We start from the raw sequence: 57,291 nt of genomic DNA on the forward strand, positions 1-57,291 counted from the left end.
TGATTTTGAAGGATGTTTTCATGATGTTGTAATGGTTTGGTTTGTAAGTCAGGTTAGGTGTCGATGTTTGGAGATGAGATAGAGTTTGGGGGGGTTCTCATCCGGTGGTTTTGGTCGCTTGGCTCCCGTCACCACCGGCTAAGTTCCTCGCCCCTGCGTGGCGGGATGCTACGGGGTTAGAACGAGAGGCGGACGCCGGTCAGGAAGGTCCAGCCGTCGAAGTCGCCACCATTGCCGCCGCCATCAAGGGTGGCGTATTCGGCTCCAGCGAGGAGCTTCAGATTTTGGCCGTAGATGAAGTATTGAAGGCCGCCGGAGACGGACTGGTATTGGTCGCCACGTCCGCTGCCGGTGAGGTCGGGGGCGCGTCGCTCATAACGGCTTTGGACCTGGATGCTGTTGTTGCCGTCGCCGGTGGAGAAGGAGTAGCGACCCACAAGTTGCAGCTTGTCTTTGACGATGTCGAAGGAGGGCTGGATGAAGAACCCGGAGGCATCTCCCCAACCTGGATCTCCGCCGGTGGCGTAGAAGAATTCGGTTACAATGTGGAAGCGCCCTTCCTTGACCCAGAAGGTCGCGGTGAAGAGGTCTTCGTAGCGGTCCAGGATGGTGGCCTCAGCGTCGTTGTCGCTGTGCAACCAATCGAACCGAAGGTCCGCCTTGCTGGTGCCGAGGGCATCCTTGAGGTCAAATCCAAAGCCTGCACCGTAGGCGATGCCGGCGTTGAATTGACCGAACTCAAGGTCAACATCGTTGGAAAAGACACCTGCCTGATAGGTGAAGATGCCATGTTTGCCTTGGGCGACGACACCGGTGAGACGATCCACGCGAAGCTGGTTGAAGATCTGCGAGCGCTCGAAGGTATCCTGCTGGCTGGTGGTGGACTGAAGGAAATCGTAGTAAGCGATCTGCGGCTTCTGTTTACCCACGGTGAGGTTGAAGGATTTTGATGGCTCCCACTTGATGTAGGCGTCGACCAAGCCGCTGTAGAACGGGTCCCAGGTGTCGTTGCTTTGTGCATCAAGGCGGATGGCAAACTGATTGAACAGTTTGGCATCGAACCCGAAACGGGAGCGACGGTTTTCCCAGTCATCGGAATCGCCCTGATCGGAATCAAGCCAATGGTATTGACCTTGATAACGACCACGGAGTTTCAATTCCTGGATGACAGGGTTATCCTTGTTTTTATAAAGTGTGGCGAGTCCCCAGATCTGGTCGAAGAGGGACTCTTCTGCCTCGGTGGTGACGGCGATTTCTTTGGATGACTTGCTGTAGGCTGGCGAGCCGGCCTGGGTGCTTGTCGGGAGGGTGATCGCAGCAACGGCGGCGAGCAGACTGGATTTGATGATGATGATGGATTGGCGTTTCATGGACGTAGTCGATGAAGCGCTGGCGCGTCCAGGGTGAGGATGACGTGCGCGGTGGTTGTTGTTTAGGTAGATGTGTGTTTGTTTTGAAGTGCCTCCGTTGGTGTCGGTAGGCAAAGTGTCTATCTGGCGGCTAGCTGCGGATCGTGACGCGATTGGGGGCGTTGTCAGGGCCGCTGCTGAGCCGGGTTTTTTCGGTGCTTTCCACCTGGGTCACGCGACCTTCGTGGACAATGATTTGCACGGAACCGAAGCGCATGGCTTCGACTTTGGCTTTGACGATGTTGAGCCAGGATTCTTGAATGTTGGACTGATTGGAAAGAGAGGACATGGGATGGTCAGGCGGATTTTTTGGTGTCGTTAAGGAATGCGAGGAACCCGTCGGCGGGATCGGCGTGGCGGGGTCGGGAGGCGTAGCCGGTGCTACATCGATCGGAAGTTGCGGAGGTGATGTTTGCCGGAATGACGGCGAGGCCATCACGTTCGAGTTTGCGGAGCGTGACTTCGACCACGTCGTGAAGGGTGTAGCGGTCGAGGATGTTGGCGATGGCGTTGCGGACGTCGATCATCAGCATGCGCAGGCCGCAATGATCTTCGTCGGGGCAGGTGCAGGCTTCGTATTCGGTTTCGCTGGCGCAGCCGATGGGAGCGAGTTTGCCGTCGATGAGGCGGACGATCTCACCCATACGAATTTCGTTTTGGGGTTTGGCGAGACGGGCACCGCCGACCTTGCCGCGTTTGCTTTCGATGTAGCCGGCACCGCGCAGGGTGAAGAGGATTTGCTCGAGGAACTTGAAGGGAAGTTTTTCGCTGGCAGCGAGTGAAGACACCGAAACGACATCCTTGCCGGTGCGGTGGGCCACGCCGAGTTGGATGAGGGTGCGGAGTGCGTATTCGCCTTTTTTGGTCAGCTTCACGCCGCTTTAGTAGCGGCTTAATGTATACTGCGCAAGTAAGAATTATAAAAAGTTTGGAATGGGGGTTTGAGATTTGTGGGGTTTCGGTTCACTCGTCCCGTTGGGACGATTTATGATAGCCCAGCAAAGGGTGCCTCTGCTGAATTTCACTTGTCCCGTCGGGGCGACTCATAATAGCCCGGCACAGGGTGCCTCTGCGGAAGCTCACTCGTCCCGTCGGGACGATTAATAATAGCCCGGCACAGGGGGCCTCTTCGGAAGTTCACTCGTCCCATCGGGACGATTCATAGTAGCCCGGCACAGGGTGCCGGGTTTCGCATGGGGAAGCATTTGCGTCCTGAGGGGACGCCTCATGCGCATGGCGGTTTAATCCCACACAAACCTCTCATCATACTCCACGTCGTATTTGCGGAGGAACTCTCGGTATTCCTCCTGGAACCCTTTGACCCGATGATGTTCTTCCTGTTGGTCGATGTAGGCGAGCAACTCAGGGAGTTGGGACATCCCTAATGAAAAGGCACCGTATCCGGTTTGCCAATGGAATCCAGCGTGGTTTACCCCTTCGCGCTTGATCCAAACGGACGAGGTGAATTTCACCTTCTTGACGAATCGGCAACGGACAGCTTGCGCGTTAACTGGACAGCGATATGAACATGATCCGCCATGCCGCCAACGCGGTAGACAACACAGCCCAAATCCCGGCCGACCTCGGCAAGATAGGCGAATGCGGGTGATCGGATCTTGCCATCAAGCCACGGTTCGCGGTTTTTGGTAGCGAAAACCAGATGGGGGAGGCGTCCGTTCAGGACGCGATCCATATCGCCAGGAAACCCGGCACCTTGTGCCGGGCTGGTATGAGTCGTCCCGTTGGGACGGAAATGTCTGCGCGACATTCGGAGCATCAGCTTGTGCCGGGCTGGTATGAGTCGTCCCGTTAGGACGGAAATACGGTGCCTTCTAAAAGAATATGGGACACCGACACCCAGACACAAAAAAGAGCGCGGGATTTCTCCCGCGCTCTGAATGTCGAACAAGACAAGTTCAACCAACCAAAGGAAAATTAGAAGGACAAGCGGAATGCTGCCAGGAAGGTGACGCCATCAAAGTCGCCGCCGTCGCCGCCGCCATCCATGTTGTGGTATTCAACGCCACCCATGAACTTGAGCTTGTGCCCGTAGAGGTAGTAGTTGAGGCCGGCATAGACCGCGTTGTATTGTTCGCCACGACCACCATCGGTGAGGTCAGGAGCAAGACGCTCATAACGGCTCTGAAGGCGGAGGCTGTCGGAGTCTCCGGTGGCAAACTGATAGCGCAACACCGCTTGAAGTTTTTCTTCAACGATGTAGTAGGCTGGCATGAGGATGACACCGAAGACATCACCTTGGCCGCCCTGACCGAAACCGGCGAGCACGTCGGAATAGAAGCCGAAGCGTCCGTTTTCGTAGGTGCTGTTGAGGGAGATGGCATTGTCGAACAAGCCAGCGCCGCCAGCGTTACCTTCGTCGGTGCTGTGCTGGAATTCGAGTTTAGTGAATGCCTTCTTGGCGCCAACGGCTTCGCTGTAGTCATAACCAAGGGAGACCTGGATCATTTCACCAGCGCTGAAGGTGTCGAGTTCGTCATCTTCCGCAGCAGCGTAAACGCCAATACCATAGAGGAAGTTGCCAGCTTTGCCATCAGCCCAGGCACCGACGAGTTCGCCAGCGAAAAGGGTGTTGGAAAGAAGGGAACGCTCAACGGTGAGGATGTTGTTCGACGAGATGCCTTGCTCAAGACCGAAGTAGTTGGCTTTGCGTTTGCCGACGCCGAGGTTAAAGTTCTTGTTTGGGCTCCAGATCAAACGCAGGTCATAGATGCTGTCGTAGAAAGGATCAATGTCAGGACTGACGTTGATCATACCGTCCAAGGTGAATTGATTGAACAACTTGGACTTCAAACCGAGACGCCAGCGGCGCACTTCGACCTCATCACCCCAGGTGACTTCTTCTGGACGGTCAGAGGTGCCATAGTTGCCTTCATCGGAATCGCCATAGGCATATTGAAGATGGATACGGCCTTGAAGGGCAAGCTCTTGGATGATTGGGTTCTCTTTATTTTTGTAAAGAGTGGTCAATCCCCAGATCTTGTCATAGATGGATTCTTCTTTTTCGGTGGTCACCGCGGCTTCCGTATTCTTGCCAACGCTGGTGGCGATTTCGCCGCCGAAGGCTTGGGTGGACAGCCCCGCGATGAGCAGGAGGAGTGCTGTAGTTGGTTTCATGTGTCGTTGTTGATTTGAGTGTTGTTGTCTGAGGCAGGTGCCTTTTGACGAGTCGCATCGTAGGGCGGCAAAAGAAGGCGTCGAGGCGGGGAGGGTGACCTTTTTGTCACTTTTGAACGTTCTGAAAAGAGGTGTCCAAAACCTCGAAAACGGGACTCTACCTACTGCCGCCATCCCCCTGTTCCTTCGCACAACTGAGGATCCTCACGGTTTTCCTTGTGCTCGCATCGGCGGTTTCAGATACTTCCATTCCATGCACCACACTCTTCCATTGATATGCGCGCTTTGATTTCCACCCTTGCCATTGCCCTCACACTTGTCTCCGCAGGATCGATGCACGCGGAAACTCAAAAGCCTTACGATCTCGTCGTTTATGGCGGCAGCTCCGCCGGCATTGCGGCTGCGGTGCAGATCAAACGCATGGGTGGCACGGTGGTGATCATCGAGCCCAGTCAGCGCATTGGAGGGTTGACCACCGGTGGCCTCGGGCAGACCGACATCGGCAACAAGCATGTCATCGGCGGCATCGCGCGCGAGTTCTACCAGCAGGTTCGCCAATGGTATAACCTGCCCGAAGCCTGGAAATGGGAACCCCAACCGAAAGACGGAAAATTTGTCGGCACCGGCCAGAGCAAAACCGACGCCAATGAAGACACACTCTGGACCTTCGAACCCAGCGTCGCCCTCACCATCTATCAACGCTGGATCAAGGAAAACGACATTCCCGTGGTCTTCGGTGAACGACTGGACCGCAGCGGCGAAGGCAAGTCAGCCGATCGCGGCGACGGCTTCCACATCGCCAAGCCCGGTTCAGTCGCGAAAGGGGTCATCAAGGACGGCAACCGCATCACCGCAATTGTCATGGAATCCGGCAAACGATTTGAAGGCCGCCACTTCATGGACGCCACTTATGAAGGCGACCTGATGGCCGCCGCCGGGGTGGCCTTCACCAAAGGTCGCGAAGGCCGCTCCGTTTACGGTGAAGGTCTCAATGGAGTGCAACTCAGCCAGGCCCGACATCATCAACTGGTTGACGGCGTCGACCCTTATGTGATCAAAGGCGATCCAAGCAGCGGGCTGTTGCCCGGCATCGACACCAACGGGCCGTTGGTCGAAGGCGCGAGCGATCATCGCATCCAGGCCTACTGCTTCCGCATGTGCCTCACCGATGTTGATGAAAACCGCATCCCCTTTCACAAGCCTGAAGGTTATGACGAACAGCGCTATGAACTGCTTTTCCGCAATTACGAAGCCGGAGCCAAAGGTTTTCCGTGGATCAATTCGATGATGCCCAATCGCAAAACCGACACCAACAACCGCGACGGATTTTCCACTGACTTTATTGGTCAAAACTACGATTGGCCGGAAGCCAGTTATGACGCTCGTTTAGAAATTCGCGCCAAACATCTCACCTATCAACAGGGCCTCATGTGGACCCTTGCCCATCATCCTCGCACCCCTGAATACCTTCGCGAAGTCTATTCCAAATGGGGCATGACCAAGGATGAATTCACCGAAGGCGACGGCTGGCAGGCGCAGATCTATGTGCGGGAAGGACGCCGCATGATCTCCGATCTCGTCATGACGCAGCACCATTGTGAGCGTATCGAAGCCATCGAACACTCCGTGGGCATGGGCGCTTACACGATGGACTCCCATCATGTTCAACGCCACATCAACGCCGCCGGTCATGTCAAAAACGAAGGCGATGTGCAGGTCGGTGGATTCCCGCCGTATCCCATCGACTACCGCAGCATCGTGCCGCGCGAATCCGAGTGCAGCAACCTCACCGTGCCCATCGCCCTCAGTGCCTCGCACATCGCCTTTGGCAGCATCCGCATGGAACCGGTTTTCATGATCCTTGGTCAAAGCGGTGCCACCGCCGCCATGCATGCCATCGAACAGAAGACCAGTTTGCAAAAGGTCGACCCCGAAAAACTGAAAGCCAGGCTGCTTGAAGACAAACAGATCCTCGACTACGAAGCTCCCAACCATTACATCAAGCTCAACACTCTCAGCGGGGTGATCGTCGACGACACTGAGGCCAGGCTGGAAGGCCCATGGAACAAGGGCTCGTTGCCCTACGGCGTTCACAAGGGTTACCATCACGCCGATCCCGGAGCGGGCATTTGCAAGGCGTTCTTCACCCTCCACGTCCCTGCGGACGGCGTCTATTCGGTGCAGCTCGCGTCATTGCCCAATGCCAATCGTTCGACCAAAACTCGTGTGCGCGTTCGCAGCTCCGCTGGAGCTGAGGAGATGCGCATCGATCAACGATCCAAGCCACCCGTCGATGGGCTTTGGATTCCATTGCAGGAGATCACACTGAAGGCTGATGAAGAAGTCACGGTATTCATCAGCAACGAAGACAGCGACGGACATGTGATTCTTGATGCGGCGCGGTTGCTGCCCAAGAAGCAAGGTCACGGCCGCGGATGGAACTTGTGATGCACCGCCTTCAAGCGGGTCTGATCGACGTGCGTGTAAATTTGCGTCGTTGAGATATCCGCATGTCCGAGCATCTCCTGGATCACCCGCAAGTCCGCCCCGCCCTGCAACAAATGGGTGGCAAAACTGTGTCTCAACAAATGCGGATAAATCTTGTCGGCGTCCAGCCCGGCGAGTTTTGACCGTTCCTTGACGATCTGCCAGATTCTCGCCGTGGTGAGCTTGCCGCCATTGCGATTAAGGAAAATCCAGCTCTGCGTTTTTGCATTTACCAACGCAGGTCGCGACCCATCAAGATACCGCTGCAAAGCATCCCGCGCCGCGCCGCCAACCGGGATCAAGCGTGTCTTGTTACCCTTCCCCGTCACCCTGATCCAGCCTTCTTCCAGACTCAACGATTCAAGCCGGGTCGAAGTAACTTCACCGACCCGCAGCCCGCTCGCATACATCAGCTCCAGCATGGCACGGTCGCGAATATCCAGCGTGGCATCGCCGCTCACGCTCTCCACCAGTTGCTTCATCTGCGGCTCGTTGAGCGTGTCGGGCAGCCACTGCTCGAGCTTTGGGGGAAGGATCGCATCGGCAGGATCACCCACTCGCTTTCCACGCACATTCAACCAGCGGAAGAAAATCTTCAACGCCACCAGCTCCAACCTGACCGATGATGCGGCCAGCCCGTCGGTCCCTTTGCGGTGCATCAGGTAATCGGACAGATCCACCGTCTCCACCGCTGCCACCGATGTTTTTCCACGCTCGTTCCGGCTCCATAGCGCGAAACGTTCCAACACCCGACGAACCAGAATTTGATAATTGTCCGACAACCCCCGCTCGGTCGCGAGGTGCAGCAGAAAGGCATCAACATCATCCAGCACCTTTTACCGATGCGTTACAACCGCACCGCTTTCAACCTGGATTCACCCTTCCTTCTTTTCCCGCGCCAGCCACCAGCAATAACTGCCACTCGGCACCGGCAAAACCCCCTCCGCGCCGCGCAACTGCATCTCGCCCATTTCAAATTCATCCGCGCCGCGATTGAACTCCTGCTTCATCAAATGATGCAGGCTGATCGGCGTGAGTTCGGGCGTGTGGCAGGACATCAATACGCCCAGCGGCTGATCCGACATCAAACGCCCGATGGTATTGAGCAACACCGGCAGATCGTTCTCGATCTTGAACACCTCTCCCTTCGCCCCGCGACCGTAACTTGGCGGATCGAGGATCACCAAATCATAAGCCCGTTCACGACGGATCTCCCGCTCCAAAAACTTGTTCACGTCATCCACGATCCAGCGCACCGGGCGGTCATCCAGACCATTCAGCGCCGCATTTTTGCGAGCCCATTCGACCATGCCCTTCGACGCATCCACATGGCAGACCTCCGCCCCCGCCAATGCCGGTGCCAGCGTGCTGCCACCGGAATACGCAAACAGATTGATCACCCGCGCCGCGCGTCCATGTTTTTTTCGATAAGCTTCGCACAACGTGCGGATGCGTTTCCACTGATCGCGTTGCTCCGCAAAGATACCGAGGTGACCAAAGTCGGTGGAACTCAATTGAAACTTGATGCCATCGACCTCAATCACCCAGGTGGCGGGGAGTTTTTCGCGTCCCTTCCATTGATTGCCACCTTCGCGATGAAACATCGCCGTCGCCTCACGCCAGCGGGATTCGGGAAGCTGCTTGCGCCACACGGCCTGCGCACAGGGTCTGGCCAGCACACAGGTTCCAAAGCGCTCCAGCTTCTGGAACCCACCGCTGTCGAGCAATTCGTAATCGTTATTGGAAGTCACGTGGATTCCTCTCTAAAAACAGCGCTCCAGCTGACGTGCAAGGGATTATTTGTTTGCGCCCTCAAGACTCGTCAGAAAACCCGTCCACAGCGCATCGAGATCCATGCCGGTCTTTTTTTTGAACAACGCATCCGAATAGGTGCCGCGCCGCAACGCCAGATTGGCCTCTTGAACAATCAACGGTGCATGAGTTGTCTCAATCCAGGCCAAAAACGCTCCCGTTACCCGGTAACCTTTGCGATAATGATCGGTGCCGCGATTGATCTTTGGTTGTCCGCCAGGTTCGGCTTTCCAAAAGCGGATGTAATCGGCAATCCCCTCCACCAGCCACCAGTGTTCCTTTTGCGGTGGATAACCCTGAATCACATGCACCATTTCGTGCAGCACCATGCCGATATCCTGTGGCTGTTTTTTGATCCAATCGCGCGAGATGTGGATCGTATGGCCACTGGCATGAGCGACGCCTTTCATCTCAAGGAATATCAGCAAAATTTCCGGCGGCGGTCTCCAGCCCGGTGTGTCCAGATAGGTCGCGATGATGGGAAACCAAAGCTCCACCATGGCCTTCGCTTGTTGACCCCAGGCTTCGCATTCAGGTGCTTGGGAACAATCGACATGAACCACCAATTCCTTGCTGGAAAGCGGCTCCAGCAAGGCTGGAACCACGATCACTGGCTTGGCTTTAGCCGCTGCAAAGCTGCCAACCAAGACCAACAAGATCAGCACCACAGGGCATCGTTGTTTCATCCGTATAGAATGACAGAAAACGGCAAATTACTTCAAGGAAAGAAACTTGATGCAGACCGGAGCTCCAACCTCATGACGCTCGCCGGTCGGAGTCAGTTTGCCAGTGGTCTGATCAATCGCAAACACCACAATGTCATTCGATTGCTGACCGGCCGCGATAAGCCACTTGCCCGACGGGTCAACGTTGAAGTTGCGCGGGATCGCCACCACACTCGGAGCGGCTTCGACAAAGGTCAGCTTGCCCGTCACCTCATCCACCGTGAACGTGGCCAGACTGTTGTGGCCGCGATTGGAGACATACACAAACTTGCCACTTGGATGCGCCACCGTTTCCGCAGTTGAGAATCCTTCGATAGCCGTTCCTTCCGGCAGGGTGGAGATCGTCTCCAGAGCCTTCAATGCACCTGCATCGGCATCGTAGGAAAAGGAGGTCACAGCCATGGTCAATTCATTGCAGGCGTAGCCAAATTTTCCGTTTGGATGAAAGGCAAAATGACGTGGGCCGCCACCAGGAGGCACGTTGGCCGATCCGGCTTCATTGGCCGTCAACGCACCTGTTGCAGGATCGAGTTGATAGACAAACACCCGGTCACAGCCGAGATCGCAGGACAAGGCATAACGGTTATCTGGCGAAGGATAAAACGAATGCGCGTGTGGTCCCTTTTGACGACCTTTGGCGTTCACATTCGAGGGAGGACCTTGTTGAATGGCGGTGATGGCATCGCCAATCGACCCGTCTTCCTTGATAGCCAGCGAGGCCACATGGCCGCTGCCGTAATTGGCCACAAAAAGCACCTTGCCTGTCGCGTCCACACTCACATGACACGGACCCGAACCCTGTGACGATTGCTGATTGAGCAGCGTCAGCTTCCCTGAACTTGGGTCGATGGAATAGCTCGACAATCCTCCCTGTTTGCCATCCCCTTCGGCCACTGCATAAAGAAACTTTTTGGAAGGGTGCAACGCGAGGAAACTCGGTTTGTTGGCCTCCGCCGCCACGCCCATCGGCGTCAGTTTGCCGGAGGTGGAATCCAGTCCGTAAACATAAATGCCCTTGCTGGGGCTCTTTCCGCCCGTGTAGGTGCCTACATAGACCAGTTGATCATGTGCTTCGGAAGTCTGAGTCCATGAGACGGACAACGTGGCTACCAGCGCGACAACAGTGAAGAAGATTCGGCGTTTCATCACTTCACCAACAACCGCAACAAGTGGTCTGGCAAGCACGAAATTGGCATTCTCGGAGGACGGCCTCTTTTGGAATGCGGTGCTTTGCGCCGCTTTGGATGTGGTCGAGCGCAGTGGGAGGAAAGCACCGCCATCAGCCAGTCAACGCGCCCTGCCGAACCAAAGCGCTGCGGAGCAGCGCACTCCAAATACTGACTAGGGCAGATACGGAGCACAGCGCATTTTCAACAAGTCGATCAGCGCGGGATCCATGTATTCGTAATTGTCGGGAATGTTCAATACGACGATGCGCTTGCCGCCCAAGGCATGTTGGAACTTTCGATTGAGACGTTCGCGATGGGTTTTTTCCATCACCACGATCAGATCTGCCCACTCAATTTGTTCATGGGAAAGAGGGACTTCGGCGTCGTTGTTGAGTCCTGCCGAATCGACTTCGATGCCCTGATGACCTCTGAAAATCGTCTCGGCGGTCGGGCTGCGCAGTTTGTTTTGGGAACAAAGGAAAAGGATGCGCTTGTTCATCCCATCGCTACCCAGCTTTTCATTCACGCAATCGCCCATTCCAAAACTAGATGCTGTCGGCGGTAGCGGTATTGCTGCTGGTGCTTTCAGGAGCCGGAACGGGTTCGGCGGGAGCAATCTCTGCTGCTGGGGGATCCGGAGCCGGGGGCTCTTCCTGCACAGGGGGAGGTGGCATGGCCTTGGCCGGGGCCGGCACCTTGGGGGTGAAGGCCGGGTATTTGGATTTCACCAGGCTGCGCATCGCAGTGGCCTGTTTCACATCGTCCGTTTTTTCGAACATCTCGGCAGCTTTCCAGGCGGCTTCCGGGGTGATTTCAGGATCGACAAAAAACTGGCTCACCACCACGTATTGGGCGAGCGCTTTGGCCCATTGTTGTTTGGCGGCATCCATGGAGCCCTTGCCTGCAAAGGTGTCGCCGCGGGCGCTGAAAACGTCGCCATCAAGAATCTGCAACTGCCCTTTCAGCTTGCCGGTTTTGATCAGGGTGAGGGCGTCATTGATGCTTTTCTGGGCTTCGTCAAAAAGCGCGGCACCGAGCTGGCCCTTGGCTTTGCCGTAAAGTCCGAGCACGTGTCCCTGGCCAGTGGGAGTCTTGCTGAGGTAGTGGTCGAAGGCGATAATGGCTCCGGTATAATGGCCGGTTTCAATGCGCGCCATGCCGAGGTAATTCCACACGGGGGCTTCGGTGGCCTCGGGCTGGTCGGGCGTGCTGGCGAGGCTAAGATAGCGGTTGCTGGCCTCGTAGTTGCCGCGATTAAAATAGTTCACGCCCAGGAAGGTGAGGCCTTGGGGATTGATGCGGGCACCTTTGCGGGCGTCGAGATAGGTGTCGACTTCTTTGGCCATGCCATCGACGTCCTCACGAAGCCACTGGCAGTTGATGAGAAGCTGGCTGGATTTGTCGAGATACCCCTCGCGATTCAGCTCGATGGATTTGCGCAATGGATCGAGGGCCTTGCCAAATGATTCCTTGTCATTGAGGCTGAAATAACCTTTGCCGATGTTGAAGGAGGCTTCGGCGGCGGCGGCGGTTTTGGGGAATTTCTGCAACAGCAATTCGTAATCGGCAATCATTCCGGCGACGTCGCGGGTTTCGCTTTTGATGAAGCCGCTTTGATAGAGCGCCATTTCCAGGGCGGGGTGGCCTCCATGATTTTTGATGATAAGGGTGAAGTCGGTCAGGGCCTTGTCAAAAGCGCGGACATTCTTCTGCGCAATGCCGCGCTGGGCGAGGGCGGCCGGGACGTTGGCGTCCTGGGGGTATTTTTCCAGGAAGTTGGTGAGGGTGGTGATGGCTTCGTTATTTTTGCCAGCTTCGACTTCGGTGAAACCCTTTTTGTAGAGGATACTGGGAAGCACTTTTTCGGGCACCTGGGTAATATTGATACCGGTGAAAGCTTCGGAGGCTTTGAGGTAGTCGCCTTTGCCAAACCACCAGTCAGCGCGGATGATGCGCGACATGGTGAGGTATTCGTGGTCGGGATGGCTGGTTCTGTAAAGCTCTTCAAAGGCGAGTGCAAACTCGGGGATGTTCTCGTTGCCGAGCTGGTAGAAGGAGAGCAGTTTTTGATAACCGGCATCAATCGCTTCTGGCGAATCGGGGTGGTTTTTCTCGAGGAGCAGATAGGTCTCGATGGCCTGCCGGTAACTCTGAAGCTGCTTTTGGGCGTTGCCAACCAGCAGGAGCATCTTGGCATGGATGTCGCCGGGAGGTAAGGTGGTGGCGTTGGAAGTGTAGGTGCTGATGACGGTCTGGTAGTCCTTCTTTAAATAGGCAGACTGGATGATGCCGAAGAGCGCCATGCCGCGTTGTTCACGCGGAACGGTGGTGTTGCTGAGCACACGTTTAAAGTTTTTGACCGCTTCATCGGTTTTGCCGAGTTCGTTGAGAATCAATCCCGAGCGGAGCAGGGCATCGCCGAGGATTTCTTCGTCTTTGGTGATGTCGATGAGGTCGTTGAACGCGGTGAGGGCCTCTTGATTTCGGCCTTGATCGAGATAAGCCGTGGCCATTTTACCGAGGGCGGTCTCGCGGTATTTGTTGGGGGGTTTGACCGCCGCAACCTGCTCATAAGCAGCGGTGGCGCGTTTGGCGTCTCCCCCCTGTTCGTAGGCGATGGCGCTGTTGTAAAGGGCGGGAAGTTTGATGGCAGGGTTGGTGGTGAGGCGGGCGCAGGTGGAGAACTGGGCGGCGGCTTCGAGGAAGTTTTTGTCGGCATAGGCATAGGCGCCGAGGCGGTAGGCGGCGGAGCCGGCACTTTCCGATTTCGAGTGGGAGGTAAGGACCTGGTTGTAGGCGCGCTTGGCTTGGGCGCGGTCGCCGGTTTCGTGATGGCATTCGCCAAGTCGGAACCAGGCTTCTGCAGCATGCCGACCCTGGGGATAGAGACGCACATAATCGCTAAGCGGTTTGATCGCAATGTTGTGGTCGCCCTGGGTAAAGCAAAGGGTGGCGTATTCGTAGAGGTCTTCGTCAGGTCCGCTGGGCCGGTTCGATACGGGAGGCGCCGCAGGACGCGGGTCTTCCACCGCTTGGGCACGCGAGGGTGCGGGCGCAGGCATGGAACCGTCGGTAACGGGCAGGGCGCGGGGTGGTGCTTCGTCGACCGGAACGGCGCGAGGGACATTATTCTGGGCGACTGCCAGGGCTCCTGCCAGAAACATCGGGCAGAGAAGGAGTCGGAGAAACAGCGTGCGGGGCTGGCGCTTGATCAAGAGGGGATTCATGATTTCAGGTCAGGAAGAGGGCGGCGCGGCATCCGGTTCGGGCGGGCGCGTCGCGAAGGATACGTTCCAGATGCCCGCTTTATGGCAGGCATTGAGGATGTCGATGGTGTGGTTGTTGGTGCTTTTTTCGTCGAGACGAAGGATCACTGCCTGGTCTTTGTGGACGCTGGCGATGATTTGGAATTTGTTGAGCAATTGCTCGAGTGTGATGGTCTCGCCTTCGACGACGATGGACCCGTCTTCGCGGACATTGACGACAATTTCGCCCAGTTGGCGGTTTTCGTTGTCTTTGCCTTCATCAGCGGCGGGGACCATGATGGTGAGCTCGGTTTCACGGCGTCCCATGTCGAGGGTGATGATGAAGAACAGCAGCAACAGCAGCAGCACGTCGATCATCGGTGCAAGCTGGAGCGGGATGGGCTCGATGTGCCGGACGTTGCGGAATCTCATGGGGAAAACGAAGGCGAAACCAGGAAACGAAACAGTGGGGGTGAAACTAGACGGAGCGTGCCAGGGTTTAATTCAATCGGTTCATTACATCGCCTGTTCGTGCGGGATCTGGGCGGGTCCGCGGGTGGCGGCGGCGCGGGCGGCGCGTTTGTATTGGGTGGAAAGCAGCGCCATGAGGTGGGTGGAGGCAGCTTCGAGCTCGGAAATCAGACGCTGGGCCTTGCCACGATACATGGAATAAACGACGAGCGCGGGGATGCCGATGATGAGTCCGACGGCGGTGCAGTAAAGCGCTTCATAAACCCCGGCGGCAACGCCTGCGGCCTGGCTGCCGGCGAACTGGGTCTGGGAGATCTGGTTGAAGGAGGTGATGAGGCCGAACACGGTGCCGAGCAGGCCCATCATGGGAGCGATGGCACCGATGTCGCCCAGGTAGGAGACGCGTTGCAGGATGAGACTTGACTGGCGGCTGCCTTCGGCTTCGGTGACTTCGCGCACCTCGTCGAAGCTGGCGGTGGGGGTTTTGGTGGCGAAATCGAGCGCCTTGGCGGTGACTTTTGCGACGCATTCATTGCGGCGGTTGCAGACGGAGAGCAGTCCGAGGTAGTCCTGTTTGCGGATGAGGGCATCGGCGGAATTCATGAATCCGTCGCTGACCACGGTGTTTTGCCGCACGGTGAAGGCGATGAACAGCATCAGCATGGCGGCAATGAGCGAAAGGGCGAGCAGCGGGTAGAAGAGATAACCCATCTTGTGTTTGATGCCCGCGATGCCGGTGAGTTCCTCCGTGGCAGCTGGATTGGTAGCGGCGGCTGCGACCGCAGGGGCGGCGCTCATGCTCGGCGTTGCGCCAGCGGCTGGTGCCGGGGTGGGAACGGGCACTTCCGCTTGTGCGTGCAGATGGGGCTGCGGCAGACCAAGAACGAGTAGAACACCCAAAATAAGGAGGGAAAGGGAACGCATCGGTAGGGAAAGTAGGGGCGACGCGACTTTTTGCAAACCTTTACCATCACTTCCCACGCCTTCGCACACGGGCAGCGCCGTGATCGAGAGAGACGCAACGATTTGCATCATGAATTTGCCCTGGCTGCGATCTGTGCTTTAATGCTGGCCCTTACCTTACCATCATGGCACTCACCAAGATCACCCAAGTCGGCGGCACCGGCGTTTACGTTCCCGGAACTGATATCGACACCGACCGCATCATCCCTGCCCGTTTCATGAAATGTGTGACCTTTGACGGTCTGGGCGAATACGCTTTTTACGACGTCCGCAAGAATCCCGACGGCACCGACAAACCTCATCCATTGAACGACGACCGCTTCAAAGGCGCGAACATTCTCCTCTCCGGTGCCAACTTCGGCTGCGGCAGCTCCCGTGAGCATGCTCCCCAAGCCTTGTATCGCTTCGGTATTCGTGCAGTGATCGCGGAGAGTTTTGCCGAGATCTTCTTCGGCAACTGCACCACCCTCGGCATCCCCTGCGCCGTGGCCACCGCCCAGGACATCCAGGTGCTCGCAGCGGAAATTGAGCGCAATCCCAAGCTCGAGATCACCGTGGATATCAACGCAGGCCGCGTGTATTTCGAAGATCAGGATTTCACCGTGGTGCTTCCGGACACGGCGCGGGATGCGCTGAGCAGCGGTCAGTGGGATCCGATTGCAGAACTTTTGGAGAACCGGGCGGCGGTGACGCGCACGCTGAAATCGCTGGAGCTGGCGTAATTTTCCTGCGTGGATCTTCCCAATCAAGACACCATTTTTGTCATCGGACACCGCAATCCTGACACGGATGCGATTTGTGCGGCGATTGGCTACGCCGCCTTTTTGAAGGCTTCGCATCCCGAGGTCGATGCCCGATCAGCGCGTTGCGGGGAGTTGAACGCACGCACCTCCTGGGTGTTGGCGCAGGCGAATGTGGAGTCGCCACGTTTGGTCATGGATGTAAGGCCGACTGCCGGAACGGTTTGCCGACGCGAACCCATCACTGTGCGGCGCGAGGAGACTTTTTTGTCGGTCTACCGCAAGATGGTGGAGCACGGATTTCGCAGTCTTCCCGTGGTGGATGAGGACGGGCACATCATCGGCATGCCGTCGCTTCAGGAACTGGTGCAGCTGTTCCTGCCGGCCACTTCGACTGATCATGACGCCAATCGACACGTGCGCAGCAGCGAGGCGAACATGCTGGCGGAGTTGAACGGCAGTTTCCCCAATGGTCGACCACCCACCACCCACGCGGAGGATTACATTTTAACCGTCGCCGGATCGAGTCTGGCAACGGCGGAAGCGCGCATGAGGCGTTTTCCGAAATCCTCCGTGATCATGCTGGTGGGCGATCGTCCCGATGTGCAGCGCATGGCCCTGTGCTCAGGAGCGCGTTGTTTGATTGTCACCGGTGGCTTTGAGGTGGACGACGAGACCACCGCCCTCGCCCGCGAGAAAGGCGTTCCCATCATCCTCACGCCGTATGACACGGCGAGTGCGGCGCAGATCGTGCGTTTTTCGCGACCCATTTCCGATGCGCTGATCGCCGATTGCATCCGATTCAAGGCCAAGACGCCGTTGAAAGAGGTGATGGCCGCCGTGCATGATTCCAACCAGCCATTGTTCGCCGTGGTGGATGATGACGGGCAGAAATTGATTGGAGTCATTTCCAAATCCGACCTCGTGGACGTGCCGCGCACCAAGCTCGCCTTGGTGGATCACAACGAGTTTTCCCAAGCCGTCACCGGCGCTGATGAAGCCGAGATTCTTGAAGTGCTGGATCACCATCGCCTGAGTGGTGACCTGCGCACCCGGGAGCCGGTGCGCTTCATCAACGAGCCGGTGGGCAGCACCAGCACCTTGGTGGCGATGATGTATCGCCTGCGCGGACTGGTCCCCGACAAAAGCACCGCGATATGTCTCAGCGCCGGTTTGATCGCGGATACGCTGAAGCTGACATCCCCCACCACGACGAACACCGACCGGGAAATTTTGCCCTGGCTCGCCGAACTGGGGGGTATCATCGTGGATGACTTTGCCGCCGGGTTTTTCTCTGCGGGCTCCATGTTGAAAGACAACGCGCCTGAAGTGGCGATTGAATCCGACCGCAAAACCTTCGAGGAAAGTGGCTGGCGTTTTAGTTTGTCGCAGATCGAGGAACTGGGACTGGATGAATTCTGGAAGAACGAAACCGAGCTGCTTGAGGCGCTGAAAAAACTGGTCGCAGCCCAGGGTCTGCATTTCGCCGGTCTTTTGGTGACTGACATCGCCCGGCACAACAGCGTCCTTCTCGTTGTGGGTGATGAACGCGTCGAAGCCGCCGTGGAATACCCCCGCATCAAGCGTCATCTGTTTGAGCTCAACGGCGTGGTCAGCCGCAAAAAGCAGCTTTTGCCCTACGTATGCCGCCTCGTGGGTCGTTTGACCGCGTAGCGAGTTGCAGCAACCCGCAAAAATGATTTGCGAACTTCCTGGTTGAAGTGTAAATGCCATCCCGCTCAATTTAATTTGGCGGAACGCGCGATTAGCTCAGTGGTAGAGCATTACCTTGACATGGTAGGGGTCGCAGGTTCGAACCCTGCATCGCGCACCAGTTTATTTTTGAATAGCTGGCAACTGGGCGGGTTCAATCAGCAAGCCACTTTTGAACGATGGATAGCGTCTCTGGCTGATTAAGAATTTCCACATGCTGATGGGGGAGATGCATGGATGATCTCGAGCTTTGTTTGATGCGGGGATCGGTTTCGCTTTCGACGGTAACCACGCCGTCGTTCTCACCTCGTAAGTAGAAGGGACCGTCTTTGATGGAACCGTAGATCAAATCATGCGTGGTGCCTTTGGGTAATGGGGTGGAATAGAGTTTGAGCAGGAAGTCGCTGCCCGGTTGGACATCAAGCCAGGATGGGACGGGCTTTTTTAAATTGCGGACGCCGGACTCGGCGGCCTTGTGTCCTCCCCATGGGGTGGAAATGGTGACGAATTTTGGAATGAAATTTTTTCCTTCTGCCGCGACTGCTTCATTGATGGCGGCGCGTGAAGCAAGGCCGCCCATGCTGTGCGCGACGACAAAACATTTGGCGAATCCGTGGCGCTGTTTAAGAAGACGCAATCCGGTCGACAACAGGCCGGACACGCGGTCGAGTCGCATCCCACTTGGATAATGATAGAACCAGAGCTGATATTTGGACCGGTCGAAGTGCTCAATGAAATAACGAAAATCTTGTGGGCTGCCGCCCATGCCATAGACGAGCAGGACGGGAATGCGCTTGGGATCATAGGGTTCGGTGAAGTAGATGCCGATGGTGTTGCCACTTAGAAAATCCAGCGGACGCCACATGCTGCCGCTGCCAGATTCACGGGCGAAACGTTTTTCATCGAGCGAAACGACTTCGCCGATTGAAACATTAGTCCTGCTTCCGAGGGCTGCATTTTCCTTAGGCATTTGAATCACCGTGCCTGCTGCCAGACCATGATCGCGCGTCAGGATAAGCTTCCATATTTTGGGTTTGATGGTTGGATCACTAAGTGAAAGGGGCCTTACTGACATCTCGATTCCGAGGGGTTCGCCGGCATCGTAGGCGCGGTTGCCATTTTCATCGGTAAATGCGCCAACGCGGTAAGTCTCGGTCAGGTTCAGGTTGAATGAGGCAATGCCGCTGGGGGCCACCTGCTGAAATCCGGCGGAGTCTTTGCGCATGCCATTCTCCATTCGCCAGACAAGAGCATAGGTTGCCGCTTCGCCTGGTGGCAAGGGAGTTACTTGGACGGTGATCCCGCCTCTCTTTTCCAATGTCTCGACCTGTTTACGAAGACCAACTAGACCACAGGAACTGAGCAGACTTACGACGAGCGGAAGAGTGCAGGCGGAATATAGAGAATTGAGATTCATGAAAGGCCGAAAGGGGCTAGCGGTTGGGAAGGGTATCTTTATGCAGCAAGAGGATGCGTTGAATCTCTGCGATGGCTTCAGGATTCGTCTGCGCGCCGTGATCGGATCGAACAACGAACTCTGAATCCACGCCTTCGATATGGGCGCTGTTGTAGGGAACGACTCCGTCGGAACACTTCAAATCGGTGAGCGGCCGCCCGTCCTTGTTGCCGATGATCGAGTGCATGTGCAGACCGGGTTTGATGGGCATGCGATTGGATTCCACGACAAATCGCGACTTGGAGGAAAGGTTGTCGATGCTGCTGGGAAGTCCCTTCTCAAGCAATTGTTTGATCAGGCCACTGCGTGGCACATCGCCCTGAAGGAGATCAAAGGTGTTGCCAAGCACGCGACCGGGCAATCGTATCAAACGTCGGCCAATAGCTCCGGCGAATCCATCGGCCATGCTGCTTCCGCGATGGGGAGTGCAGACGAAGATCACACGGTCAACATGGGGATTGGGGCTGAATTCGAGGTATTGTCGGAAGTCGTCCAATTCCTCTTGGGTGAGTCCTAACTGGTCGCGTGGTGCTCCAAAAACCTTTACCCATAATTGATCGCCGCTGCTCACCAATTGCATTTTGCTGACCAAACCGCCCATGCTGTGGCCGATGAGCACCATGTGGTTCGCGGCCCGATGATTTCCAATGCGGGTAAATTCCTCATGCAACAGGGTGAGTTGAGCACGGAACTTGGCGGCACTGTAGATGACCGGCACGCCGCTTGGGTAACGAAAGAAAAAGACTTGATAATTTTTGGCGATTTCGGGGTCGGCTCCCAGAACATTAAACGCATGAAGCCAGGTGACGGGTCGCGACATGAGACCATGCACGCAGATGACGGGAATGCGATCACGGGACAGAGGTTCGAGTGAAATGAGGCCCAGTTTGTCGAGAAATTTCTCGCTGTTCCGAAGCGCTCCAAGACCTGACATGCCAAGATTCTTTTGTTCTGATAACGAATGGATCAATTCGCTTGCTGATGAAAAGTCACTATACAGAGGATGATTGCGGCCAGCGATGGTCGTGGTTTTTTCCGTGCGCGGATCATGCACGCGCAGGATGGCTTCGCGAGTCGCGTTGCCTCGGTTGCGAAAGTCGAGAATCACGGTCACGGCGGTCATGTAACCTCCGTCAGATAGAAAGGGTTCCCTCTTTTTTCGCTCGTCCGAGTAATGCCAGCGGGATACGAAAGCGGCTCCGACACCATCGCGCAACAGGGGTTCGGGAAGGTAGCGTTTGTTGAGCGGCGCAGCGGGAACCAGTTCGTCAAAGCGCAGGTTTTTCGGCCAGGAGGCAGAGAGTCGATAGGCATGTTCGCCTCCCTGGACGATCATGGTGCGGTCGCCTGAAGTGGGGCCCTCGCGTTTTTGCCACAGGTCGACGACTTGATTGATGGCGTCCGCATAGTTACGTCGTTGTTCGGGGGTCGAAAGATCACTGGTGCTCGCAGCCTCAGCGCGCGTCAGCGCATGGACGAACCTTGATGATTCGTCTGCGGCAACGGAGCTTGAAGTCGTCCGTTCTTTGGGGACTATATTGCAGGCGCTGAGCCCAATTAGGCAAACACCGGCGAAAAGGATGAGAGGTCCGTTCAGCATGGAAAGTTAGGTTGCGCGTGCTTGCTCGCTTGCTTAGTGCATGACCCGGTCGAACCACGCATCGGTTCGCTCCTGCCGAGCATCCAGGCGCATCTCACGTCGCTCTTGAAGATTGGAGTGATTTTGATTGCGACGCTCGAGTCGGTCTTCGAGTTCGGCATTGCTTGCGCAGGAGCTGAAGCCAAGGACTAGGGTCATCAGCGCGATGGTGAGTTTGAGTGTTGGGATGTTCATGATGGATGTGTATTATTTGGTCAGCATGTGCGAAGAGCCATCCCAATCGGCGGCGGGTGGATTCTCGCGAAAGGTTGCGATGCGTTTCAGGAAGAGCTGAGAAGGCGCATCGTCAGGGCGCAAGGTGAGGCAGTGTTGAAAGGCGGTTTCGGCTGACGTCCACTCGCGCTGCCGGAATGCGCTCAGTGCAGTTGAAAAGTTTTCGACTAGTTCACGCAGCGCTGATGAACCATCTTCGCCTGGGAGACCGAGCAATTCAAACAGGCGGGTGGGTTCCGTTTTGCCTTTCACTACCACGGCATCGATTTCGCGAACCATGATCGCATCGCCTGCCCTTTCGCGTGTGGTTTCGCAAAGCAGGATGCGTGTGCCATAGAGTTGATTGAGATGTTCGAGCCGCGAGGCGACATTCACGGCGTCACCCATCACGGTATAACTGCGTGTGTTTTCAGAGCCGATGTTGCCAACGACGACCTCGCCGGTGCTGATGCCGATGCGGATGTTCACGCGCGGTGGATTGCGCCGCAGACCAGTCAGGTCCGGCAGTTCCTTGGCAAGTGTCCCGATGGCACTTATCTCATCGAGAGCTGCACGACAGGCCAGCAATGCTGAGTCCGCTGCTTGCGTGAAAGGTGGTCCCCAGAAGGCCATCACGGCATCGCCAATGAATTTGTCGATAACTCCATCGTGACCTTGAATCGCGGCAGCCTGCAGGGTGAAATGTCGATTGATGAGATTGACGAGGTTGGTGGCCGTGAGGTGTTCGCCGATGTCGGTGAACCCGACCAAGTCAGAAAAGCTGATGGTCATCTCCTGCCGTTCCGCTCCGGAATCTTTAAGGGCGGGACTGCTGATGATGCGGGCAAGGATGCGTGGATCGACATACTTTCCGAAGGTGCTGCGCATCTCCTCTTTAAGGCGCAGCTCGCCGACAAAATAATTAAATGCCTGAGTGACGGCTCCGACTTCATCGCGCGATTGCACGGCCAATTGCACGGTGAGATCGCCACCCTGAACCTGTCCGATGCCGGTGACCAACGAGCGCACGGGGCGGACCAGCCGCGAGGTGATCAGCGCGGCGAGACTCAGACCCAGGGCAACGGAAACGAGTGTCGCAGCGATGCTCAACCATAACATGCGTTTGTGTTGTCCCGCAGCATGGGCGGCGGCCATATCAATGATGGCATGGACCCCTTGCTGAACCTCGTCGCGTCGGTTTTGCAGCGCGACTTGAATATCATCCAGCAAAACCAACAAGGGCTCGGCTTGGGTTGCTTCTCCACGTCGAGCCATCTCGAGCACCTCCTGCTGCCGGGTGTTGACAATGGAATGGGCGGTGGCAATGCCCTCGGTCTGGGCGCGGATACGCTCGAAGGATTGGATGAATCGGCTGTCAATGCCGACAAGGTCGAGGATTCTTTTGGTCTCGCCGAGATGGACATCGATTTGAGCCGTGAACTTCTCGAAGTCGACCGTGGCTTCCGTGAGTGCGGCGTCCCTCCCCTCGTCCGCTGATAGGGCGGCAAACGAACGTTCGAAAGCGATGCGCTGTCTCAGTCCGGCTTCGTTCAAATTGACGAGTGCATCCTGGAGGGGTTGGTAGGTTTGCCTAAAATCACGGAGAGTTTGCGTGATTGAAGAGGCCTGCACGAGAAGGAACGTGACCAGCGCCATCATGATCGTGACCAGCACGAGGGCCAGTCCGAAAATTTTTGCGGCGATGCTGGATTTCATGGTTGTCGTAATCAGCCTACCTATCAGGAGACCTTGGAGGCCTTGGCATTTTGAATGCGGCCCCACAATCCGGTGATGGTGGTTTGCGCCGCCGCCGTGAGTTCTTCGATGCTTTTGCCGGAGGGGAGATCGGCTTCGATGACCGGGTCTCCCGACAATCCATCCAACAGCATGACCGCCTCGGCAGCATCATTGTAAAGGAACTGTTCCTTCTCCGCTTCAGACAGGACAAACACAGCCAGGTTGATGACCCATGTGCCGTCCTTGCGAAGAAGGAAACGATCCTGTTTTAAGGTCATGCTTCCAGGGGGAGATCCTGTCTGCCGAATCAGAAACGGTCCTCGCTGGTTTGGGCCATAGCCGAGATTGAGCAATTCACATTGGTGATAGGAGTTGGATATGGTGGGCATGGCATTCGAGTTACAGGATTCAACTGCTGGATGATTTCAGTGCGACGGTCATCTCGGGAAAAACACTTGGGCGGCTTCGCTCAAGATGTCGCAATTCTTGACGGCTTCATAAATGGGATCGGGCTCCCCACGACTGCGGGCCAGTAGATGGCAGGCGCTGATGGCCTCAAAACTGGGGTTAAGCGAACCGAGCATGGGGAATCGTTCCCCTTTGCTCATGTTGATGTTTGTTGGTTGAACTGATGATTGATGGAATGGTAGGGTCGAAGTTACTTGTCGGACTTTTCAGCGCTGAATCCGCCGCCCAAGGCCAAGTGAAGATTCACCCGTTCGCGCAAACGCGAGGCGCGGATTTGGGCGAGCTGAATTTTAGCTGCCAGAGACTCTCCGGAGAGACGCAGCACGACGAACATGTCGGCCTTGCCGGTATCGAACTGGTCGCGGGAGAGCCGCACGGTTTCACCGCTAGCAGTTACCATTTCGGAAAGGACACCCTCGCGAAGGCGCAGGGTGCGTTCGTTGGTCAGTGACGTTTCCACATCCTCAAATGCCCGCAATGCCGTGCCGGTGTAGGCTGCCATGGCTGCTCTCTGCTCGGCTTTGCGAACGTCCTCTACCGCTTTGAGTTCACCGCCGAAGAAGATGGGTTGGGTGACACTGGAGCCTAGGGTCCACATGAACGAATCCAGTGCGCCCACTCCATCAAGCTGGGCGGATCCGATGCCTCCGGTTGCCGTTAAAGCGAAGCGTGGCAGGCGCGCTGCCTTGGCTTCCTTGGCGCGGTGAAACGCGGCTGCCACACGGCGTTCCGCAGCGATCACATCAGGACGGCGCTCCAGCAATTGCGAAGGCAATCCAGCAGGGACGTTGCGCGGAAGGGATGGGAACTGACTGCTGGTCTTGAGATTGCCTGCGGGATATTCGCCGACAAGAACCTCGATAGCCCGCACGGCCTGCTCTCTTGCGCCTTCGGCGGTATGCAGCACATCCTTGGCTCCGGCCACGCGAGTATTGACTTGGGCCATTTCGAAGTCGCTGGCCACTCCTTGTTCTTTACGAACTTCGAACAGCTTCAGGAAGTCATCGTAGAGGGAAAGCGTTTCGCGAGCGTTGGCGGCTTGTTGAGAGGCTTCAATGGCGGAAAACCAGGCGCGCGCGGTTTGGGCTGCCAGTGATTGCCGGGCAAATTCGTAGTCGGCAGCGAGGGCTTCGCTATCGCTTTTCGCGGCGGCACGTTTGTTGCGCACGCGGCCCCACACATCAGCCTCCCATGAGGCACCAATTCCAAGACCATAGACCCATTGCTGCGAGGAACTGTCGATGCTGCGAGTGTCCGCTCCTGCGGTTTCCACTCCACGGCCCAGACCGCCAAGGTTTGGCGCATCCAATCCGAGTCCGAGGTCTCCACTTAGCTCGCGTCCGTGGCGTTCACCGATGGCACCACCGGCCACACGGGGATAGAGGGCTGCGCGGGCAATGCGCACGGCGGCTTGTGAAGCTTCGACCTTTGCGGCGGCGGCCACGAGATCGGGATTTCTCTCCAGCGCTTGTTGAACTAATTTGGTAAGGCGTGGATCGCCGAAACCGCGAATCCAGTTAGGCACCACGGGGCCGCTTTGGGTCGTTCCGGTCCATTGATCGGGAATTTTTCCCTTGGCACGATCCGTCAGAATGTCGGACCATCCCGGCGGCGTTTTTAAAGCGCAGCCAGTAAGTGCCGAACACGACACGAGGACATAAAAGAAAGAGTTTTTCATCATCGGAGACGATTCGATTCGACTTAGTGAAGTTTGAGAATCAGCCAATCCAGCTTGGTGCCGACACGGACCATGACCTTGCGAATGATGTGGAGCATGGCACCCGAATCAGTGAACACGGCACCGGCACCTGAGGCACCTGCGGCAAGCAAAACATCCTTGTCCTTGCCATCAAGCAAAAGCCGAACCGCAAATTTTCCAGCGGGCATGGGTTGCGTCATTTGTCCGGGGATGGTTCCTGAGATGGGCAACTGACCTGTGCCGGAGGCCCAGATGATCGAATCCACCTTGCATTTAAAAATGCGGTTGGGATGCGTGTGGAGGGAGATTTCCGCTTCGTTGCCGGACTTGATGGTGCGCAGCTCATTTTGGCTGAAGAGCATCAGCACCCATTGTTTGTTCTCCACAAAGCTGAGCGACGGCATGGTGGGGAACGCGGTGACCGTTGAACCCTCGCGAAGTTGAAGGTTCACCGCTGTGCCGTCGGTGGGGGCAAATACGGTGCATTCGGCTACTTTCCATTTTGCTTCGGCGAGATCCGCCTCTGCTGCTGCCAGCTCGGCACGCGCCTGGGCAATGGTCGCCAGTTCACCATCAGGCATCTTGGCGGCGAGTTGTTGGACGACTTGTGATTCGCTGGCTACCGCAGAGGCGAGTTCCGCTTCCAGAGCTTTCAGATCCGACAAGGCCTTTTCCCAGTCAAACTTCGATCCTGCACCACGATCCGCCAGTTCCTTGGTTTGGCTTTCGCGCTTGCGCGCGAGCTCTACATTGGCTTCAACGGCTTGTTTCTTTGCTATGACCGATTGAAGCTGAAGCTCCAACTGTCGTTGTGCCGCTTCTGCGACCACGACGGCTCCTTTGAGTCGCACCGTTTTTGCCTCAAGCGACTTGGCTTGCTGCTCATACGGCGTGGGATCAATTTTGAAAAGCACCTGACCCTTGCTGATGGGACGATCTGGCTCAATGGGCACGTCAACCACACGACCTGAGACTCGCGGCACGATCTGCACCACATAATTGATGACCCGCACATCATGGGACGAAGGAGCGAAAATGTTAAGTAGAAGAATCGTCATCATCAACCCGACCACGGGCAGGGTAACCACGATCACCTGACTAACAAAAGTCCAGGGCAGCCACTTAAACCTGAAGAAGATGAGCCAGACGAAAAATGAATAGATGAGTAGTAAAAGGATTTCCATTATGCTTTCCTCCCTTTGAGGTTGCTGGCGGCAAGTTGTGCTTCGAGTGTCGCGATCTGATCGCGAAGTTTTTGGGTCTCGTCATTGGCCACAAGAGGTGCGTCTTTTTTATTGCCATGATGGCCGACGCTTTCATCGACATCGGTGCCGTAAGCCAGTTTATGCAGGACGGGTTTTGAGTAGGCCCAAAGCCAGGCTAGGGGCCATAGCAGTCCACCGAAAAACAGCGACAGCAGGCACAGGCATTGGATGGCTGGCGTTTGCGGATGTTTCTTTTTCTCCGCGATCTTTTCAGGCATGATGTGCAGAATAAGGAACACTCCGATCAGCACAATGGGTGCAATGATGAGTGCCAGCCAGCTCATGCCTTCGGCGACTTTGTCGAGTGCTTCACCTTTAAACAATGAGGCGTGCGCTGAAGCGGGGCAAGCTAGCAAGCCAGCACTAAAGACAAAAAAATGGCGACGGATAAAGTTAAACGGCTTCATGGAGTTTGAATGGGGTGGTCTTTAGTAGATATCGACATCAAAAGATCCAACGGGAGGGGGAGGTGCGGGGTAGCCGTTGTTTGATTCGATGTTGATATAAACCGTGCGACCCATGTGCATGTAGGGGTAATAGAAGCGAGGGCCAACGCGGTAATAACTGTAGCCCCGATACGCATACGCTGCGGCACCGACCGGCAGTCCATAGACTGCACGGCGCCGTGTGCGGGACACCTGCCGGCCTGTTTGTCGCGCCATGCGTGCCCCTTGACGGCCTGCAGCGCGGTCGCGTGGCAGGGCTTGCGATTCTGATGGCGCAAGAACCACGCTAATTGCGGCGCCTACGGTCAGAAGCGGAAGGGATTCGCCAACGACCATCCAGGCAGAGATGAAGAAAACTAGAATGCGTTTCATGATGGGGAAGTTTATAGTTTGTTCAGGGTTGAGCGGCTCAATCAGCCAGAGGGATCATTTCAATGGCCCGACTTCCAGAAGGGATTTTGGCGGTGAGGTCACTGTCGGTCACGGAGGCATCCAACTCCCATTGCGTCATGGTCGCCGACATCTTCAAAGGAGCGCCGCCTTCGCCGTTGGGATGGGTAACGGAGATTTGACGTGGCAGGCTGTCGGCTTTGGCCACCCACAGTTCCCAAGCAAAACCTTCCTGTTCGAAGGCCATGTGGTCGCACTCCACTCCGCCAACTTTGTCGAGGCCGATGTATTTGACTGATGTGACGCCTTCCAACAAAAAGGTGTGCGGATCGTTGACCAGCAGTTCAGCCACGGGCGGGATGAAACCATAAGTGTGCTGGATTTGTCTCACCGCTCCATCGAGATCGGCGGACGCTTTGACAATGCTGTGGGTGTCTGATGTGTGATCAATCAAGGTCAGCGTGCCATTGTCGAAGCCGATGGTGCGAGCTCCCAAACTCGTCTTGGCATTTGCCAGCAGTTGACCGGGTCTGCGCACAACGACGCTTCCGGTGGCACGTTCGGCGACGGGTGCTCCGGCGTAGAATCCTGAAGAAGTTTCGCGGGTAGCCTTTACGCGGATGGTCTTCGCCGAGGCAAGTTTATCGGACATGGCTTGAAGCACTGAATCCGTTTTCGGATCGAGCTTGGCCATCGATGTGGTTGAAGCGCATGAGGCCAGGAAACTGCCTCCCACCAGGGCCAAGATCGCGTGAAGAAAGGGAAAACGTTTCATGATGGAATTCGGAAGTGGCTATTCGGTGTATCAAAAAAACACATCAGGGCCGCAGCGGCTATCGGACCTTGGTCTTATAAAGTTGGTTATTTGGTTTAGCGTGAGTGATCGAAGTCAGGCAGAGATGGCTTTGCGGACGGCCTGTAAAAACAACTCGTCATCGAATGGTTTGAGAAAGAATGCGCATGCTCCACCAGCCAGGGCCGCCGCTTTGTGACTGGGATCACTTTCACCGGTGATGACGATCACCCGCGCATCGGGTGAGACGGTTTGCAATTCGGCGAGGACTTCGAGTCCACTCATTCCGGGCATGCGGATGTCGATGACGGCAAACTCGACTAATTGATTGCGGGCGTGATCCAGCAAAACTTGGGGCTCGCAAAATTTGAGCACCCGGAAGCCATCGGACATCAATAGTCGGCCGAGGGCGCGGAGCACCGAAGGTTCGTCATCAAGGACACAGACAGTGTGGTTGGAATGGGGCACGTCGCAGACAGATCGCAGTTGGTATCTGTCTGACGGTAAGCTGTGAAAAAGGTTTCGCCTATCGGACCTTGGTCTTAGGACCTGCCGATGGTTCTATGCCCGCATACTGGGCCATCCGCACCAGTTCAGCGACCGACACAACGCCCATTTTTTCCATCACCCGACCACGCTGCACTTTGACCGTTTTGATGGAGGTTCCAAGCTCTGCCGCGATCTCCTTGTTGAGTTTACCAACGATCACTTTTTCAAAAACCTGAAACTCTCTTGGGGTGAGTTTTTGCACACGGTCGCGGGCAGCGATCTGGGTCGCTTGCTGGTGGAGTTTGCCGCCGGATCGAGTCAATGCACGTTCAACGGCGGCGATCAATTCGTTCTCCTCGAATGGCTTGGGAAGGAAGTCCACGGCGCCAGCTTTCATTGCCTGGACACACATGGGGATGTCGCCATTGCCGGTGATGAACACAATCTGCTCGTCGAGTCCTTTGTCGAGAAGGGCCTGTTGTAAGTCGAGGCCAGTTAGTTCGGGCATTCGAACATCAAGGATGAGGCAGGAGGGGCCGTCATGTTTGGGGCGAGCAAGATAGGTCTTTGCCGATTCGAAGGTTTCGGCAGCGAGACCGGCGGAGCGGAAGAGTCGCGCGAGACTTTTGCGGATGGAAATGTCATCATCCACAATGCAAACCAGTTGGATGGTTTCGGTCATACAGTCGCCTCCTCATGGATGGGGACCTGTGCCGGGAGTCGAAGCCAGAAACGTGCGCCGCCGTCGCTCATGTTTTCTGCCGTAAGCGTTCCACCGTGGGTTTCAATAATCGAACGGGCGATGGCCAGTCCCATGCCCATGCCATCGCTTTTGGTGGAGAAGAAGCGCTCGAACACACGATCTTCGTCAGGCAGTCCAGGTCCAAAGTCTCGCACGGAGACCTCTACGGATTCATTGTCCAGGGAGGAGGCAATTTCCACGCGACAAGGCTCGCAGGGGACTCTGCGCATGGCATCGAAGGCGTTGACGATCAGATTGAGAAGGACCTGCTGAAGTTGCACGGGGTCGCCTAGCACAAGAGGCAGGTTCTTTTCCAGATGTGTGGTGATCGCGCAGCCATTGGCCAGGGCATCGGCCCGCACGAGCCGCAGCACGTCGTTGATGACGTCGATCATATCGACTTTGCGCCGTTCACTTGCGACTTTGCGGACCATGCCTTTGATGCCTCGAATGATGTCGCCAGCACGGCGTCCATCGGCTGCGATGTCGGTGAGCATTTCGCGCAACTCGTCGGGATCCATGTCGTCGTGGGCGATGAACCGTTGGGCGGCGCTGGCGTTGGTGACGATGGCGGTCAGCGGCTGGTTGAGCTCATGCGCAAGGGTGGTGGCCATTTCTCCGACGAGGGCAACGCGTGAGAGGTGACTGAGTTCGGCGCGTTGCTGCAAGGCTTCCAGCTCCGCTTGTTTTCGATGGGTGATGTCCATGGAGACACCGAGAAGTTTCACGGTTTTGCCGTTGCCTTCAGCTACACAATGGCCACGCGCGCTCACCCAACGCATGGATCCATCCGGCAGCTGCACGCGGTATTCCATTTCATATTTGCCCCGGGTATCCAGCGCCCGTTTGATTGCGAGTTCGCGCGCGGAGCGATCTTCGGGATGCACCCGGTCAAGGATCGCGGCGTAGTCGAGTTCGGCTTCCGGTTTAAATCCGAAGAGCGCCCGGCCTTGTTCCGTCATCCAGGTGTTGCCTCGAACGTCCCATACCCACATGCCCAGACCGGCGGCGGCGGCGGCGAGTCCCATGCGTTCTTCGCTTTCGGCGAGGGCACGTTCGGCGCGACAGCGGTTGCCGATATTAACAAGCAGCAGGGCGATGAGAATGGATTGAATCAGCACCACTGCCAAGATGCCGGTGATGAGTCCAGGGTGCTCCTCCCACAGGGTAGGCGGTTTGTATTTGATGAGGGCATCGGAGGGAACCAGGGCTTCGGGGATCTTCCATTTTTTGAGCGCCTGCCAGTTGATGATCCATGGGCTGGATGCTGCTTCATTGGGAGTGGGGGGACGACCGTCCAGTCGTGCGACGGCTTCGTTTCCGATCTCCTTGCCATGTGCCGCGTAGTCCATCATCGCACCTCCGATAACTCCGCGTTCCAGATGGTGCAGCGCGACGCTGTAAACGGGCACACTTGAAGCGTTGCTTATTTCTTCCGCGACTCTCGGTGAAAGGCGGGTCTGGCCTGAAGAGTCTCGAAGCATCGAAATGTGAAACACCATCGTGTTCCTCGGCAAATGGCGCACCTGTTCGATGATTTCGGCATAGGGCGTGGTGTCGAGGCGTCGCACCCGCAACTGCGGATACTCGGCCAATGCCGCGAGTGCATCGTGGCCCACTTGTTGGTCAAAGGCGCTGGATCCAAACACGCAAACCACGTCTTTTAGACCGGGTTGAAGTTTGAGCGCCAGTTCGATGGTGCGGCGGAAGTCATAGTTCAGAACCACGCCATTGACGTCTGGCGGTAGCGTGGTGCCTGACAGGAGATGACGTTCAATGCCGCAAAAAGTAACGGGCACTCCGGGGAAAAGTTTTTCGCGATGTTGGATGACGAACTTCAGGGTCTCGAATCCGACCACTATGACCTTGTCGAGCTTCAGACCACCATAGCGATCATGCAGATGCTCCACCTGGCCTTCCGCGTGCTTTTTTGCAGGGAAACGTGCGAAATCAAAATACTCTGAAAACACTTCCACATTCCCCCGTGCAGCAAATGCCTCAACCAACCCTGCGTCGATGGCTTGAATGGCCGGAATTCCGGCCCGTTCGGAATAGAGCAACAACACCCGTTTGGGAGAGGGTTCCGATGCCGATGCGATTCCTATCTGCGCCAGCCATCCGAAGGCAAAGAAAAGAAAGAAGACCTGTGACATCGCGGGGGAGTTTCGACCCATTCGACGACAAATCGGAAAAACTCAATTTTTTATTAGCGATACGCAGCATTGCCTCGCCGAAAGATAAGCAGAATTAATTTATTCACTTTAAATCGTTACCTGGAAAGTTCCTCGCTCAGTGGCTGTCGCCAGCGCAACAACGCTTCCCAAGGGCCTAACTGGGCATTCCAGGCCAAGCCACCTCCCGCCTCACCTGCCGCCAACCGTCCCGCTGACAAAATCCCCCTCCATCGCCCGGTTGCTTTTTGTGCAATCAGCGCGAAACTGCCATGCAAATTCACGCAGGTCCCCGGCTGCATCGTCTCGTGTGAACATATGGTCACTATCCGTGGCGCCCGATCTGTCTGAATAGTAAGCAATCCCACAATGGTCCCACCGCCCGACGCCAGCAAAGACGACAATGCCTCCGTGGCGACCCGATTCTTGGACCGCTCGTCGTCCTCCGGCATTCTTCTCGGCCTGCTTTGCATCGAAGGGCTTGGCATCAAAATCTGCCAGATCACCCTCACCGTCCTTCTCTGCGGCTATTTCCTCATGGCCAACGACTGGATCCAGCTATTGTGGTTCACCCTCACCTGCCCGATCGCTTTTCTGTTCGCTCCGTGGTCAAGAGTATGGCCCTCCATCCAACGCGACCGCTTCCTGCGCTTCGCCGGCTATTTTCTCGTTTGGATGACCGTCAGTTCGTTCCTCGCACAAACCATCAACACCAGCATCGGAGCCCGTGAAGCGGTCGCGTGGCTGTTCGGCACCGCTCTTCTGGTCGCATTTGCCCTCCTCGTCTGGCATTCCGCCCGTGATCTCAGCGCCCTTCAACACACCGGATGGTGGATCGGCATGGGTGCCGCCCTCGCCGCGCTGATCAGCATGCTGATGTTCTACGTGATCCTCCCCGGACACGTTTTCGGCGAACGCCTTTGCAACTGGTTCGTCTACGGCGGACTCAATCCCGTCGCCACCGGTCTGACCTTTGGCTTCGCCAGCATGTGGCTCACCTGCGCCCGCAACGCCATGCAGTCGCGCAACGAACGCCTGCTCGCCTCCATCGCCATCGTCATTCTCATATTTGCCGTCTTTTTCACCCGCAGCCGCGGTGCCGTGCTGGCCCTCATCGCCGGACATGCCGCGTTGATCGCCATCTACGGCCTCCGCGCCAACCGCACGCCCGTTGCCATCTTCGTCGCGATTGCTCTCACCTTCCAAATCTCCGGCCCACTGGTGGCCATGCTCTCCACCAAGCAGGTCGCATCAAGAGTTTCCGTCCAATCGTCCGAGGAATCCCTCGCCACCGGAGCCACCATCATCGCCTACAGCAATCCCGCTCGCGAACTCATCAATCGCGGCGACAACGGTCGATTCGAACTCTACCGCTCCGCCTTCGCCTCACTTCAAGGCCCGCGTCAGTGGCTTTTTGGCATCGGCCAATGGTCCACCGAACACCTCTGGAAACCCTGCACCGGTTGGAATCCGGAACATCTTCACAGCGCCTTCCTGGCCACACTGGTGCACGGCGGCCTCGTCGGCTTTTCGATGCTGCTCGTCGTTTTCTCGATTGGCAGCTACCGTGCCTACCAGCTCGCCAAAGCCGGACAGGGCACCTGGCTCGTCCTCCTCGCCTGCGGCAGCGCCGGCATGCTTTTTGACGGCCAAACATTCAGCACCTTCACCAGCATTCCGCGCATGGAAGTCCTGCTGGTCATCTTCCCTTTGATCGTCTCCGCCTCCGCCTACCATCACCTGATCAACGCCAAGCAGGCTTCGGTAAAAAGCTGATTTATCCTGGCCCGGAAGCCTGCCTCAATAAAGGTAGGCCGGATCAAAAGGCCACAGCCTCGACAGCGAATCCGAAGTCACCCAACCGCGGCTTGGTTGTTCCGTCGGGATCTCCACATAAGTCCAGGCACCCCGTTCATACAAACGACGCACATTGCTTCCCGGCGGCACGTTCGGCATCACTAAACCCGAAGTTCTCGCCGCCGCCGTGTAAGCCCGGGTATCCACCGCCGTCACCGTTGCCAGATCGTGAATTTTTTCAAACGACGGACGCCAATACCAGCCCAACGCCGCCAGCGCCATCCCCGCCACCGCCAGCACCCGGACCAGCATAAAAAACGTCCGTCTCGAAGAACGACGTGGCGAGAAATAATACAATACCACCGCAAACACAAAAATCCACCCCGCCCCCGCCATCAGGAAAAACCACTCCGAACGCGTAAAAAACGCCGCATACTGATCCCGAAACCGGTTGCCCACAAAATTCACACTGCCCGTCCGGTCATGAATGTGCGCAATGTTCTGACGTAACTCCACTGAAGGTTTCGAAAACAACGCCGCCCTCTCATACCAGAGCGCCGCCTCCCCCAAATTTTCTTGCCGGTAATGGATATGCCCCATCAGCTCAAACAAGGCTGGGCTGAGATGTTGGGCCGCAATCAACGCACGGCAGATCTCGCCCGCCTTCTTAAAGTCCCCCTTCTCAAACAGCGCGCGCGCCTCCCGATACTGAACCTCCGGCGACACTTGGGCGCTGTCCTTCTCCGCAGCCAAAACCAGCGTCGGCGACAGCACGCCCATCGCCACCACGCCCACCACAAAGATCATCATCCATCGAACTCTCATCATCATATTCAAAAAAAGTAAAGCCAACTTAAGCCGCTCCCTCCGCCTCACGCAGCACCCGCAAGACCTTCGCACGCTCGTCTTCCGGGACCACCACCGCCGCCGCGTCATGGTCACGACTGTAGTTAAATTGGTGATCCTTCGCGAGCACCTCATCCACCTCTGAACCCTGCAAATGTTTCATCTCAATCCATCGCGCCGCATGATGATAAAACTGCCCCATCGGCTGCTGCCGCGCCTTCAACTGCTTCCACAACAACCTCGCCGGCGCATCCGCTGCATTCCGGCTCCGCTGCACCAAAACCGCTCCACCTTTGGCCAGCAACAGTAACGCCAGAACCCCGCCCGCCACCGCACTACCCGTCAAAAAACGCGGATCGCGCCAAGGAAACGGCTTCGCCGCCAACCATACCGGAGACTCCGACGAAACACTTAAAATGTCGGTCATCCGCAGCGTCGCCTGCGGCACTTTCTCCGGCTGGATCTCCGAAGGTGCCGTCGAACCCGCCGTCGATCCGTCCCCTTGCGGCACCCCCATCAACCCAGGCCTCACTTCCAATGGCAGCGGCGAAGTCCGCAAGGTCACATATTCCTTCTTGGTTGGACTGAAAAAGCTGAACTCATACGACGGCACTTCAGTCACCTGCTTCTGCGGAATGATCACCTGACTGAACCCCACCTGATTCGTCGAGCTTCCCGTCATCACATCCGGCGTGCCCCCCATGTTGAACCGCTTCGATGGATACACCTTCCACGCACCCGACTCCGTCAACGTCGGAGCCACAATCGAATCAAAATTTCCCGTGCCATTGATGGTGATCTCCACCGCGATCGGCTCACCCACCGAAAGCGAGGCCGGTTCCGCATTCATGTTCATCTCAAAATCCCCCACCACTCCAGTAAATCCCTTGGGCCGACCTTCCTCCGGCAGCGCCAGCACGTTCACCTCAATGTCGTTGCTCGGCGGACGCAGCTTCTGCGGCTCCGACTGGGAAAAAATCGGATGCGGAAACGGATTCTCCTGCGTCGGCATCTCCACGATCACCTCACTGCTCGCCGGTCCCAGCTTGAACTTGCCTGGTTTCAACGCCGACACCGTGCTCTTAAAAGTCAGCACGCGATACGGCACCCCGGCCACGTGGGTCACCCCTTCCTCGCCCTGCAACGGGAATCGCTGAATTGCGAAGTTGTCCTTCGGCAGCTCGATCAAACCCACGCGCCGCAAAATCGTCTGCCGATGCACATACAAATTCGCCGTGATCGGCACCAGCTCTCCCACATAAAACTCGCGCTTCTCCAGCTCAATCGACAACAGCGGATCATACTGCGAAAGCTCCGCGTCATTCTTCTCGCTCACCATCAACTCCGTCGCATTGGAGCTCGCCACCGCGCCATTGACCTCCAGCGTCTGTGGCGGAATCGCATAAGTCCCAGGCTTCTCCGCCGTGATCTGCCAGCTTTGGGTATAACTACGCGATACCCGGCCATTGATGATCGTCGTGCCGCTGCTGGTCGATTTCCCTGGATTCGCCAGCTCAACCCCCTCCGGCAATGTCGGACGCTCCATCTCTGAAGCCACCCCACCGTCGACGGTCACCGAAAAAACCGCAAACCCACCCGGACGAATTTTCTGCGGGGAGATTTGCGCATTTACACTGCTCCTCTGCGCCTGAGTTTCGCCGCTGGTCGCCAGCATCAACAACACCCCAACAGCAACCATGGCCAGCCGGATCAGCAACCGCCTGGTCATACTTGATTTCGAAAGAAACGAAGAACTCATCATGAAAACAAAACCCTTAAATAAATCTTACCCAAATTTGCTCTAGTAATCCTTCCCGCCCTCCGGCCTCTCCCTGCGCATCAAATACTGCACCGAATTCTGATCATCTGCGTAGTTGCGCAACTGCGACCGCGCCTCTTGCGGGGAGAAACCCGTCTCCTCATTGCGTTTGGCGTCCGCCATCTCGCCCTCCCCCTGTTTTTGACCCTGCTGCTCTCCCCCCTCGCCGCCTTCACCAGCACTGACCTGACCATCAGGCACCTCCTGCCCTTCCTCCTGCATCGCATCCTGCCCTTTTGATTCACGCTCTTCATCCCCCTCACCACCACCCTGTCCTGGCGGTTGACCTTCCCCTTCACCCTCGCCTTCTCCTTCCCCCTCGCCATTGCCTTTCTGCTTCTGATCACCCTCTTCCCCTTTTTCCTTCTTCTCTTGCTCGCGTTTCTTCTTCTCCTCTTCCGCCTGCTTCTTAAGCTTCTCCAACTGGTCCTTCACAAAGTCATAATTCTCGTGCGTCTCCCTATTCTCCGGCTCGCGCTGCAATGCGGTCCCCAGATGCGCCAGCGCATCCTCCCAGTCCCGCAGCGTTCTTACAATCGCCTCGTCAGCCTGATCCTGTTTTCTCTCTTGCAGCATCTTCGTCGCCACTTCCCGCTCCTTCTTGCCCTTCTCGAAAAGCACATTCCCCAGCGCGCGCAGCGATTTCACCTGCAAATCCCCACGCCTCGATTGCAGCGAACGACTGAACGCCCGCACCGCCTTGTCCTCCTCCCCCAACATCATCTGTGATGCCCCCAAACCATACGCCAGCTCATCCTTCGGCAACCGGCTCTCCTCATCCGACAACAAATCCGCAAACCCTTCCTGCGCCTCCTTGTAATTCCCTTGGCGAAACTCTTCCTGCGCCTTCTGCACCCGCTCATCCACCGCCGCTCCCGCCGTCTGCCCCAATGCCAAAAACAACGCTACCACCGCCGCCGCGCCACGCACATGCACCGCCGCCTGTGGATCCACCGGCAACACCGCACGCGCCCTCACCCGCTTGCGTGACGACGGCCTCATGAACAACGACAGCGCCATGCAAAAAATCCCCGCAAACAACGGCCATTGATACCGTTCCGCCTGCCGGGTCTCCTGTCTCGACCCCGCCTCGTGCGTCTCCAAATTCGCCGTCAACCGTGCCACCAGCGACTGCGTCAAAGCCTGCGACGAAAGTCCCACATACTCCCCGCCCGTGATCTTCGCCACCTCCCTCAACATCCCCGACTCCAGTCTCGAATGCACAATGTTGCCATTGTTGTCCGTCACATAACCACTCGTATTCCCGCCATCCGGATCAGGATCAGGAATCACATCGCCATCCGTCGTCCCCACGCCCACCGGCAGAATCAAAAAATTGCGCTCCTTCGCCTCCCGAGCCGCCTCCAACGTGGCGTCATCCGTTTCCTGCCCATCCGTAAAAAGGATCATCCCATTATGCGTCGGTGCCGCCTTCTCCGTTGTCTCCAACGCCAGCTTGATCGCCGCCGCCACACTGCTTCCCCCGCGCGGAATCGTCGAGTGATCCAATGCCTGAATCGACTCAATCACCGCATCATGATCCGTCGTCAACGGAGCCTGCAAAAACGATCTGCCCGCAAATGCAATCAACCCCACCCGGTCCCCCGGCAGCTTCTCCAAAAGGTCCTGCGCCGCCAGCTTCGCCCGAGTCAACCGGTTAGGCTTCACATCCTCCGCCAGCATCGACTTCGAGGTATCAATCGCGATAAAAATGTTCCTTCCCGACTCCGTCACCTCCCGCTCAATCACCCCATACTGCGGACGCGTCATCGCAATGATCAAAAACGCCACCGCCAGCAACTGTAGTCCAAAATGCAAACCCGACCACACCGGCGACGCCCCACCCAGCAACGACTTCCGCAAACGCTCCGACGAAGCAAACGCCTCCACCGCACGCTGAGCCCGCGCATCCGCGAAAATCTTCAGCAGCGCAATCACCGGCAGCACAAACAGCAGCCATGCATATTGAGGTTCAGCAAATGTCATACTTCAAAATTTATCCTTTATCCTTTCCCTATGCCACCGCTGGCGAAGTCCGCCCCAGCGATTGCTTCCAAATCAAATACGCGCCCGCAAACACAATCCCTGCAAGCACAAACGGTGCAAAAACATCTTTCGTCTCCACCACCTTGCGTGCCTGGATCACCGATTTCTCCATCTCATCGATCTTCTTGAAAATCAGCTCGAGCGCACTCAGATCCTCCGCCCTGTAAAACGCCCCGTTCCCGATCTGCGCCACCTCCCGCAACGTGTCTGGATCAAACTCCTGCCGACCCGAATTAAAAACCTGCCCGTTCGGCATGCGGATCAAGTGCATCCCCGGCGTCCCAATCGAAACCGTGTAAATCTTCACCCCCAGCGTCGCCGCCAAACGCGCCGCATCCTGCGGACTCAACTTGCCCGAATTGTTCGCCCCATCGGTCAGCACCACCATCACCTTGGTTTTGATATCCTGCTGATCCAGCTTCTTCGCCGCCGCCGCGATTCCCGATCCGATCGCCGTCCCGTCCTCCATGATCCCCGTTTGAATCCGGTCCATGTTCTTCAACAACCACTCATGATCCAACGTCGGTGGACACGGATGATACGGCGCCCCCGCAAACGCCACGATTCCAATGCGGTCATTCGGCCGCCCCTTGATGAAATCCATCAACACCCGCTTCGCCGCCGTCAACCGGTTCACCTGCTGACCACTGATATAAAAATCCTGGATCAACATCGACAGCGACACATCACAAGCCACCACGATCCCGATCCCGTCCGCCTTCACCTCATCATAAGACAACACCTGCTGCGGCCGCGCCATCCCCACGATCCCGCAAAACAAACTCGCAAACAACAAACTCAACGCCAAGCCGCCCGACCGACTGCGCGTCGAACTTCCCAAATCCTTCAACAACCCCAACGTCGGAAACGCCATCGCCGGTGCATCCCCCGCCCGACCACGCAACCACGCCAGCAACGGCAAAGCCAGCAGCAACAAAAGCCACCAAGGATTTGCCAGTTGGTAATCGGGAAAAAAAGGAACCTTCATGATTCTGTTAGCACTGGAACCGGCGGCGGCACCTTGGCCTCCAAAGCAACGATTGCCGACTCCACCAGTTCTTTGACATCTTCACGAGCCGAAAGTTGAGGCGCAAATGCCAGCCGGTCATGCACCTCCGCCAGCGGACCAAATCTCGACCTCACCTCCAGGCTCGTCTGCTTCGCGCCCTCCCCATACAGCTCCTCACTCGTCCGGTAAGGCGCGGGCACCTCATACTTCAATTCCTGGAACTCCCGCAAAATCATCGACACCCGATGCGCCACCTCCCCCGGCTCAAGTTCATCCATCTCCGCCTTCAACTTCTCCATCTTTGCCAGCGCCGTCCTCAAAGCCTCAGGCTTCTTGACCGGTCTCGGTGCCCTCTCCTTGAACAAAACCCACAACAACAACCCCACCAAAACCAGCCCGCCCAAAATCAGCAACACCACCATCCACCACACCATCGGCTCCTTGATCGGCGGCAACTCGGTAATCAATTCCGGATGCGGATACTCTTCCTCCTTTGGCTGTCCACTTCCCGGTCCCATCGGCATCTGCGCCAAGGCAAAACTCATCCCCCCCGTCATCATCAACAGGATCATCAACCACCAACATGAAAAACGACTCTTCATCAAAGGCATCAACATCAACGACGTTTCCTTGACCTGAAATAACTCCGCAAAGCCGGAAGGTAATCCGTGTCCGTGCGGATCGACACATGCTCCACCTTGTTGCGACGCAGCGTGCCCACCAGCATCTCCTGCATGTCCCGCACCCGCTTCGCATACACCGACCTCACCCCCGGTGCCGAGGTATTCACAATCATTTGCCGACCCGTTTCCGGATCTTCCAAACACACCCGACCCACATCCGGCAGCGTCAACTCGCGCGGATCCACCAACTGCACCGCCACCACATCATGCTTCGCCCCCACCGCCCGCAACGCCTTCTCCCATGACGGCGGCTGAACCGCATCGCCACTCATCACATTCTGCGTCAGAAAATCCGAAATCACAAACACCAGCGCCCGATGCGGAATGCGGTTCACCGCCAGATCCAATGCCGGTTCAATCGCCGTCTTCCGGCTCCTCGGCGCATAATTCAAAATCTCCCGCACAATCCGCAACGCCTGCGCCGAACCTTTCCTCGCGGGCAGATAAAACTCCACCTCATCCGAAAACATCGCCAGCCCCACCTTGTCCTGATTCTGCTGCGCACTGAAAGCAAACACCGCCGCAATCTCCGCCGCCCGCTCCCGCTTGCTGTCATCCCCGCTGCCATAATCGCCCGATGAACTCACATCCACCAACAGCAGCACCGTCATTTCCCGCTCCTCCACATACTTGCGCACAAACGGCTCATTCATCCGCGCCGTCACATTCCAGTCGATGAACCGCACATCATCCCCGGGCTGATACTCACGAAAATCATCAAACTCAATCCCCTGGCCCTTGAACCGGCTGTGATACTGCCCACCCAACGTCTCCTTCACCAACCCCCGCGTGATCAACTCAATCCGCCGCACCCTTTTCAGGATTCGCGTGATCGAATCTTCATTGGAGGGTTTTGCGCTGGCCATTTCGAATCGTAAATCTCTAACCTTAAATCCTAATCTTAAATCAGCCGACCCCGTCGGCTCAAGGCACCTCCACCTTGTCCAGCAACTGCTCCACAATGTCCTCCGTCGTCACCCCTTCCGCCTCTGCCTCGTAGCTCAATAGAATACGATGCCGGAGAATGTCCGGAGCCAGCGACTTCACATCATACGGAATCACATAATCCCGGCTCTGCAAAAACGCGTTCGCCTTCGCCGCCAGCGCCAGGTTGATCGTCCCACGAGGCGAAGCCCCACAGCGAATCAAGTTCTTCAAATGCGGCGCGATCCGCTCCGGATGACGCGTCGCCTGGATGATCGACACAATGTAATCCTTCACCTTGTCATCCAGATGAATCCCGTTCACCAGCGCCCGGCTTGAAGCAATCTGCGTGATCTGCATCACCGGCTCCACATCCAGCTTTGGCTTCGAAGTCGCCATCCGCTCCAGCACTTCACGCTCCTCCTCCGGCGTCGGATAATCCACCTTCACCTTCAACAAAAAGCGGTCCAGCTGCGCCTCCGGCAACGTGTAGGTTCCCTCCTGATCAATCGGGTTCTGCGTCGCCATCACCATGAACGGATTCGGCAGCGTATACGTCGTCTCCCCGATGGTCACCTGACGCTCCTGCATCGCCTCCAGCAACGCACTCTGCACCTTCGCCGGAGCCCGGTTGATCTCGTCCGCGAGCACCAGGTTCGCAAAAATCGGGCCCAACCGCGGCGAGAAATTCCCCTCACGCGGATTGTAAATCATCGTCCCCACCACGTCCGCCGGCAACAAATCCGGCGTGAACTGAATCCGCTGAAACCGTCCATGCAAACACGCCGCCAAAGTGCGCACCGTCAAGGTCTTCGCCAAACCCGGCACCCCTTCCAGCAACACATGCCCGTTGGTCAGCAGCGCAATCAGCATCCGGTCCACCAACTGATTCTGTCCCACCAGCACCCTCGCGATCTCCGCCCTCAACGGTTCCACCCATGACGAGGCAGCTTCAATTTGTTGAGAAGTGACAGCAGGTGTCCCGGGAGAAGTCGTTTCGGCAGTATCCATGTGGCAAAGTTCAGCCTACAAAGACAACGCGCACTACGCGAGCGTTTGATAAGAAAAAATCACGGCGCCACGATTTCCTCATCCGCCAGCGCCCGCGTCGACAAAGCCCGCTGCCAGACATAACGCTGAAACAGCACCTTTAACGCCGCCGTCATTGGCACCGCCAGGATCGCCCCCAACAAACCACCCATGATCAGCGACCACGCAAACACCGAGAAAATGACCGTCATCGGATGCAGCCCCACGCTTTCCCCCACGATCTTCGGCGTGATCACCAACCCGTCAATTTGCTGCACCACAATGAAAATGATCGTCACCACCAAGGGCAGCACCCACCACGGACCTGTTTCCGACACAATCCAGCTCCCCCCCTGCAACGACGCAATCAACACCGCCGGAATCCAGCACACAATGATCCCCAAATACGGAATGATCCCCAACAAACACAGCAACAACCCGATAAACCACCCGAACTTCACCCCGATGATCACCAACCCCAGCCCCGTCGCCACGCCGTTGATGATGCTCACCACCAACTGACCCCGGAAGAACGCGATCAAATACCCATTGATCTCCCCCAGCGCACTCACCACCTCATCCTTAAACTCCGATGCCCGCAGCGGCACATAATGCGACCAGCTCTCCGCAATTTTCGGCCCCTCCGTCAGGAAATAATAAAGATACAACGGCACGATCACCATCGACAAAATAAAACCAAACACCCCGAGGAAACCACCCACACTCTTCCTCACGAACTCCCACAAATTGCGCCCCACCTGCGGCAGCGTATTGCGCAGCCATTCGCCACTCATCAAATCCTGCAACGTGTAATACTTCGCCTCATCTCCCTCCCCCGGCAGGACAAAACCAATGTCTCCCGACTGCCGCTCCTGCTCCTCAGGCGTCTTCGGCCCGTGCAACTCCACCCCATCCGGCGTCGTCTCACCCACTGGCGTCGGTGCCCCCCAATGCAGCAAATCCACCCCGTATTTCTCCCGCAGCTGCGCATTCCGATCCTGCATAAAACCCTGCACCGCCCGGCTCCCCTTCTGCAAATATCCTTCACTCCTCACCTTGCTCTCTTGATCCACCGTCCCAAACAACGCCATGGCAAACTCGCCCGTCTGCTTCTCCACCGCGGGCACAATCAAAAACAGCACCCCAACAAACGCCGCCGTCACCGATAAAAAAACCGACAGCACTGCATACTGACGTTTCATCTTCCACTGCACCAACTTCGCCACCACCGGCTCCAGCAGATAAGCCAGCACCCCCGCCACCGCGAAAGGAATCAGAATCGGCTGAAGAAACGCAATCACCCGCGTCCCCATGTAAATAAACCCCACCAGCAGCACCCCCAGCACCGTGATCGACAGCGCCGTGATGGCCGTCCACAACGTTGATCGCTGAAACGTGCTTGGGATCTTCTTCATCGTGCCACGATGCTACCCAACCCATCGACCAACACAAGCAGAAGCTTTGTCACCCCTCCCCAAGGAGAGGCGATCTCCAGATCGCCTTCCCATCATCCCCAGCCGAAAACCAAGACCCAATGTCCTAACCCTCACCCCATCAGTGCTTCACATCTTTCGGCACATCCAGCTCCTTCGGCGGCCAGAACGCCACCGCCAGCAACAACGCCGCGCCCAACGCGAAACCTGTCGGCCACAAAAACAACGTCCGGTAATCCACCACGCCGTCCACCGTCAACTTGGCCTGCAACGGAATGAAAAACCACTTCGCCGCCAGATCGCCAATCCCCAACACCAGCAGATTGAACAATCCCTGCGCACTCGACCGCACATCCTTCGGAAACGCCGCATCAATAAAGATATACAGCGTCGCAAAGAAAAACGCATAACAAATCCCGTGCAACGCCTGCACCAAAATCAGCATTTCCATGCTGTTTGGCATGAACGCAAACACCGCAAACCGCGCCGCATGCCCGAGAATCCCAATGATCATCGTCACCTTCCACCCCATCTTCCCAAGACACCACCCGAGCATCAGCATGGTCACAATTTCCGCAATCTGACCAATGCTCATCACCGGCATGATCCACTTGTCCGGAATTCCCACATTTCTCAAAAACCCGTCCGCCACCAGGAAGTAACCATTGTGAATCGTCGAATCGATGAACGTCACGATAAACAACACCAGCAAAAACGGCAGCGCCAGAAACTTGCCCGCCCGCAACCAGGCAAACCCTCCCTCAGCATCACCCTCGACCGCCTTGCGTGGCGGTGTATGAGGCAGCGTTAGACAAAACGCCGCCAGCAACAACGACGCGCCGCCGCTCACCAAAAAGATGCTGTTCCTAGCCATGATCGCATCCATCCCCTCCTTCGTTCCGAGAATGAAATAAAACGGCCACGCCGCCAAAATCCAACCGACCGTCCCCCCCATCCGCACGAGACCAAACTCCTTCGTTGGATTCCTCAAATTCGCAAACGCCAGCGAATTCGCCACCGAGATCGTCGGCACATACAACAGTGAATGAATCAGCATCAGCGCAAAAAACAGCGGGAACGACGTCACCCAATACAACGACAGAATCGCAATCCCGCCCACCAGATGACTGAACGCCATGAACCGTTCCGCCGAGAAATTCCGATCCGCGAACTGATTGCTAAAAAAGATCCCCACCACCGACGCAATCGCAAACGCCGTCCCCACCCAGGCCCGTTGCTCGCCCGTAAAACCCAATCCCTGTTCCATATACCCCCAGATCAGCGGCAGCCACGCCCCCCAGATAAACAACTCCAAAACCATCATCAAAAACAGCTTGTTGCGATGCGGAGAAACAGATGAAGTGCTCATAAAATCAATACAGCCAGCGCGGCAGGTCCCGCATTATGCAAAACCAACCCCACGAGGAAACCCCTTTTTTCATTCCCACCCCGTTCCAGTCGAAAAACATCCAACAAAGAGGGATTTTCGTTCAGCAGATTTGCCCCTTTTGAAAATTTCGTGCTTACACAACTCTGATCTGTTACCCTAGGCCTCACCTCATTGCGTCCACCATGAAACTTTCCAGCATCCTCTTTGGCGACCTTGCGGATCTCTATCAAGACTCACGCATTGAAGATGCTCACCAAAACTCCCAAGTTGCCGCATCATCCGCCACCATCAACAGAGTCCAACTGGCGCAGCTTACCGACGCCATTGAAAAGAAATTCAGCGACCTTGAAAAGCAGAACGCCGTCGTCAGCTTGCTGCTCCTCAAGCTCTTCAACCTCCTGTTAAAAGAACATCCGCAAAAAGCGGCAACCATCCAGTCGGAGATTCAAGCAGCCCTGAGCATCAAACCCTCTACAGACGCCACCAATCTGTTGCGCAGATCTTTGCAACTTCCAGAGGTTCCAAAGCCCACCAATCGGGTGCACAAAAAGCCCCAGATGAAACCGTCGCCCCGTCCTCGATCTCAATCTTAAAGACAAACTAAACCTATCCAGCCTCCTTTTTTGTCTCCCACCAATTGTGGTTAAATCAAAGGAGCTGCAGCCGAACGACTTCAGCATCGAACTACCATTGATCATGCTTTGCGACCTCTGCCAGGAATCCCCGGCCACCATCTTCTTCACGGTGGAACTGCTGGGCGAAAAGATCGATCAAAGCTTGTGCCAGACATGCGCAACACCACTCTCTGAACGCCTCACCCAGCCTATTCCCGCCAACGAAAATGAAATGGCACCGCCCAAACGCCCTGCTGAAATCATCCTGTCTGAGCCAATCCAGGTATCGCAGCTGGCCGAAGTTCTGCATCTGACAACCTACCAGGTCGTCGGAGCATTGATCCCTCACCAGATCTTCACAAAGTGCGATACCAGTCTTGATTTTAATACCGCCTCCCTCGTTTGCACCCACTTCGGGACAACCCCACAAAAAGCCAACTGAAATTTCCCTCAACGCGTTCAAGGTCGCTTCATCCATTCAGCCAAGACCGGGTTTACCAAACTTAGCAGAGCATCATATCCCTTGGCAGCAAAGTGCGTCTGATCAGACGTCATCCCATCCAACCATTCATCATCCGAACCGACGAAGCTCTCATAGACGGGAAGAAATCGGACTGTCTCGTCCCATCGGTGATCTGCCAACAAGCGGTTTGTCTCCTTGATCTTTTTTCTCAGCTCCGTGCCCGCCAACCCATTTGGGGGGATGCCCAGAACTATTACCTTGGCCTCGGGCAATTTGGCGCACAACCGCGTCACACATTGGATGATTGCCTTCACGACATCGCGCGGGTCATCCGGCAAGGTTACCGCCAGATTATTGGTGCCGACCAGCAAAACGACCACCTCTGTCTTGGAACGGCTGAAGTCAAGATTGCTAATCCGATACAATACCTGCTCCGTGCGATCCCCGGCCACTCCAAGATTCGCCGGCTTGAATTTGGCCATCTCATCCCATGATCGATTTCCTGAATGGGGCCAATATTCCGTCAGCGAGTCGCCAATAAAACAACAGTTCACCGGCTGATTCGTCAGCACATGCTGCTGCTCAGACATGCGCCGCATCCATCCGATTCCTTCTCCAACCCTGGCTTTCCACGCGCTACGACCTTCTTGGCCAAAACTCGAAGACTGACGCCCCATCGAGAACAACAACCCCAATGGGATCAACCAGCAGATGCGCCGTCTCCCCACCATCAAGGCAACACCTTCTCCCGCTTCGCCTGAAACTCCGCCAGCTTCTTCTTGAACTTCTCCACCTTCGGTTTCACCACGGCGCACACATACCCCTGGTTCGGATTTTTGTTGGCGAAATCCTGGTGGTATTCTTCCGCGACATAAAATTTCCCCAGCGGCGAAAGTTCGGTCACGATGCGGTTGTCATACTCCTTGTTCGCCTCGGCCATGGAAGCCTCCGCGATCTTCTTCTGCTCGTCGTTCAAGTAATAAATCACCGAACGATACTGCGTGCCCACGTCATTGCCCTGCCGGTTCAAGGTCGTCGGATCATGAGCATACCAGAAAAAATCGATCAACTCCTTGTAGCTGATCTTCGCCGGATCGTAATCAATTTTGATCACCTCGGCATGCCCCGTCGTTCCCGTGGTGATGTCCTTGTAGGTCGGATTCTCCGTATGGCCGCCCGTGTAGCCGCTCACCACTTTTTCAACCCCCGGCACAATCAAATACACCCCTTCCGTGCACCAGAAACAACCCCCGCCAATCACCGCCGTTTCCAGCTTCGGTTTGTCTTCGGCAATGGAGGTCAATACAGCGGACATAAGCATCAAGGGAACAAGAAATCGTTTCATGGCAACAAACAACAGAACGTCGGACACCTCAATAATACGAGCGTTCATCTTCAAAAAATACCGCCAAAACCCAAAATCGACCCACAACTCCTCATCGAACCACCGAATCTTCCCTCTCCATGCCGCCTATTTGCATTGATTCCCGCCTCTAAACGGGCAAGTTAAGCCCCTTTCGTTTCCGTATCCGCATCCGCATCGTGACCGAGACAGACACACGCACCATTGGTTATGGCGTCGCCGCTTCCGTGGCGGTGCACCTGCTGCTGTTTGTCTCCATGGCCTTGTGGATGAACTCCGCCGCCTTCCAAAGCCGCATCCTCCAACCGACTGCACCCCAGGCCGAGGAACCCGCCGTCACCCTGGTCTTTGCCGACACCATCGAGACCGAGCCTGAGCCGGAAGCCGTTCCCACGGCCACTCCTCCGACCGCGCCACCCACCGAACGTTACATTCGCACCACTCAGAATCAGGACGCCCCCAATGCTCCTGAAAAGTCCGACTTCGTCTCCGATCGCAACACCGCCGCAGCCGCCATGCTCGAAGCCACTCCCGACGGCGACGCCTCCATGCCCACCACCACCGGCATCGATCTCCAAACCCGCGAACTCGCCAACCGCGACTTCGTCGACGGTGAAACCAAACAAGACAGCGCCCCCAGCCCGCCGCCTCAACCGCCGATGGCCGTCGTTCCTCCACCCTCTCCCGCTCCCACCACCCCGCAGATGAAGTCTCCGGATGCCGTTCCTCCTCCTCCCACTCCCAAAACCGAGCTCGCCAAAAAGACCGACTCCAGCATGGAGGAAATGATGAAGGAACTGGACGAAAAACTTGCCGCCAACGCCAGTTCCGAAAATCCCTCCCTCGAAATCCGCCGGGCTGCGCCCATGACCCCAACTCAGGAAACGCCTCCTGAACCTTCTCCGCCCACCCCCGACACTCCCGACTCCCCACCCGTTCCTCCTCCCGTTCCCAAGGCCATCCCCATGCCGGAACCCATCGCCAACACGCCCAACCCCAAAGAAAACGCCTTCCAGCCCCACACCCGCACCGCCGCCGTCAAAGGCACCATCAGCAATCGTGGCGCCATGGACGCCGTGAACGCCGCCGCGACCCCCACCGGTCGTTACATGCGCCAGGTCACCAGTGCCATCGAACGCAAATGGCACCTGCTCCGCAAGGTCAACCAGGACTTCGTCGAACCCGGCCAGTTGCGGATCAAATTTTACGTCAACAAAGACGGCGAAACCGAGGACATCACCATCCTGCACAACAACGCCAACGCTGTTCTCACCGACTTCTCCCTCACCGCCATCCTCAAGGCTGAACTCCCACGCATTCCCGAAGACCTCCTGCTGATTCTTGAAAAAGAACGCGTCGAGATCGAATACGACATCGTCATCTACTGATCCTGATACCGATCCACCCATCCACCATGCCCATATCCGCCCTTCTCGCCAACACCAACGCCGCCGCCACCGACGGCTTCAGCCGCATGTGGCACTTCCTCGCCGGTGGTGGCGAGGTGATGATCCTCATCGTTCTCTGCTCGATCGTCTCCGTCACCATCATCATCCTCAAAGCCCTGCAACTGCGCCAGCACGTGCTATTCCCCAAGCGGGTCATCGACGACCTCAACAACATCGAACGCTACGCCTCCCGCGGCGACATCCTTCCGCTTCAACAGCGCCTCGAACGCAACCCCAGCGTCGCCGCGCAGCTCGGACTCGTCGCCATCTCCGGCAAATACGAAACCCGCGAAGAAAGCACCGCCGCCTGCGAAACCGCAGCCCGAGGTGTCATGCACCGACTCGAAGCCGGCGTCCCGCTGCTCGAAGTCATCGTCACCGTCTCCCCCCTCCTCGGCCTGCTCGGTGCCGTCATCGGCCTCGTCACCGTCTTCTCCGCCTTTGGAGGAGCCGAAACCACCGCCGCCGACACCACCCAGGTCGCCCGCGGCATCGCGGAAGCCCTGCACTCCACCATCGCCGGACTCCTCGTTGCCATCCCCACCGTCATCGCCCACGGCTATTTCACCCGACGCCTCGACGCCATCGCCGTCCGCAGCGAGTCCCTCCTGCGCCAGGCCATCCACGACTTCCATCGTCACTTCGAAGTCCGCCCCAACAGTGTCGTCAACACCCCTGCCACCCACAAGTAGCCAATTAGCATCAGCAGCACAACCGCCGCATGAACCTTCGACCCCGCAAGCGCTCCTCCCCCATCATCCCCATCGTCGCCCTCGTCGACATCCTCGTCATCGTGCTGCTCTTCATCGTGGCCACCACGACGTTCAAGCAGTCGAACACCCAGATGGAGATCACCCTCCCCCAATCCGATTCCCTCGGCACCCCGGCCCCTGAACAAGACCGCCGCAAGACTCTCGCCATCACCAAAGACAAACGGGTCGTTCTTGATGGCAGCGAAGTCGATCCCGAAAACCTCGCCCTCGCCCTTCAGGAAATGAAACTCACGAACCCCAGCGCCCGACTCGAACTCCAGGCCGATCAGGACACTCCACTCGGACTCCTGGTCAAAGTCTGGGACGCCCTCAAAGCCGCCGGGTTCCCCGTCAAAGAAGTCCCCGCCCGCATCCAGCGCGCCAGCGCCTCATAATCCTCAGTCTTTTAGCCTTTCGCCTTTATCCTTTAGCCTTTTAACCCATGCTTCTCCCAATCGTTCTCTACGGCGACCCCGTCCTGCGCGTCAAATGCCGACCCATCACTGAAGTCACCCAGGAAATCCGCGACCTCGCGGCCAACATGCTGGAAACAATGTATGACGCCCGCGGCGTCGGCCTTGCCGCCCCACAAATCGGCATCCCCCTCCAAATCGCCGTCATCGACGTCTCCCACGATCCCGAAGCCGTCAGCTACCTGCGCATCAACGGCGAAGAACGTTCCCTTGCCGACTCCATGCCGCTGATCTTCCTCAATCCCAAACTCAATCTCGGCAAAGACAAGGACCTCGACCACGAAGGCTGCCTCAGCATCCCCGGCCTGCGCGACAAAGTGCGCCGCTCCTCCGACATCAGCGTCACCTTCACCAACCTCGAAGGCGAAACCGTCACCCTCGAATGCGACGGCCTCCTCGGTCGCGCCTTCCAGCACGAAATCGACCACCTCAACGGCATCCTCTTCATCGACCGTCTTTCCGCCGCCGCCAAACTCGGCACCAAACGCAAACTCAAGTGGCTTATGGAAGAGTGGGCCGAAGACATTCGTGCCGGTCGCAGACCCGGTGAATCGGACGAACGCGATTAAGCTCACTCACCCACTCACCCGAAAATCAATCGACCAATCCCGATAGCGCCAATCGTTCCCGCGAGATCCGCAATCAATCCGGCCGCCAGCGAGTGCCTCACCCGGCGGATGCCCACACTGCCAAAATACACCGCCAGCACATAAAAAGTCGTCTCCGAAGACCCATACAAGATCGCTGCCACATACTTTAGCGAATCCCCCAAGCCCGGCTGCAAAATCAGCTCATTCAACAATCCCGCCGACCCCGAGCCGCTTAGTGGACGCATGATCGCCAGCGGCAACAACTCAACCGGCATCCCGATCAGGTTCAGCAATGGGCGTAACGCCTGCTCCAGCAACACCATCGCGCCCGACTCCCGAAACAAGGTCAGCGCCGTCAGCATCACCACCAAAAACGGCATGATCTTCACCGCGACCCCAAAACCCTCCTTCGCGCCCTCCACCATCTCTTCATAAACCGCCACGCCCTTCGCCAGCGCCCACAATACTGCCACCAGCAATACCAGCGGGATCGCCAGCAGAGACACCGTCGCCAACACTTTTCGCCAACCTCCTGCCTCCTGCGACTGCTGTTGCGCCACTGCCGCAGGCTTCGCCGCTTCCAACTCGGCCTTTCGCTCCGCCGCCAGCGCCTTGCGCGACTCCGCATTCTCCAACACCGCCTTCAACCCCGTGGTCTCCAACACCCGTGTGTGCATCTCCGGCATCAACTGCAACCCCGCGCCAAACACAAACGCCAATGCCGACACCACCAACAGGATTTTGCGCAACGGCGACATCACAAAGATCGTCTTCTTCTCAACCACCTCACCGTCGCCCTTCCCTTCCTCCACCTCCACCATCTCATCCGGCTGCACCCGGAATCCCGCCCGCCCCTGCAACCAAAACGCTGCTGCAATCGCCACCAAACTACCCCCAAACGTCACAAAGAATGCAGGGGCAATGATCGCCTGTGGATTCGGCACTCCACCTGTCGCCAGATAATTGATCGCCATCATCGGCACTAGCGCAAAACCCGCCGTGTTCAGCGCCAGAAACATGCACATCGCGTTGGTCGCGCTCTGCTTGTGGGGATTCAGCTCCTGCAAATGCACCATCGCCTTCAATCCCAATGGCGTCGCACTGTTCCCCAGGCCCAGCATGTTGGCCGCCAGGTTCATTGTCATGGCTCCCATCGCAGGGTGCGTTGGCGGCACTTCCGGAAACAAGCGCCTCATCACCGGTGACAACGCCCTCGAAATCACCTCCATCATCCCCGACTTCTCCATCAACCGCAAAATTCCCAGCCACAACATCATCATCCCCGCCAACGGCAGCGCGATCACCATCACCACATCCTTGCACGTCGCAAACATCCCCGTCATCATTGCCTCAAAACGCCCAAACAACGCCCCGGCAATCAGCCCGACGATCAGCAAAAAAGACCAGACGTAGTTCAACATGGTTGGCGCAGGCAGTCCATACACGCCCTGTCCCAGATTGCCAACCACGGATCGCGTCTCAGCCCCGCGTGCAGAAAAAATTGCACCCATCCCACATTCCTGCTTGCATCCCCCGACATCCGGCTTATCTAAACCACCCACAATTTTGCGCGGGTAGCTCAGCGGTAGAGCAGTTGGCTTTTAACCAATTGGTCCTGGGTTCGAATCCCAGCCCGCGCACTTTTTCATACCGTCAAAAAGACGGTGATTGATTGGTTGCCTCTAAAAAAACGGTAAATTCCGTTCCGATTCATCCGGGCCTGGAGCGTGACTAGCCTGGCATCCAGTTCGCCAGGCAAATCTAGGAGACAGGCTCATCGTGCGTGACCTGCCACTTCAAACAAATTCACCGGAGTTTGAAACAATGTCCGTCGTTCCGGGTAAGAATCAGCAAGAAGGACATGAAACAATGGTGGAGCAGTAGATGATCGACTTAGCCTTGACCTTTAACTTCATTCGCCAAAAAACCAACTTAGCTGTTCTTAAGCCCACTAATTCCTTATCTCCTGACTTACAAAGTTTTTACCCATCACTTGTTGTCAACCTCACCGTTGAAGGCCAAGGTCCCTAGCTCACCAAGCCTCTAGTTCACTTACCCATCGCTTCCTATCCTCGACAATCCAAACTCGGAGAACTTATTTGTTAAAAATGAAAGGTGTTATCATTCTGTTAGTCATCGCCGGTGCCTTTTACTATGCGTATCAGCACACAACTTTGTTGGACAAATACCTTGGCGAATATGCTCCATCGGTTCTGGAAGCGAAAAATTCCACGCTCCCATCTGACAAAGAATCTGGATATTCTTCCCTCGAAAATACCCAGGGCACATCCGCTGGATCTTCGTTCATGGAACTAAGAAGCAGTGATGGTCGTGCCATGCAGGCCATCATCATCTCTCGCGGTCCCGTGGGCATCCGCGCCAAAAGATTGGACGGCCAAACTTTCGAAATTCCTTTTGATAAGTTGGACAGCCAGACGGTGGCCAACCTTCAGGCCATCCAATCATTTCCGCACCCTTGATGCGGCTGAGGCCACGGACCGATGCCCCTTCTTCCAGCAAGGGCCCGACGAATCTTTCAAGCTTAGACACCAAACCAGGACGGCTCGTTGCCCGGCCTCCACTTGATGTTGCATCCAGTGCTGGGCCGTTGCTCACTCAGGGGTGCTTCATGCTTCAGCACCGCCTCCACGGAACGGCGAAGATCCATTCCCGTCACTGGCTTGCCATTTTTTGGTCGCGATTCGTCAAACTGACCGCAATATGTCAGTGCCAGTTCATCGTCAAAGACGTAGAAATCAGGAGTGCATGCCGCGAAATAAGCATGCGCCACTTCTTGAGTCGCATCATACAAGTAAGGAAATGACCAGCCATAAGCCGCTTCCATCTCCGCCATCTTTTCCGGCGCATCCGCAGGATAGCGCTCCACATCGTTTGAATTGATCCCCACAAAACCCAAGCCCTTCGCCTCACAAGTCGCCGCCAGCAGCCCGATCTCCTCCGCCAGATGCAACACAAACGGACAATGATTGCACAAAAAAGCCACCACCAATCCCTTTGGACCTCGCACATCATCCCGGGAGCGCATCTTCCCCCCCGCATCAGGCAGAAAAAAATCCGGTGCCTGGGCACCAATCATTAATGTGCGGGTGGACGGAACTTCAGCCATGCGCCAAGTGTTTAAACCAGCACAGCAACTCGTCAACCAATCACCACGCCACATTCGTCTCCTTGTGACTTCCGCAACGCACCAGCATTCCCTCATCGCCTTTGGCATCCTGTTCTGCTTGTTCGCCAATGCCTGCAGCAGCCGGCCACGCAGCAATGCGCACCTTACCCACCCCATCAACAAGGGCAAACCGGTTACCTTCACCGACAAAAAACCCACGGTTCGCTATCAGGAACCTGAATATTTAAGCTACGACGAATTGGTCGAACTCAGCAAAAATCCCGAGCCCACTCCCGCCGTCGCGCAGAAGCTCGAAAAATTCTGGCGTAGTCCTGTGATCAGCAACGAGGCATGGTTCTCCGGCAAACGCCCCCAGCATCAGAGCACCACCCATCTTGGCCCTCTTCTGCGCGTGGCCAGTTGGAACATCGAAAAATCCCTGACCATCAACCCCGCTGCCGCCGCGATCCGCTCACAGAGCGCCTACGTCGATCTCATCCATTCCGACAAAGCCCCCGAGGGCTCGTCGAAACGGGAAATCATGCTGCGCCAGCGTGAACGTCTCGCCACGGCCGACATCATCTTTCTTCAGGAGATGGACATCGGCGTCACCCGCTCCAACAAAATCGACGCCGCCCGAACCCTGGCAAAAACTTTGGGCATGAACTACGCCTACGCTCCGCAATCGCTGGAAGTCGATCCCGTCCAGCTCGGACTCGAACCACGCGAGGGTATTCCTGCCGTTCAGCCCGACCGCTACAAAGGCGTTTTTGGCTCCGCCATCCTCAGCCGCTATCCGATTCTCAAAGTGGAAGCGTTCCAGCTGAAAACCCAGCCCTACAACTGGCACACCGACGAAAGCCGCCGCACTGACTTCGTCGAAGACAGCCGCCGCCTAGGCAGCGCCATCGTGTTTGAGAACGAAATCACCCGTGAACTCAAGATCGGCGGTCGCAACTACTTCCGGGTCGACATTGCTGTGCCTCAAGTCCCCGGCGGTGTCGTCACCCTCATCAACAACCACTTGGAAATCAAGACCCGCCCCAAAGGACGCAAAGCGCAGATGGACGAAATTCTCGGCTACATCAAGGACATCCCTCATCCCGTCATCATGGCGGGCGATCACAACAGTGCACCCGACGACTTGAGTTCCACGTCCCTGCTCCGCGTCATCTGGAGACAGATCGACAGCCCCGCCGCCCTCCTCCGCACCACTGCCAGCCTCAGCGACATCCTCGCTGGCACGGTTGTCCCGCTCTATCGCGAACGCGGCATCCTCAATGCCATGAAAAACTTCCAGAACCCCCTCGCCTTCGACATTCCCATCCTCTTCCCCAACAATGTCCGCGGCCTGTTTGAGAGCGTGGAAGACCACCGGTTTGCCGATGGCAGCACTTTCGACTTCCGTGGTGATCGTGACCGCAGCATCAACGGCAGCAGAGCCATCCTCGCCAACAGCAATGAAAAACATTTCCGCGGACACAGCACCACGTTCAGCGTCAGACGTCCAATCGGTCCCTTTGGCCGTTACCGGCTCGACTGGTTTTTCGTCCGTTCCGGCCACTTGAAAAAACCCCGCTCGAAAGACGCCCCTTATCAGTTTGCTCCGCATTTCGGAGAAACCCTTGCCGAATTCAACGATGGCCTCACCAATCGCCTGTCTGATCACCAACCCATCGTCATTGACCTTCCCTTGGAGGAACCCGGCCAGGCGGTGGTGCCTGAGCGCGAGTAGGACGGGATTCCCCGGTTCGACTACTTTTTCAACGTCTTCACTATGCCCGGCACGTTGACCAGAAAGATCAGCGCTGCCGCCATGTGATACCAGAAGTCCAGCTGCATCAGTCGGCTAATGCTCAGGTGCAACACGATGATGAGCAATCCGTAGAACAACGCCCAGCGTCGTCCTAATAACATCAGGAACGCCAGCAACTCCACCACCAGCCCCCCACCAAAGAAGATTCGGGCTAGGTTCGGATGCTCGTTCATCAAGCTCACCACCGTAGCCAAAGTCTCAGGGATCGGGGCCAGCGTGTCATAATACGAGCTGTAGTTGGTCTTCTGCAGTTCCAGCGCCAGCCAGGGCACACGTTGAATCCACTCACCCTTGGAGGCGTCCAGCTTCACCCAGCCACAAACCACATAACTCGCAGCAAACACCACCATGGAAACATAAATGGCCCGCTGCTGAAGTGGTTCCAGAGGCCTCAACCACGAACTGCGGCTCAACGGCACCGAACGATGCACCGGCACCAGATACACCAAAAACTGTCCCAGCAAAATCATGCTGACCAACTGCGTGCTGTGATTGATCGCCCCCTGTGAATTCGCCAGAGTGCCAATCCCAATGCTGAAAAACAAAGCCGGCAACAACCCCAGGGCCGGGAACCATCCCGCTGCATAAACCACCAAACCGATGACCGTCAGCGTCTGCCAAAGCCACAAAGGCGAGAGATTGCGCAACCAGTCGAGATTCACCCAATGGGCCAGCCCCGTCAGTTTCTCACTGTCAGCCGCTCCCAGGGAACCCACCTCCCACTTGATCGCCACAAATGCCAGCACGGCAAAGGCAATCCGCATCACCAACATCTCAACCTGCCCCAGCCTGAAGCGGTCAATTGGCAGTTCATCGGGTTTCTTGATGACGATACCAGCAAATTGGGAAAAGAAACTCATAGGGGGCGCTCGGCAACGAGAACTGGTTTGCCGGCAGCGATGTTTCCATCGTCCAGCGTGAAAACTTTGTAATAGAGACGCAGTCCCGTGATGTGGTCACCTTGCAGCGCCAGCTTCTCGCGCTTCAACCTTGGGAAAAGTTTTTCCATCAATTTACCACCCGCCTCGCGTTGCTCCTCCGGCAAGGCATCCCGGGTGTCGCGATCCTTCGGATTACAGATCTTCTTCAGTTCCGTGATGTAAACCTTCTTCTGGCTGGCCGTGCCCGTTCCAAACAAGGTATGCATCGGTAGCGGCTTGTCATTCTGATCCGTCACAAACAACACGTCCGATTCATCGTCCAACCGTGAATACATCGGAAAGTTGGAAAAGGGATATTGTTCCCCAACCACCATCAAAAAAACCGTGAGGATCAGCACATGGCGGATCTGTAGTCCCCTCCAATATCGCTGCAATCGATCAAAAAATTTGGCCATCAGATATAGATCACAAATTGAACCAGGAACCGTGAGCCTCTCTTCTCATCTTCGAGTAGAAGCTCCTCGCATCAGGGGCGGTATCTTTCACCTGCAAAGCTTCCTCCGTCAACCGTCAGCCATCAATCTTTGCCTGTCGCCGCTTCCACCATGGCGGCAGGAAAAAGTTCCGGATATTTCTCCACCGCCATTGCCTGCGCCAGTTTGTGAATGGCCAGTGCATCCCCCTCCTGCAACGCCTTCTCCACCAATCCCTGACAATCCTTCGAACTCAGCTTGCGAATTGCGTGCTTCACCGCCGCCACCTGTGGACTCGACGCACTCAACTCATCAAGCCCGAGCCCCACCAATAGCGGCGTCAATGACACGTCGCCCGCCATCTCCCCACAAATACCCACCCAAATTTTCGCCCGGTGCGCCGCATCCACCACCATCTTGATCAACCGCAACACCCCCGGATGCGTCTGCTGGTAAAGCTCCGACACCCGCTCGTTCACCCGGTCCACCGCCAGCGTGTATTGCACCAGATCATTGGTCCCGATGCTGAAAAAATCTACATGCGGCGTCAGCAGATCCGCAATCGCCGCCGCTCCAGGCACTTCAATCATCGCGCCGATCTGCACCTTGCTGCAAACATTCACCCCCTGCTGCACCAGCTCCTCGCGACACTCCGCCAGCAAACGGTTCGCTTCGATCACCTCCGCCACGCCGGAAATCATCGGATACATGATCCCCACATTGCCATGGCAACTGGCGCGTAAAATCGCCCGCAACTGCTTTTTGAACGCCTCCGGCAAGGCCAGTGAAACCCGAATCCCACGCCAGCCCAAAAACGGATTCTGCTCCAGCTCCCGCTCATACTCCACCAGCTTGTCTCCCCCCACATCCAGCGTGCGGAAAATCACCTGCTGCGGTGCCACTTCGGCCGCCACCTTGGAATAAAGCGCCGTCAGCTT

Annotated in this window: 56 protein-coding genes, 2 tRNA genes and 1 pseudogene (2 of these 59 cut by a window edge); 14 read left to right on the forward strand and 45 right to left on the reverse strand. The window is 56.7% G+C overall.

Going from position 1 to position 57,291, the window contains the following annotated elements; translation table 11 throughout:
- From FEM03_RS04925 to FEM03_RS04955, 7 genes and pseudogenes are all read right to left on the reverse strand, one after another.
- Positions 1–22 carry the 5' portion of a sulfate ABC transporter substrate-binding protein gene (locus FEM03_RS04925; protein ID WP_138085076.1) on the reverse strand. The gene continues 983 nt to the left of window position 1, outside the view, so 22 of the gene's 1,005 nt are visible here — the first part of the coding sequence; the start codon lies at positions 20–22; its stop codon lies beyond the left edge, outside the window.
- A gap of 154 nt (positions 23–176) precedes the next feature.
- A complete protein-coding gene (locus FEM03_RS04930) occupies positions 177–1,370 on the reverse strand; it encodes a porin (RefSeq protein ID WP_138085077.1) in 1,194 nt (397 codons plus the stop codon).
- Between the two features lie 130 nt (positions 1,371–1,500).
- Entirely contained in the window at positions 1,501–1,698 is a 198-nt protein-coding gene (locus FEM03_RS04935) for a YezD family protein (RefSeq protein WP_138085078.1), read from the reverse strand.
- Between the two features lie 7 nt (positions 1,699–1,705).
- Entirely contained in the window at positions 1,706–2,284 is a 579-nt protein-coding gene (locus tag FEM03_RS04940) for an RrF2 family transcriptional regulator (protein ID WP_138085079.1), read from the reverse strand.
- A 366-nt stretch (positions 2,285–2,650) separates the two neighbouring features.
- The gene (locus tag FEM03_RS25050) at positions 2,651–2,788 is read right to left on the reverse strand and encodes a hypothetical protein (protein WP_240772681.1); all 138 of its coding nucleotides are present in this window, start codon (positions 2,786–2,788) and stop codon (positions 2,651–2,653) included.
- Between the two features lie 18 nt (positions 2,789–2,806).
- Positions 2,807–3,186: pseudogene (locus FEM03_RS25885) on the reverse strand (IS200/IS605 family transposase); the annotation flags it as partial.
- 158 nt (positions 3,187–3,344) lie between these two features.
- Positions 3,345–4,544 carry a porin family protein gene (locus FEM03_RS04955; RefSeq protein ID WP_138085082.1) on the reverse strand — a complete coding sequence of 400 codons (1,200 nt, stop codon included), beginning with the start codon at positions 4,542–4,544 and terminating at the stop codon, positions 3,345–3,347.
- Between the two features lie 276 nt (positions 4,545–4,820).
- Here FEM03_RS04955 and FEM03_RS04960 point away from each other — a divergent pair, with 276 nt between their 5' ends.
- Entirely contained in the window at positions 4,821–6,992 is a 2,172-nt protein-coding gene (locus tag FEM03_RS04960) for an FAD-dependent oxidoreductase (RefSeq protein WP_138085083.1), read from the forward strand.
- Here the strand turns inward: FEM03_RS04960 and FEM03_RS04965 are convergent.
- The 8 genes from FEM03_RS04965 to FEM03_RS05000 all read right to left on the reverse strand — a co-directional run bounded on the left by FEM03_RS04965 (position 6,968) and on the right by FEM03_RS05000 (position 15,377).
- A complete protein-coding gene (locus FEM03_RS04965) occupies positions 6,968–7,864 on the reverse strand; it encodes a tyrosine recombinase (RefSeq protein ID WP_138085084.1) in 897 nt (298 codons plus the stop codon). The genes FEM03_RS04960 and FEM03_RS04965 overlap by 25 nt on opposite strands.
- Before the next feature lie 42 nt (positions 7,865–7,906).
- Complete coding sequence (locus FEM03_RS04970) at positions 7,907–8,782, reverse strand: class I SAM-dependent methyltransferase (protein WP_138085085.1); 876 nt, start codon at positions 8,780–8,782, stop codon at positions 7,907–7,909.
- A 45-nt stretch (positions 8,783–8,827) separates the two neighbouring features.
- Entirely contained in the window at positions 8,828–9,529 is a 702-nt protein-coding gene (locus FEM03_RS04975) for a basic secretory protein-like protein (protein ID WP_138085086.1), read from the reverse strand.
- 27 nt (positions 9,530–9,556) lie between these two features.
- Positions 9,557–10,714, reverse strand: coding sequence for a lactonase family protein (locus FEM03_RS04980; RefSeq protein WP_138085087.1), 1,158 nt, complete (start codon positions 10,712–10,714; stop codon positions 9,557–9,559).
- 195 nt (positions 10,715–10,909) lie between these two features.
- Positions 10,910–11,236 carry a low molecular weight protein tyrosine phosphatase family protein gene (locus FEM03_RS04985; protein WP_138085088.1) on the reverse strand — a complete coding sequence of 109 codons (327 nt, stop codon included), beginning with the start codon at positions 11,234–11,236 and terminating at the stop codon, positions 10,910–10,912.
- Between the two features lie 46 nt (positions 11,237–11,282).
- Positions 11,283–13,964 carry a tetratricopeptide repeat protein gene (locus FEM03_RS04990; RefSeq protein WP_138085089.1) on the reverse strand — a complete coding sequence of 894 codons (2,682 nt, stop codon included), beginning with the start codon at positions 13,962–13,964 and terminating at the stop codon, positions 11,283–11,285.
- A gap of 9 nt (positions 13,965–13,973) precedes the next feature.
- Entirely contained in the window at positions 13,974–14,414 is a 441-nt protein-coding gene (locus FEM03_RS04995; protein ID WP_138085090.1) for an ExbD/TolR family protein, read from the reverse strand.
- 84 nt (positions 14,415–14,498) lie between these two features.
- Positions 14,499–15,377 (reverse strand): MotA/TolQ/ExbB proton channel family protein, encoded by an 879-nt coding sequence (locus FEM03_RS05000; protein WP_138085091.1) that lies wholly within the window; start codon positions 15,375–15,377, stop codon positions 14,499–14,501.
- A gap of 164 nt (positions 15,378–15,541) precedes the next feature.
- Between FEM03_RS05000 and leuD the strand changes: the two genes are divergently transcribed.
- From leuD to FEM03_RS05015, 3 genes are all read left to right on the forward strand, one after another.
- On the forward strand, positions 15,542–16,138 hold the full coding sequence (gene leuD / locus FEM03_RS05005) for a 3-isopropylmalate dehydratase small subunit (RefSeq protein ID WP_138085092.1): 597 nt from the start codon (positions 15,542–15,544) through the stop codon (positions 16,136–16,138).
- Between the two features lie 9 nt (positions 16,139–16,147).
- Positions 16,148–17,830 (forward strand): putative manganese-dependent inorganic diphosphatase, encoded by a 1,683-nt coding sequence (locus FEM03_RS05010; RefSeq protein ID WP_138085093.1) that lies wholly within the window; start codon positions 16,148–16,150, stop codon positions 17,828–17,830.
- An 85-nt stretch (positions 17,831–17,915) separates the two neighbouring features.
- Positions 17,916–17,990 (forward strand) — tRNA-Val (locus tag FEM03_RS05015).
- Positions 17,991–18,023: 33 nt separating this feature from the next.
- Here FEM03_RS05015 and FEM03_RS05020 read toward each other — a convergent pair.
- The 14 genes from FEM03_RS05020 to FEM03_RS05080 form a co-directional block, all read right to left on the reverse strand.
- Complete coding sequence (locus FEM03_RS05020; protein ID WP_138085094.1) at positions 18,024–19,286, reverse strand: esterase/lipase family protein; 1,263 nt, start codon at positions 19,284–19,286, stop codon at positions 18,024–18,026.
- 16 nt (positions 19,287–19,302) lie between these two features.
- Positions 19,303–20,925 carry an esterase/lipase family protein gene (locus tag FEM03_RS05025; RefSeq protein WP_138085095.1) on the reverse strand — a complete coding sequence of 541 codons (1,623 nt, stop codon included), beginning with the start codon at positions 20,923–20,925 and terminating at the stop codon, positions 19,303–19,305.
- A 33-nt stretch (positions 20,926–20,958) separates the two neighbouring features.
- Positions 20,959–21,159, reverse strand: a complete 201-nt coding sequence (locus FEM03_RS05030) for a hypothetical protein (protein ID WP_138085096.1) — start codon at positions 21,157–21,159, stop codon at positions 20,959–20,961.
- Between the two features lie 12 nt (positions 21,160–21,171).
- A complete protein-coding gene (locus tag FEM03_RS05035; RefSeq protein ID WP_138085097.1) occupies positions 21,172–22,893 on the reverse strand; it encodes an adenylate/guanylate cyclase domain-containing protein in 1,722 nt (573 codons plus the stop codon).
- 23 nt (positions 22,894–22,916) lie between these two features.
- Positions 22,917–23,192 (reverse strand): hypothetical protein, encoded by a 276-nt coding sequence (locus FEM03_RS05040; protein ID WP_138085098.1) that lies wholly within the window; start codon positions 23,190–23,192, stop codon positions 22,917–22,919.
- A gap of 159 nt (positions 23,193–23,351) precedes the next feature.
- Positions 23,352–23,522: a hypothetical protein gene (locus FEM03_RS24295; protein ID WP_206170875.1), complete on the reverse strand. Its 171-nt coding sequence runs from the start codon at positions 23,520–23,522 to the stop codon at positions 23,352–23,354.
- Between the two features lie 50 nt (positions 23,523–23,572).
- Positions 23,573–25,063 (reverse strand): TolC family protein, encoded by a 1,491-nt coding sequence (locus FEM03_RS05045; protein WP_138085099.1) that lies wholly within the window; start codon positions 25,061–25,063, stop codon positions 23,573–23,575.
- A gap of 20 nt (positions 25,064–25,083) precedes the next feature.
- On the reverse strand, positions 25,084–26,265 hold the full coding sequence (locus FEM03_RS05050) for an HlyD family secretion protein (RefSeq protein WP_138085100.1): 1,182 nt from the start codon (positions 26,263–26,265) through the stop codon (positions 25,084–25,086).
- Positions 26,265–26,753, reverse strand: coding sequence for a DUF3302 domain-containing protein (locus FEM03_RS05055; protein ID WP_138085101.1), 489 nt, complete (start codon positions 26,751–26,753; stop codon positions 26,265–26,267). The genes FEM03_RS05050 and FEM03_RS05055 overlap by 1 nt, the downstream gene beginning before the upstream one ends.
- A 21-nt stretch (positions 26,754–26,774) precedes the next feature.
- A complete protein-coding gene (locus tag FEM03_RS05060; RefSeq protein ID WP_138085102.1) occupies positions 26,775–27,008 on the reverse strand; it encodes a hypothetical protein in 234 nt (77 codons plus the stop codon).
- Positions 27,009–27,201: 193 nt separating this feature from the next.
- Positions 27,202–27,957 (reverse strand): DUF2092 domain-containing protein, encoded by a 756-nt coding sequence (locus FEM03_RS05065; protein ID WP_138085103.1) that lies wholly within the window; start codon positions 27,955–27,957, stop codon positions 27,202–27,204.
- Positions 27,958–28,071: 114 nt separating this feature from the next.
- Positions 28,072–28,443, reverse strand: a complete 372-nt coding sequence (locus FEM03_RS05070; RefSeq protein ID WP_166442635.1) for a response regulator — start codon at positions 28,441–28,443, stop codon at positions 28,072–28,074.
- A 58-nt stretch (positions 28,444–28,501) separates the two neighbouring features.
- A complete protein-coding gene (locus tag FEM03_RS05075; protein WP_138085105.1) occupies positions 28,502–29,146 on the reverse strand; it encodes a response regulator transcription factor in 645 nt (214 codons plus the stop codon).
- Positions 29,143–31,359, reverse strand: a complete 2,217-nt coding sequence (locus FEM03_RS05080) for a sensor histidine kinase (protein ID WP_166442636.1) — start codon at positions 31,357–31,359, stop codon at positions 29,143–29,145. The genes FEM03_RS05075 and FEM03_RS05080 overlap by 4 nt, the downstream gene beginning before the upstream one ends.
- Before the next feature lie 387 nt (positions 31,360–31,746).
- Between FEM03_RS05080 and FEM03_RS05085 the strand changes: the two genes are divergently transcribed.
- Positions 31,747–33,153, forward strand: coding sequence for an O-antigen ligase family protein (locus FEM03_RS05085; protein ID WP_138085107.1), 1,407 nt, complete (start codon positions 31,747–31,749; stop codon positions 33,151–33,153).
- 24 nt (positions 33,154–33,177) lie between these two features.
- On the opposite strand, the gene FEM03_RS05090 is transcribed toward FEM03_RS05085, so the two are convergent.
- The 9 genes from FEM03_RS05090 to FEM03_RS05130 form a co-directional block, all read right to left on the reverse strand.
- Positions 33,178–34,005 (reverse strand): tetratricopeptide repeat protein, encoded by an 828-nt coding sequence (locus FEM03_RS05090; protein WP_138085108.1) that lies wholly within the window; start codon positions 34,003–34,005, stop codon positions 33,178–33,180.
- Positions 34,006–34,027: 22 nt separating this feature from the next.
- The gene (locus FEM03_RS05095; RefSeq protein ID WP_138085109.1) at positions 34,028–35,782 is read right to left on the reverse strand and encodes a BatD family protein; all 1,755 of its coding nucleotides are present in this window, start codon (positions 35,780–35,782) and stop codon (positions 34,028–34,030) included.
- Positions 35,783–35,821: 39 nt separating this feature from the next.
- Entirely contained in the window at positions 35,822–37,825 is a 2,004-nt protein-coding gene (locus FEM03_RS05100; RefSeq protein WP_138085110.1) for a vWA domain-containing protein, read from the reverse strand.
- A 28-nt stretch (positions 37,826–37,853) separates the two neighbouring features.
- Complete coding sequence (locus FEM03_RS05105; protein WP_138085111.1) at positions 37,854–38,873, reverse strand: VWA domain-containing protein; 1,020 nt, start codon at positions 38,871–38,873, stop codon at positions 37,854–37,856.
- On the reverse strand, positions 38,870–39,496 hold the full coding sequence (locus tag FEM03_RS05110; protein WP_138085112.1) for a hypothetical protein: 627 nt from the start codon (positions 39,494–39,496) through the stop codon (positions 38,870–38,872). The genes FEM03_RS05105 and FEM03_RS05110 overlap by 4 nt, the downstream gene beginning before the upstream one ends.
- Positions 39,497–39,510: 14 nt before the next feature.
- A complete protein-coding gene (locus tag FEM03_RS05115) occupies positions 39,511–40,443 on the reverse strand; it encodes a DUF58 domain-containing protein (protein WP_138085113.1) in 933 nt (310 codons plus the stop codon).
- Between the two features lie 58 nt (positions 40,444–40,501).
- Positions 40,502–41,512, reverse strand: coding sequence for an AAA family ATPase (locus tag FEM03_RS05120; protein WP_138085114.1), 1,011 nt, complete (start codon positions 41,510–41,512; stop codon positions 40,502–40,504).
- A 59-nt stretch (positions 41,513–41,571) separates the two neighbouring features.
- Positions 41,572–42,945 carry an AI-2E family transporter gene (locus FEM03_RS05125; protein ID WP_138085115.1) on the reverse strand — a complete coding sequence of 458 codons (1,374 nt, stop codon included), beginning with the start codon at positions 42,943–42,945 and terminating at the stop codon, positions 41,572–41,574.
- A gap of 139 nt (positions 42,946–43,084) precedes the next feature.
- Positions 43,085–44,332: a nucleoside permease gene (locus FEM03_RS05130; protein WP_138085116.1), complete on the reverse strand. Its 1,248-nt coding sequence runs from the start codon at positions 44,330–44,332 to the stop codon at positions 43,085–43,087.
- A 203-nt stretch (positions 44,333–44,535) separates the two neighbouring features.
- Here FEM03_RS05130 and FEM03_RS05135 point away from each other — a divergent pair, with 203 nt between their 5' ends.
- Positions 44,536–44,946, forward strand: coding sequence for a hypothetical protein (locus FEM03_RS05135; protein WP_138085117.1), 411 nt, complete (start codon positions 44,536–44,538; stop codon positions 44,944–44,946).
- Between the two features lie 103 nt (positions 44,947–45,049).
- Positions 45,050–45,409 (forward strand): hypothetical protein, encoded by a 360-nt coding sequence (locus FEM03_RS05140; protein ID WP_138085118.1) that lies wholly within the window; start codon positions 45,050–45,052, stop codon positions 45,407–45,409.
- A 17-nt stretch (positions 45,410–45,426) separates the two neighbouring features.
- Here FEM03_RS05140 and FEM03_RS05145 read toward each other — a convergent pair whose 3' ends face one another.
- Both FEM03_RS05145 and msrA read right to left on the reverse strand, forming a co-directional pair.
- Positions 45,427–46,020, reverse strand: a complete 594-nt coding sequence (locus FEM03_RS05145; RefSeq protein ID WP_166442637.1) for a GDSL-type esterase/lipase family protein — start codon at positions 46,018–46,020, stop codon at positions 45,427–45,429.
- Between the two features lie 140 nt (positions 46,021–46,160).
- Positions 46,161–46,745 carry a peptide-methionine (S)-S-oxide reductase MsrA gene (gene msrA / locus FEM03_RS05150; RefSeq protein WP_240772674.1) on the reverse strand — a complete coding sequence of 195 codons (585 nt, stop codon included), beginning with the start codon at positions 46,743–46,745 and terminating at the stop codon, positions 46,161–46,163.
- Positions 46,746–46,972: 227 nt separating this feature from the next.
- Between msrA and FEM03_RS05155 the strand changes: the two genes are divergently transcribed.
- From FEM03_RS05155 to def, 4 genes are read left to right on the forward strand one after another with little or no spacing between them, the layout of a single operon-like run.
- Entirely contained in the window at positions 46,973–48,181 is a 1,209-nt protein-coding gene (locus tag FEM03_RS05155; protein ID WP_138085120.1) for a hypothetical protein, read from the forward strand.
- Positions 48,182–48,207: 26 nt separating this feature from the next.
- Positions 48,208–48,933: a MotA/TolQ/ExbB proton channel family protein gene (locus FEM03_RS05160; protein ID WP_138085121.1), complete on the forward strand. Its 726-nt coding sequence runs from the start codon at positions 48,208–48,210 to the stop codon at positions 48,931–48,933.
- 29 nt (positions 48,934–48,962) lie between these two features.
- Complete coding sequence (locus tag FEM03_RS05165; RefSeq protein WP_138085122.1) at positions 48,963–49,388, forward strand: ExbD/TolR family protein; 426 nt, start codon at positions 48,963–48,965, stop codon at positions 49,386–49,388.
- A gap of 47 nt (positions 49,389–49,435) precedes the next feature.
- A complete protein-coding gene (gene def, locus FEM03_RS05170; protein WP_138085123.1) occupies positions 49,436–50,035 on the forward strand; it encodes a peptide deformylase in 600 nt (199 codons plus the stop codon).
- Between the two features lie 14 nt (positions 50,036–50,049).
- Here the strand turns inward: def and FEM03_RS24685 are convergent, their stop codons facing one another.
- The gene (locus tag FEM03_RS24685) at positions 50,050–51,567 is read right to left on the reverse strand and encodes a nucleoside recognition domain-containing protein (protein WP_206170876.1); all 1,518 of its coding nucleotides are present in this window, start codon (positions 51,565–51,567) and stop codon (positions 50,050–50,052) included.
- Positions 51,568–51,624: 57 nt separating this feature from the next.
- Here FEM03_RS24685 and FEM03_RS05185 point away from each other — a divergent pair.
- Positions 51,625–51,696 (forward strand) — tRNA-Lys (locus FEM03_RS05185).
- 468 nt (positions 51,697–52,164) lie between these two features.
- Positions 52,165–52,536 (forward strand): hypothetical protein, encoded by a 372-nt coding sequence (locus FEM03_RS05190; protein WP_138085124.1) that lies wholly within the window; start codon positions 52,165–52,167, stop codon positions 52,534–52,536.
- 62 nt (positions 52,537–52,598) lie between these two features.
- Here the strand turns inward: FEM03_RS05190 and FEM03_RS05195 are convergent, their stop codons facing one another.
- Positions 52,599–53,183: a thioredoxin family protein gene (locus FEM03_RS05195; protein WP_138085125.1), complete on the reverse strand. Its 585-nt coding sequence runs from the start codon at positions 53,181–53,183 to the stop codon at positions 52,599–52,601.
- On the opposite strand from FEM03_RS05195, the gene FEM03_RS05200 reads away from it, so the two are divergent.
- On the forward strand, positions 53,182–54,918 hold the full coding sequence (locus FEM03_RS05200) for an endonuclease/exonuclease/phosphatase family protein (protein ID WP_138085126.1): 1,737 nt from the start codon (positions 53,182–53,184) through the stop codon (positions 54,916–54,918). The genes FEM03_RS05195 and FEM03_RS05200 overlap by 2 nt on opposite strands.
- A gap of 20 nt (positions 54,919–54,938) precedes the next feature.
- Here FEM03_RS05200 and FEM03_RS05205 read toward each other — a convergent pair whose 3' ends face one another.
- The 3 genes from FEM03_RS05205 to ptsP form a co-directional block, all read right to left on the reverse strand.
- A complete protein-coding gene (locus FEM03_RS05205) occupies positions 54,939–55,859 on the reverse strand; it encodes a hypothetical protein (protein WP_138085127.1) in 921 nt (306 codons plus the stop codon).
- Entirely contained in the window at positions 55,856–56,215 is a 360-nt protein-coding gene (locus FEM03_RS05210; RefSeq protein WP_138085128.1) for a hypothetical protein, read from the reverse strand. Before FEM03_RS05210 ends, FEM03_RS05205 begins: the two co-directional genes overlap by 4 nt.
- Positions 56,216–56,457: 242 nt before the next feature.
- Positions 56,458–57,291: the final stretch of a phosphoenolpyruvate--protein phosphotransferase gene (gene ptsP, locus FEM03_RS05215; protein ID WP_138085129.1), read on the reverse strand. Its footprint extends 981 nt past the window's final position; 834 of the gene's 1,815 nt are visible here — the last part of the coding sequence; its start codon lies beyond the right edge, outside the window; it ends in the stop codon at positions 56,458–56,460.

This window comes from Phragmitibacter flavus (genome assembly GCF_005780165.1).
Taxonomy (GTDB): Bacteria; Verrucomicrobiota; Verrucomicrobiia; order Verrucomicrobiales; family Verrucomicrobiaceae; genus Phragmitibacter; species Phragmitibacter flavus.

What these genes read in the sequence shown, in the direction of transcription:
- FEM03_RS04930 (WP_138085077.1), bottom strand. Translation starts at nt 1,370, where the DNA reads ATGAAACGCCAATCCATCATCATCATCAAATCCAGTCTGCTCGCCGCC.
- FEM03_RS04935 (WP_138085078.1), bottom strand. Translation starts at nt 1,698, where the DNA reads ATGTCCTCTCTTTCCAATCAGTCCAACATTCAAGAATCCTGGCTCAAC.
- FEM03_RS25050 (WP_240772681.1), bottom strand. Translation starts at nt 2,788, where the DNA reads ATGTCCCAACTCCCTGAGTTGCTCGCCTACATCGACCAACAGGAAGAA.
- FEM03_RS04955 (WP_138085082.1), bottom strand. Translation starts at nt 4,544, where the DNA reads ATGAAACCAACTACAGCACTCCTCCTGCTCATCGCGGGGCTGTCCACC.
- FEM03_RS04960 (WP_138085083.1), top strand. Translation starts at nt 4,821, where the DNA reads ATGCGCGCTTTGATTTCCACCCTTGCCATTGCCCTCACACTTGTCTCC.
- FEM03_RS04975 (WP_138085086.1), bottom strand. Translation starts at nt 9,529, where the DNA reads ATGAAACAACGATGCCCTGTGGTGCTGATCTTGTTGGTCTTGGTTGGC.
- FEM03_RS04980 (WP_138085087.1), bottom strand. Translation starts at nt 10,714, where the DNA reads ATGAAACGCCGAATCTTCTTCACTGTTGTCGCGCTGGTAGCCACGTTG.
- FEM03_RS04985 (WP_138085088.1), bottom strand. Translation starts at nt 11,236, where the DNA reads ATGAACAAGCGCATCCTTTTCCTTTGTTCCCAAAACAAACTGCGCAGC.
- FEM03_RS04990 (WP_138085089.1), bottom strand. Translation starts at nt 13,964, where the DNA reads ATGAATCCCCTCTTGATCAAGCGCCAGCCCCGCACGCTGTTTCTCCGA.
- FEM03_RS04995 (WP_138085090.1), bottom strand. Translation starts at nt 14,414, where the DNA reads ATGAGATTCCGCAACGTCCGGCACATCGAGCCCATCCCGCTCCAGCTT.
- FEM03_RS05000 (WP_138085091.1), bottom strand. Translation starts at nt 15,377, where the DNA reads ATGCGTTCCCTTTCCCTCCTTATTTTGGGTGTTCTACTCGTTCTTGGT.
- leuD (WP_138085092.1), top strand. Translation starts at nt 15,542, where the DNA reads ATGGCACTCACCAAGATCACCCAAGTCGGCGGCACCGGCGTTTACGTT.
- FEM03_RS05020 (WP_138085094.1), bottom strand. Translation starts at nt 19,286, where the DNA reads ATGAATCTCAATTCTCTATATTCCGCCTGCACTCTTCCGCTCGTCGTA.
- FEM03_RS05025 (WP_138085095.1), bottom strand. Translation starts at nt 20,925, where the DNA reads ATGCTGAACGGACCTCTCATCCTTTTCGCCGGTGTTTGCCTAATTGGG.
- FEM03_RS05030 (WP_138085096.1), bottom strand. Translation starts at nt 21,159, where the DNA reads ATGAACATCCCAACACTCAAACTCACCATCGCGCTGATGACCCTAGTC.
- FEM03_RS05035 (WP_138085097.1), bottom strand. Translation starts at nt 22,893, where the DNA reads ATGAAATCCAGCATCGCCGCAAAAATTTTCGGACTGGCCCTCGTGCTG.
- FEM03_RS05040 (WP_138085098.1), bottom strand. Translation starts at nt 23,192, where the DNA reads ATGACCTTAAAACAGGATCGTTTCCTTCTTCGCAAGGACGGCACATGG.
- FEM03_RS24295 (WP_206170875.1), bottom strand. Translation starts at nt 23,522, where the DNA reads ATGAGCAAAGGGGAACGATTCCCCATGCTCGGTTCGCTTAACCCCAGT.
- FEM03_RS05045 (WP_138085099.1), bottom strand. Translation starts at nt 25,063, where the DNA reads ATGATGAAAAACTCTTTCTTTTATGTCCTCGTGTCGTGTTCGGCACTT.
- FEM03_RS05050 (WP_138085100.1), bottom strand. Translation starts at nt 26,265, where the DNA reads ATGGAAATCCTTTTACTACTCATCTATTCATTTTTCGTCTGGCTCATC.
- FEM03_RS05055 (WP_138085101.1), bottom strand. Translation starts at nt 26,753, where the DNA reads ATGAAGCCGTTTAACTTTATCCGTCGCCATTTTTTTGTCTTTAGTGCT.
- FEM03_RS05060 (WP_138085102.1), bottom strand. Translation starts at nt 27,008, where the DNA reads ATGGCGCGACAAACAGGCCGGCAGGTGTCCCGCACACGGCGCCGTGCA.
- FEM03_RS05065 (WP_138085103.1), bottom strand. Translation starts at nt 27,957, where the DNA reads ATGAAACGTTTTCCCTTTCTTCACGCGATCTTGGCCCTGGTGGGAGGC.
- FEM03_RS05075 (WP_138085105.1), bottom strand. Translation starts at nt 29,146, where the DNA reads ATGACCGAAACCATCCAACTGGTTTGCATTGTGGATGATGACATTTCC.
- FEM03_RS05080 (WP_166442636.1), bottom strand. Translation starts at nt 31,359, where the DNA reads ATGTCACAGGTCTTCTTTCTTTTCTTTGCCTTCGGATGGCTGGCGCAG.
- FEM03_RS05085 (WP_138085107.1), top strand. Translation starts at nt 31,747, where the DNA reads ATGGTCCCACCGCCCGACGCCAGCAAAGACGACAATGCCTCCGTGGCG.
- FEM03_RS05090 (WP_138085108.1), bottom strand. Translation starts at nt 34,005, where the DNA reads ATGATGATGAGAGTTCGATGGATGATGATCTTTGTGGTGGGCGTGGTG.
- FEM03_RS05095 (WP_138085109.1), bottom strand. Translation starts at nt 35,782, where the DNA reads ATGATGAGTTCTTCGTTTCTTTCGAAATCAAGTATGACCAGGCGGTTG.
- FEM03_RS05100 (WP_138085110.1), bottom strand. Translation starts at nt 37,825, where the DNA reads ATGACATTTGCTGAACCTCAATATGCATGGCTGCTGTTTGTGCTGCCG.
- FEM03_RS05105 (WP_138085111.1), bottom strand. Translation starts at nt 38,873, where the DNA reads ATGAAGGTTCCTTTTTTTCCCGATTACCAACTGGCAAATCCTTGGTGG.
- FEM03_RS05110 (WP_138085112.1), bottom strand. Translation starts at nt 39,496, where the DNA reads ATGAAGAGTCGTTTTTCATGTTGGTGGTTGATGATCCTGTTGATGATG.
- FEM03_RS05115 (WP_138085113.1), bottom strand. Translation starts at nt 40,443, where the DNA reads ATGGCCAGCGCAAAACCCTCCAATGAAGATTCGATCACGCGAATCCTG.
- FEM03_RS05120 (WP_138085114.1), bottom strand. Translation starts at nt 41,512, where the DNA reads ATGGATACTGCCGAAACGACTTCTCCCGGGACACCTGCTGTCACTTCT.
- FEM03_RS05125 (WP_138085115.1), bottom strand. Translation starts at nt 42,945, where the DNA reads ATGAAGAAGATCCCAAGCACGTTTCAGCGATCAACGTTGTGGACGGCC.
- FEM03_RS05130 (WP_138085116.1), bottom strand. Translation starts at nt 44,332, where the DNA reads ATGAGCACTTCATCTGTTTCTCCGCATCGCAACAAGCTGTTTTTGATG.
- FEM03_RS05135 (WP_138085117.1), top strand. Translation starts at nt 44,536, where the DNA reads ATGAAACTTTCCAGCATCCTCTTTGGCGACCTTGCGGATCTCTATCAA.
- FEM03_RS05140 (WP_138085118.1), top strand. Translation starts at nt 45,050, where the DNA reads ATGCTTTGCGACCTCTGCCAGGAATCCCCGGCCACCATCTTCTTCACG.
- FEM03_RS05145 (WP_166442637.1), bottom strand. Translation starts at nt 46,020, where the DNA reads ATGTCTGAGCAGCAGCATGTGCTGACGAATCAGCCGGTGAACTGTTGT.
- msrA (WP_240772674.1), bottom strand. Translation starts at nt 46,745, where the DNA reads ATGTCCGCTGTATTGACCTCCATTGCCGAAGACAAACCGAAGCTGGAA.
- FEM03_RS05160 (WP_138085121.1), top strand. Translation starts at nt 48,208, where the DNA reads ATGCCCATATCCGCCCTTCTCGCCAACACCAACGCCGCCGCCACCGAC.
- FEM03_RS05165 (WP_138085122.1), top strand. Translation starts at nt 48,963, where the DNA reads ATGAACCTTCGACCCCGCAAGCGCTCCTCCCCCATCATCCCCATCGTC.
- def (WP_138085123.1), top strand. Translation starts at nt 49,436, where the DNA reads ATGCTTCTCCCAATCGTTCTCTACGGCGACCCCGTCCTGCGCGTCAAA.
- FEM03_RS24685 (WP_206170876.1), bottom strand. Translation starts at nt 51,567, where the DNA reads ATGGGTGCAATTTTTTCTGCACGCGGGGCTGAGACGCGATCCGTGGTT.
- FEM03_RS05190 (WP_138085124.1), top strand. Translation starts at nt 52,165, where the DNA reads ATGAAAGGTGTTATCATTCTGTTAGTCATCGCCGGTGCCTTTTACTAT.
- FEM03_RS05200 (WP_138085126.1), top strand. Translation starts at nt 53,182, where the DNA reads ATGCGCCAAGTGTTTAAACCAGCACAGCAACTCGTCAACCAATCACCA.
- FEM03_RS05195 (WP_138085125.1), bottom strand. Translation starts at nt 53,183, where the DNA reads ATGGCTGAAGTTCCGTCCACCCGCACATTAATGATTGGTGCCCAGGCA.
- FEM03_RS05205 (WP_138085127.1), bottom strand. Translation starts at nt 55,859, where the DNA reads ATGAGTTTCTTTTCCCAATTTGCTGGTATCGTCATCAAGAAACCCGAT.
- FEM03_RS05210 (WP_138085128.1), bottom strand. Translation starts at nt 56,215, where the DNA reads ATGTATTCACGGTTGGACGATGAATCGGACGTGTTGTTTGTGACGGAT.